The sequence below is a fragment of the Pseudomonas parasichuanensis genome (assembly GCF_021601385.1).
GTDB lineage: Bacteria > Pseudomonadota > Gammaproteobacteria > Pseudomonadales > Pseudomonadaceae > Aquipseudomonas > Aquipseudomonas parasichuanensis.
The window spans coordinates 1-56822 of record NZ_BQHO01000016.1; the positions used below are offsets into that span (position 1 = coordinate 1).

Sequence of the window (56822 nt, forward strand, 5' to 3'; positions counted from 1 at the left end):
GTGATGGGCCACTGTTGCGGGCGCTGCTGGCGACCCTGGCCGATGGCAGCCAGCGCCTGCTGCTGGTGATCCACCACCTGGCGGTGGACGGCGTGTCGTGGCGGATCCTGTTCGAGGACCTGCAACAGGCCTATGAACAACTGAGCCGCGGCCTGCCGCTGGCACTGCCGGGCAAGACCAGCTCGCAGCGCGACTGGGCAGAGCAGCTGCAACGCCATGCTGGCGAAGGCGCCATGGCGCAACTGGCCTACTGGCAGGCGCAGGCCGCTGATGTCAGCGCCGAACTGCCGTGGGATCGCGCCGAAGGCGGCCAGGCCAACCGCGATGGCAGCACGGTCTATTCGCGCCTGGACAAGGCCACCACCCGCCGTCTGTTGCAGGAGGCGCCGGCGGCCTACCGCACCCAGGTCAACGACCTGCTGCTGACCGCGCTGGCCCAGGTGATCTGCCGCTGGACCGGCCAGCCACACACCTTGGTGCAGTTGGAAGGCCACGGCCGCGAAGACCTGTTCGACAGCATCGACCTGACCCGCAGTGTCGGCTGGTTCACCAGCGTGTTCCCGCTGCGGCTGACCCCGGCCGCAGGCCTGGGCGATTCGCTCAAGGCGATCAAGGAACAGCTGCGGGCAATCCCGGACAAGGGCCTGGGCTTCGGCGTGCTGTCGCGCCTGGCGCCAGCGCCGGTGCGCGCGCAGTTGGCCGGCTTGCCGGTGCCGTCGATCACCTTCAACTACCTGGGCCAGTTCGACGCCAGTTTCGAGGCCGGCGAGGCGGCGTTCTGGCTGCCGTGCGACGAGGCCCGTGGCGCTGAACAGGATGCCGGCGCGCCGCTGGGCAACGCCCTGAGCCTCAATGGCCAGGTGTTCGACGGCGAACTGAGCCTGGGCTGGAGCTTCAGCGATGCACGGTTCGACCACGCGACCATTCAGGCGCTGGCGGATGCCTACAGCCAGGCCTTGGCGGCCTTGGTCGAGCACTGCTGCCAGCCTGAGGCCGGTGCGCTGACACCGTCGGATGTGCCGTTGGCGCAACTGACCCAGGCGCAACTGGATGCGCTGCCGCTGGCCGCCGCCAGCGTGCAGGACCTGTACCCGCTGTCGCCGATGCAGCAGGGCATGCTGTTCCACAGCCTCTACGAGCAGGCCAGCGGCGACTATGTCAACCAGCTGCGGGTGGACATCGATGGCCTCGACCCGGCGCGCTTCCATGTCGCCTGGCAGGCCACGCTGCAGGCCCATGACATCCTGCGCACCGGCTTCCTCTGGCAGGGCGGGCTGAGCCAGCCGCTGCAGGTGGTACTGCGCGAGGCCGAGGTGCCGTTTGCCGTGCATGACTGGCAGGCGCGTACCGACCTTGACGCCGACCTGGATGCCTTGGCCGTGGCCGAACGCCTGCAAGGCTTCGACCTGCAGCAGGCGCCATTGCTGCGTGTGCAACTGATTGCCCGTGGCGCCGGCCGTTATCACCTGCTGCTGACCCATCACCACATCCTGCTCGACGGCTGGAGCCACTCGCAGCTGATCGGTGAAGTGTTGGCGCGCTATGCCGGCGAGCAGACGCCGCCGGCGGCCGGGCGTTACCGCGACTACATCGCCTGGCTGCAACGCCAGGACAGTGCTGCGCTCGAAGCGTTCTGGCGCGCGCAACTGGCCGAGCTGGAGCAGCCCACCCACCTGGCACCCGCCCAGCGTGCTGGCAACGCGGTGGCCGTCGAAGGGCATGGCGAACACCATGCGCTGCTCGACGCGGTGGCCACTGCGCGCCTGGCCAGCTTCGCCCGTGAGCAGAAGGTCACCCTCAACACCCTGGTGCAGGCGGCCTGGCTGTTGCTGCTGCAGCGCTATACCGGCCAGCAGAGTGTCTGCTTCGGTGCCACGGTGGCCGGGCGCCCGGCAGAGCTGCCGGGCATGGAGCAGCAGATGGGGTTGTTCATCAATACCCTGCCGGTGATCGCCACACCGCGTGCGCAGCAGACCGTGGGCGACTGGTTGCAGGCCGTGCAGGCGCGCAACCTGGCCTTGCGCGAGTTCGAACACGCACCGCTGTTCGAGATCCAGCGCCTGGCGGGCCAGGGGGGTGGCGCGCTGTTCGACAACCTGCTGGTGTTCGAGAACTTCCCGGTGTCCCAGGTGCTCGAGCAGGCGGCGCCGCAGGCCCTGGGCTTTGGCGCGGTGAGCAATCACGAACAGACCAGCTACCCCTTGAGCCTGGCGGTCAACCAGGGCGAGCAGATCGCCCTGCATTACCGCTACGCCCTTCAGGCGTTCGACGCCCAGGCCATCGAGCGCCTGGCCGGGCACCTGGGCAACCTGCTGCAGGCCATGGCGGCCTCGGCGCAACAGGCCCTGGGCGAAGTATCCATGCTCGATGCCGCGGAACAGGCGAGCCTGCGCGAAGCTGGCAACGACACCGCCGTGGAGCACCGCCTGGACCTGAGCATCCCGGCCCAGGTCCAGGCCCAGGCCGCGGCAACCCCGGATGCGATCGCGCTGGTGTTTGGCGAACAGGTGCTGAGCTACCAACAGCTCGATTGCCTGGCCAACCAGTGGGCCCATCGCCTGCAGGCGGCGGGCGTTGGCCCGGACGTGCTGGTGGGGGTGGCGGCCGAGCGCAGCCTGGAGACGGTCGTGGCCTTGCTGGCGGTACTCAAGGCCGGCGGCGCCTATGTGCCGCTGGACCCGGACTACCCGCGCGAGCGCCTGGCCTACATGATCGAGGACAGCGGTATCAAGCTGCTGCTGACCCAGGCACAGGTACGCGAGCAATTGCTGGTGCCGGCAACGCTCGAATGCCTGCTGCTGGACCAGCCGTTGACGGGCTACCCGGTGCATGCCCCGGCGCTGGCCTTCGCTGGCGAGCAACTGGCCTATGTGATCTACACCTCCGGCTCGACCGGCAAGCCCAAAGGGGTGGCGGTGCGGCATGCCGGCTTGTGCAACCACATGGCCTGGATGCGTGAACTGCTGCCCTTGAGCGCGGACGACCGGGTGCTGCAGAAGACCGCACTGAGCTTCGACGCGTCGGTATGGGAGTTCTGGCTGCCGTTGATCAGCGGTGCCCAGCTGGTGCTGGCCGAGCCTGGCCAGGCCCAGTCGCTGACGCGGCTGTGGCAGCAGGTCGAGGCACAAGGCATCACTGTGCTGCAGTCGGCGCCGTCGTTGTTGCAGGCCCTGCTGGGGCAGGCCGACCCGCGTCAGCTGGCGAGCCTGCACACCATACTGTGCGGCGGCGAGGCGCTGACCGCGCAGTTGTGCGAACAGTTGCGCGCGCGTTGGCAGGGCCGCCTGATCAACCTGTACGGGCCGACCGAGGCGACCATCGACAGCACCGCGTACGAGGTGGAGCAGCAGGTGTCGATGCCGGTGCTGCCTTTGGGCCGGCCGATCGACAACGCCACCGCCCATGTGCTGGATGCGGCGCTGCAGTTGTGCCCGGCCGGTGTGCCTGGTGAGCTGTACATCGGTGGCGAGGGCCTGGCCCGGGGCTATCACCAGCGTGCTTCGCTGACCGCCGAGCGCTTCGTGCCGGACCCGTTTGCCCGCCAGCCTGGCGCACGCCTGTACCGCAGCGGTGACCTGGTGCGCCGCGGTGAGCAGGGCCTGCTCGAGTACCTGGGCCGCATCGACCATCAGGTGAAGCTGCGCGGCTTGCGCATCGAACTGGGTGAAATCGAGGCCCTGCTGCAGGCGCTGGACGAGGTGCGTGACGCCGTGGTGCTGGCGGTCGAAGGCAGCTCGGGCGTACAGCTGGTCGGCTATGTGGTGCCGGCCGGCACCCGGCCTGGCGATGCCGATGGCCTGCGCGAATCGCTCAAGGCCCAGCTGCGTACGGTGCTGCCGGAATACATGGTGCCGAACCAGCTGGTGCTGCTCGAACAGCTGCCGCTCAACCCCAGCGGCAAGCTGGACCGCCGCGCGTTGCCGGCGCCGGACCTGGCGCCGACGCGCCATGTGGCGCCGCAGAGTGAACTGGAGCAGCACCTGGCGCAGATCTGGGAGCAGGTGCTGGGCGTTGCGCGGGTGGGGCTGCAGGACGACTTCTTCGCCCTCGGCGGGCACTCGCTGCTGGCCACCCAGGTGGTGGTGCGCATCCGTGAGCAGCTGGGCCTGGAGGTGCAGCTCAAGACCCTGTTCGGCGCCAAGGACCTGGGCGCCTTCTGCGAGGCGGTGCAGGCGCTGGATGTCGGCCATGAACCTTTGATGGATGAACTGGCTAAATCTTTGGAGGCCCTTGAACGTTTAACAGGAGATGAGCTTGAGAAGCTAATTTCTGAGTGAAGGGGAGCAGGTGTGAAAGCGTTGATTGAAAGGGTAGGCGAGCTTTCGCCAAAGGAACGCAAGGCCTTGGCGGTGATGCTCAAGCACAAGAACATCAATCTGTTCAGTGTTGCGCCTGTGTTCAAGCGAAAGCCCGAGGAAGCCCTGGAGCTGTCCTATGCCCAGGAGCGGCAATGGTTCCTCTGGCAGATGAACCCCGACAGCAGCGCTTATCACATCAGCGCCGCCCTCAAGCTTAAGGGTGAGCTGGACCTGGCGGCGCTGGATGCCAGTTTCGCCGCCCTGGTGGCGCGCCACGAAAGCCTGCGCACGCGCTTTGTCCAGGACCAGGCGCAGGTGCTGCAAGTGATCGATGCGCCGGCCTGGCCAGGCATGGCGCGTGAGCGCCTGGCGCCCGGCGCGGATGCGGGCGAGCGTCAGGCGCGCCTGCAGGCCTGCATCGAGGCGCAGATCCAGCAACGCTTCGACCTGCAGGCAGGGCCGCTGTTGCGGGTCACGCTGATCGAGGTCGAGGACGACGAGCATGTGCTGGTGCTGACCCAGCACCACATCGTGACCGATGGCTGGTCGATGCAACTGATGATCGACGAGCTGGTCCAGCTCTACGCCGCCAACTGCAGCGGGCAAGCGCCGCAGCTGGCGGCGTTGCCGGTGCAGTACCCCGACTACGCGCTGTGGCAGCGCCAGTGGATGGAGGCGGGTGAGCAGGAGCGTCAACTGGCCTACTGGACGGCACGCCTGGGCGCTGAGCATCCGGTGCTGGAGTTGCCCTTCGACCGGCCACGGCCGGCCGAGCAGAGCTTTCGCGGTGCCAGCGTCGAGCTGCAGCTTGAGCCTGCGCTGTGCCGCGCCTTGCGGCAACTGGCGCAGGCCGAGGGCGTTACCCCGTTCATGCTGCTGCTGGCGTCGTACCAGATCCTCTTGTACCGCTACAGCGGCCAGGCGGACATCCGCGTCGGCGTGCCGGTGGCCAACCGCAACCGCCTGGAAACCGAGCGCCTGATCGGCTTCTTCGTCAACACCCTGGTGCAGCGTGCCGAGGTGCAGGGGCAGCAGTCGTTGCGGGCGTTCCTGCAGCAGGTCAAGGTGGACGCGCTCGGTGCCCAGGCCCACCAGGACCTGCCGTTCGAGCAGTTGGTCGAGGCCTTGCGGCCCCAGCGCAGCCTGAGCCACAGCCCGCTGTTCCAGGTGATGTTCAACCATCAGGGTGGCGCGGCGCCGCGCGCGGCCGCTGCTGCCGTGCAGGTGGGCGGGCTGCGCATCGACAACCTCAAGAGCGAAGGGCACACGGCCCAGTTCGACCTGACCCTGAACATCCTCGAACAGGACGACACGCTGAGCGCCCAGTTCACCTACGCCCTCGACCTGTTCGACGCCAGCACCGCGCAGCGTCTGGCCGGCCACTGGCTGAACCTGTTGCAGGCAATGGTCGACAACCCCGATTGCGCGCTGGACGACCTTGCCCTGGTCAGCCCGGCCGAGGTTGGCGATACCGTGCAGCGCTGGAACGCCACCGCTGTCGACTACCCACTGGAGCAGAGCGTACAGGCGCTGATCCAGGCCCAGGTGGCGGCGACGCCCGAGGCCCCGGCGCTGGTGTTTGCCGGGCGCACCCTGAGCTACGCCCAGCTCGACGCCCTGGCCAACCAGTGGGCGCACCGCCTGCAGGCGGCCGGGGTGGGGCCGGACGTGCTGGTCGGGGTGGCTGCCGAACGCAGCGTGGAGATGGTCGTGGCCCTGCTGGCGGTGCTCAAGGCCGGCGGTGCCTATGTGCCGCTGGACCCGGAATACCCCGAGGAGCGCCTGGCCTACATGATCGAGGACAGCGGCATCCAGTTGCTGCTGACCCAGTCGCAGCTGCGCGAGCAGTTGCCGTTGCCCGAGGCGCTGACCTGCCTGCTGCTCGATCAGCCGTTGTCGGGCTACCCGCACCAGGCACCCCAGGTGCAGGTAACTGGCGAGCACCTGGCCTACGTGATCTACACCTCCGGCTCTACGGGCAAGCCCAAGGGGGCGGGCAACCGCCACCGGGCGTTGACCAACCGCCTGTGCTGGATGCAGCAGGCCTACGGGCTGACCGCCCAGGACCGGGTGCTGCAGAAAACCCCGTTCAGCTTCGACGTGTCGGTGTGGGAGTTCTTCTGGCCGCTGATGACCGGTGCTTGCCTGGTGGTCGCGGCCCCGGGCGTGCATCGCGACCCGGCGCAACTGATCGAGCTGATCCGCCGCGAAGCGGTCACCACCCTGCATTTCGTGCCGTCGATGCTCCAGGCGTTCGTTGCCGACCCGGGCGCGGCCAGTTGCGTCGGCTTGTCGCGGATCATCTGCAGTGGCGAGGCGCTGCCGGTGGATGCCCAGCGTCAGGTCTTCGACAAGCTGCCGGGCGCTGGCCTGTACAACCTGTACGGCCCGACCGAAGCGGCCATCGATGTGACGCACTGGACCTGCCGCGAGGAGGGCCGCGACAGCGTGCCGATCGGTGAGCCGATCGCCAACCTGCAGACCTATGTGCTCGACGCAGGCTTTGGCCCGGCGCCGGTGGGTGTGGTCGGCGAGCTGTACCTGGCCGGTACTGGCCTGGCGCGGGGCTACCACCGGCGCCCGGGGCTTACCGCCGAGCGTTTCGTGGCCAGCCCGTTCGGCGTGGGCGAGCGCCTGTACCGCACCGGTGACCTGGCGCGGTACCGCGCCGATGGGGTGATCGAATACATGGGGCGGATCGACCACCAGGTGAAGATCCGTGGCTTGCGTATCGAGCTGGGTGAGATCGAGGCGCGCCTGATGGAGCTGGAGCAGGTGCGCGAGGCCGTGGTGCTGGCGGTGCCGGGTATCGGCGGCGCGCAACTGGCCGGCTATGTGGTGCCCGCCCGGGCGGCCGCGGACGAAAACGCTGCCGCTGCGCTGCGTGACGCCATCAAGGAGCGCCTGCGCGCGGTGCTGCCGGACTACATGGTGCCGGTGCACCTGATGCTGCTCGAGCAGTTGCCCCTGAGCCCCAACGGCAAGCTGGAACGCCGCGCCTTGCCGCGGCCTGTGGTGGGGCAGGCGCAACAAGCCTATGTGGCGGCGCACAGCGAACTGGAAAAGGCCCTGGTGGCGATCTGGCAAGACGTGCTCAAGCTCGAACGGGTCGGGGTGCACGACAACTTCTTCGAGCTCGGTGGCGATTCGATCATTTCCATCCAGGTGGTCAGCCGTGCGCGGCAGGCCGGTATCCGCTTCACGCCCAAGGACCTGTTCCGTCACCAGACGGTTCAGGGCCTGGCCAGCGTGGCGCGGGTCGACAGCGGCGACGCCGAGGCCGAGCAGGGGCCGCAGCAGGGCAGCACGGCATTGCTGCCGATCCAGCAGGCGTTCTTCGAGATGCCGCTGGCGCAGCCGGCACACTGGAACCAGTCGGTGCTGTTGCGCCCGACCCAGGTGCTCGACGCCGACGCCCTGGGCAAAGCCCTGCAAGCGTTGCTGGTGCAGCACGATGCCTTGCGCCTGGGGTTCGTCCACGGTGCCCAGGGCTGGCAGGCGCAGTTCCGCCCGAGTGCGTCGCTGGGGGCGGTGCTGGAGCGGGCCGAGGGGCTCGATGTCGACGGCCTGGAGGCACTGGCCAACCAGGTGCAGCGCAGCCTCGACCTGGCCAACGGGCCGCTGGTGCGCGCCGTGCTGGTCAATCTTCAGGAGGGTGGCCAGCGCTTGCTGCTGGTGATCCACCACCTGGTGGTGGATGGGGTGTCCTGGCGGGTGCTGTTCGACGACCTGCAGGTGGCCTACCGCCAAAGCCTGGCTGGCCAGCCGGTGGACCTGGGGCCACGCACCCACTCGGTCAAGGCCTGGGCCGACCACCTGCAGGCCTACGCCCGCAGCGAGGCGGGGCATGCGGAGCTGGCCTACTGGGCGCAGCTGCGCGATGTGCAGGTCAGCTGGCCGGCCGCAACCCCGGCTGAACCGCTGCTCAACCGGCACGCCGCCAGCACCCAGGTACGCCTGGATGCCGCGCTGACCCGGCAGTTGCTGCAGCAGGCCCCGGCGGCCTACCGCACGCAGATCAACGACCTGCTGCTGACCGCCCTGGCTCGTACCCTGGTGGAATGGACCGGCGATGCCGATGCCCTGGTACAGCTAGAAGGCCACGGCCGCGAGGCCTTGTCCGACGACATCGACCTGACGCGCACCGTCGGCTGGTTCAGCTCGCTGTTCACGGTCAGGCTGACGCCGGCCGCCGACCTTGGGGCGTCGATCAAACAGGTCAAGGAGCAGCTCAGGGCCATCCCGCAGCGGGGTGTCGGGCTCGGTGCGCTGCGCTGCTATGGCGAACCCTCTGTGCGCGAGGCCTTGGCGTTGCTGCCGCAGCCGCGCGTGACCTTCAACTACCTGGGCCAGTTCGACGGCAGTTTCGATGAACAGGACGGTGCGCTGTTCGTGCCGGCCGGCGAGTCCAGCGGCCAGGAGCAGGGCGACGATGCCCCGCTGGGCAACTGGCTGACCATCAACGGCCAGCTGTACGGTGGCGAGCTCAGCCTGAACTGGACCTTCAGCCGGCGCATGTTCGAACCGGCGGTGATCGAGCAACTGGCGGCACGCTACATTGCAACGCTCAGCGAGCTGATCCGCTTCTGTGTGGCGTTGCCCACGCGTGGCGCGACGCCCTCGGACTTCCCGCTGTGCGGCTTGAGCCAGGCACAGCTGGAGCAGTTCCCCGGCGCGCTGGAGGCGGTGGAGGATATCTACCCGCTGTCGCCGACACAGCTGGGCATGCTGTTCCATACCCAGGAATCGGCGGCCAACCTGTACATCAACCAGACCAGTGTCGAGGTCAAGGGCCTGGACATCGACGCCTTCATTGCGGCCTGGGACCAGGTGGTGGCGCGTCACGAGATCCTGCGCACCGGTTTCTGGACCGGCAATGGCCTGGCCGAACCGCTGCAGGTGGTGTACCGCCAGGCACGCATGCCGGCGCGGCGCCTGGACTGGCGTGGCCAGGGTGCCCAGGCAGGGGCGCTGCAGGCGCTTGCGGTGCAAGAGTGCGAGCGCGGCTTCGAGCTGCTCGAGGCGCCCTTGGCGCGGCTTACCGTGGTCCGCCTGGACGACCAGACCTGCCAGCTGATCTGGACCAGCCACCATATCCTGATGGATGGCTGGAGCAATTCGCGCCTGATGGGCGAAGTATTCGAAAGCTATGCCGGCCACCCACTGCCGGCCAAGCGCGGGCATTTTCGCGACTACATCGGCTGGTTGCGTGAGCAGCCGCAGGCCCGCCTTGAGCAGTTCTGGAAGCCTCGCCTGCAAAACCTGGAGGGCGCCACCAGCCTCAGCGCCAGCCTGGCCCTGCCGGCCGATACCCAGCGTGAGGGCCATGCGGCCCTGTACCTGGACTGGGACGAGCAGCGCACTCGGCAGCTCAAGGCCGTGGCCCAGCAGTTGCGCGTGACACCGAACACCCTGGTGCAGGCGGCATGGCTGCTGCTGTTGCAGCGCCATACCGGGCAGGACACGGTGTGCTTCGGGGCCACCGTGGCCGGGCGCCCGGCCGAGCTGCCGGGTTCGGGCGAGATGCTGGGGCTGTTCATCAACACCTTGCCGATTGTCCAGACGTTGTCCGAGCACAGTGTCGTCAGTGAATGGTTGCAGGCGTTGCAGGCCTGGAACCTGGAAGTGCGCGACCACGAGCATGCCTCCCTGGCCGAGATCCAGCGTTGGGCGGGGCAGGGTGGGGCTGGGTTGTTCGACAGCATCATCGTGTTCGAGAACTATCCGGTGGATGAGCGCCTGGCCGAGGCCCAGGACCAGCACCTGCAGTTCGGCAAGGCCAGTTCGCGCGATGTCACCAACTACGCCATGGACCTGGCGGTGCACCTGGGCGACACCCTGAAGATCGAGTTCCTCTACCTGCTGGGGCGCTTCAGCGAAGCCTCTGTGGAGCAGGTTCGCGCCAGCTTCGAAACCCTGTTGCAGGCGCTGCTCGATCAGCCGCAGGCGCGCCTTGGCAACCTCGGGATGCTGGGGCAGGCGGGGCAGCAGGCACTGCGCCAGGCCAACCGGCTGGAGGGCCAGGACAGCACGCAACTGCTGGCGGCACGCATCGCCCGGCACAGCCGCGAGCGGCCCGACCAGGTGGCCCTGGTGTGTGCCGGGCAGCAACTGACCTACGCACAGCTGGAGCAGCGCGCCGAGCTGTTGGCCGACCTGCTGGTGCAGCGCGGCGTGGGGCCGGAAGTGCGTGTGGCGGTGGCGCTGGAACGCTCGGTGGAGATGATCGTGGCGTTCTATGCGGTGATGAAGGCCGGCGGCGCCTATGTGCCGCTGGACATCAGCTACCCCCGCGAGCGGCAGGCCTGGATCCTGCAGGACAGTGCCGCCAGCGTGCTGCTTACCCAGCGCTGCGTGCGTGAGCAGTTGCCGGCCAGTGCCGGCGCCAGGGTGCTGGAACTCGATGACCTGGCCACCCAGGTAGCGGCTGAGCGAGCGCCGCGGGCGCCGCTGCTGGCGGGCAACCTGGCCTACCTCATCTACACCTCGGGGTCGACGGGCCAGCCCAAGGGTGTGGCGGTGGCCCATGGGCCGCTGGCGATGCATTGCCAGGCGATCGCCGAGCGCTATGGGATGGACGCGCAAACACGCGAGCTGCTGTTCATGTCGTTTGCCTTCGACGGTGCCCAGGAGCGTTGGCTGACCACGCTAATGGGCGGTGGCCGCCTGGTGATCCGCCCGAATGAGTTGTGGACACCGGAACAGACCTGGCAGGCCTTGCATGAGCAGGCGATCGATATCGCCTGTTTCCCGCCGGCCTATCTGCAGCAGTTGGCCGAGTACGCCGAAGGTCGTGAGCCGCCGGCAGTGCGCATCTACTGCTTCGGTGGCGACGCCGTGGCCCAGGCCAACTATGACCTGGTACGGCGCAACCTGCGCCCGCAGGCGCTGACCAACGGCTACGGGCCGACCGAGACCGTGGTCACCCCGCTGCTGTGGCGGGTCGATGCCAGCCAGCCGTGCGATGCGGTGTATGCGCCGATCGGCAGCCGGGTCGGGCGGCGTACGTTGTACGTGCTCGACAGCGCGCTCAACCCGGTGGCCGATGGCGTCGCCGGTGAACTGTATATCGGTGGCGAGGGCCTGGCGCGGGGTTACCACCAGCGGCCGGGGATCAGCGCCGAGCGCTTCGTCTGCGACCCATTCTGCGCGCAGGGCGGGCGCCTGTACCGCACCGGCGACCTGGTGCGCCGCCGGGCCGATGGGGTATTCGATTACCTGGGCCGCCTCGACCATCAGGTCAAGGTGCGTGGGTTCCGCATCGAGCTGGGTGAAATCGAGGCCCGCCTGCGTGCCCAGGCAGGGGTGCGTGATGCCGTGGTGGTGGCGCGTGAGTCGGGCGCCGGCAAGCAATTGATCGGCTATGTGGTGGCGGACGAGCGTGATGGCCTGGCCGAGCAGCTGCGCCAGCAACTGGGCAGTGAGCTGCCGGACTACATGGTGCCCAGCCAGATCGTGCTGCTGGCGGCGCTGCCCCTGAGCCCCAATGGCAAGGTGGACCGCAAGGCCCTGCCGGATCCGCAGCTCAAGGGCCGCGAGCACGTGGCGCCACGCACCCCGCAGGAGCAGGCTCTGGTGGCCATCTGGCAGGAGGTGCTGGAGCTCGAGCAGGTGGGGGTCACCGACAACTTCTTCGAGCTGGGCGGTGATTCGCTGCGGGTGCTCAAGGTGTTGGGCAAGGTCCGCGGGTTGCCGGCCCTGGGCCTGTCGCTGAAACTGCGCGACATCATGAGCAAGCCGACCATTGCCCAGCTGTGCGACACCCAGGCGGCCAGTGGTGCGCCTGACCCGTTGCTGGCGCTCAACCGGCGGGTCGACGGCGCACCACCGCTGTTCTGCGTGCACGCAGGCTTTGGCACGGTGTTCGACTATGAACCCTTGGCCCGGCACCTGGAGGGGCGCTGCACGGTGTACGGCGTGCAGTGCCGGATGTTGCTGGACCGCAACTGGCAGGATGGCTCGCTGGCCGCCATGGCCGTCGATTACGCCCAGGCCATTCGCCACAAGCAGCCGGAAGGCCCCTACCAGTTGCTCGGCTGGTCGCTGGGGGCGCCGCTGGCGGTGCTGATTGCCCAGCAGTTGCTCGCCCAGGGCCAGGCCGTGAGCCTGCTGGGGCTGGTGGACAGCTACATCCCCACGGCGAACCCGTTGCTATCGGATTGGCGTGATGAGCTGCCGGGGTTCCTCGAGGTGACCCTGGGCCATGCGGCTGCGGCGGCGTTCGAGCCGTCGGCATTGCCGGCACTGGACGCCGTGGTGCTGGAGCAGCACATCGCGCGGCTGCAGCAGCACGCGGGTGCGCAGGGCGCCTATGCCCGGGTCGAGGCCCAGGAACTGGCACATACCTTCGTCGTGGCGATGCGCCTGAAGGCCTTGGCCGAGCAGCTGCATGCCTTGCCCGCGGTGGCGGTGGACACCCAGTGCTGGTGGGGCGATGGCTTCGGCAGCCCTGTGCATCAGGCGTTCGAGGCCGCGCTGGGGCAATGCCTGGCGGCGCGCCATGTGCCTGCCGGGCACTACGACATGCTCAACCATCGGGCCTTGCTGCAAGACGTCAGCGACAGCCTGCGCCTGACCCTGCCTTTGACTCACTGAGTGCCCGGGTGCCCGCGAAAGCGGGCACCCGGCTGTTTTTTCCGAGGATTATCCAATGTCTTTGCATCCCGATCTGGCCGGCTTTCTCGAGCTGGTGGACATGGGCCGGCTCACCGGTGCCAGCAAGCCCATGCACGAAATGAGTGTCGAGCAGGCCCGCGTCGAATTCGAACGCAGCTCGCAGATACTCGACCCCAGCCCACCGGGCAACCTGCAGGTCCAGGCCGTGCCGATGAGCACGGCCGACGGCCAGCCGCTGGCGGCGCGCCTGTACCGCCGCGAAGCACCGCGCAGTGGGCTGCAGCCGGTATTGCTGTATTTCCATGGTGGTGGCTATGTGGTCGGCAGCCTCGACTCCCATGATGCGGTGTGCCGCCGCCTGGCAATGTGCAGCGACTTCGCGGTGCTGGCGCCTGCCTACCGGCTGGCGCCTGAAGCGCCGTTCCCGGCCGCGGCGCAGGATGCGCTGGCCAGCGCCCGTTGGCTGGTCGAGCAGGGCGGGCAGTGGCAACTGGATGCGCAGCGTGTGGTGGTCAGCGGCGACAGTGCCGGGGCGAGCCTGGCGATCGTGGTGGCGGCGGCTGCCGTGCAGCAGGCGCAGGATGCGCCCCTGCGGCCGTTGGCACAGCTGCTGTTCTACCCGGTGACCGATATCAGCCGCCAGCGGCCTTCGCATGCCAGCTACGCCGAAGGTTACCTGCTGGAAAGCCAGACCTTGGAGTGGTTCTACCGCCATTACGTGACCGACGACGCCCAGCGCCTGGACTGGCGCGTTTCACCCTTGCACCTGGGGGACTTGCGCGGGCTGGCACCGACCTGGATGGCCCTGGCCGGTCACGATCCGCTGCTCGATGAGGGCATTGCCTGGGCGCGGGCGCTGGAGCAGGCCCAGGTGCCGTTGTCCTGGCGGGTGGAGCAGGGGCTGACCCATGACTTCCTGCGCATGCACGGCATGGTCGAGTCGGTCGAGGCGATCTACAGCGAGGTGGGGCGTTGGTTGGCAGGTGTGCTTGCCACGCAAGGGCAGGGCTGAACAGGCGGGCGTTGCAGGTGGGAATACTCGGGCCTGCGTGGCAGGCCCGAGGTTGCGGTTACAGCGTCCAGCGCAGGGTCATGGTGAAGTTGCGTGGGTCGCCGAAGATGTTGGCCCCTGCAGGGTTGCTGATGTTCTGGTAGTAGCGCTTGTCGAACACGTTGTTGAGGTTGCCTTGCAGGGTGAAGTTTTTGTTCACCTTGTAGGCGGCCATCAGGTCGGTGACGCTGTAGCCACCCTGCTCGACGGAGAAGCTGGTGTAGGCACGGCTCTGGGTACGGAACCCGCCGCCAATGCTCCACTGGTTCAGGTCGCCTGGCAGTTGGTACACGGTGGAGAGCTTGAACAGGTTATAGGGTGTGTCGCTGTCGAAGCGGTCGCCTTTCTGCGAGCTGTCGGTGCCTGTCTTGTACTTGGCCCCCGCGTAGGTGTAGCCGACCGATGCCTGCCAGCCCTGGGCGAGCATGCCTTGTACCTCAAGCTCCACACCCTTGGTTTCCACTTCGCCCGAGGCTTCGTAGCAACCGTCGGAGAGGTCCGGGCAGGACGACTGTGGCAGGTACTTGGCGAGGTTTTCCTGGTTCAGCTGGAAGTAGGCCAGGCTGACGTTCAGGGCGCCGCCGAAGTACTCACCCTTGATGCCGGTTTCGTAGTTGGTGCCGGTGACCGGGTCGAGGATCGAGCCGGTGCTGGAGCGTGCTTCCTGTGGCTTGAAGATGCGCGTGCCGCTGACATAGACCGAGTAGGTGTCGTTCAGGTCGTAGACCAGGCCGGCGTACGGGGTGTACTCGCGGGTGGCCTTGGAGCTGCCGCCGAACTTGAAGTCGCCGGACTGGGTCTGCTGTTCGTACTCGTACCAGTCCAGGCGCGAACCGAGGGTCAGCTTGAGGTCGTCAGTCAGGTTGAAACGCACGGTGGCATAGGTACTGGATTGTTCGGTCTTGCCTTTGCGCGACCAGTTGAAGTCGATCTGTGGCTTGGGCACCGAGCCGAAGTCGAAGGTCATCGGGTCGACCGGGACGTCGAAGGTACCCAGCGGGCCACCGCCAGGGCCGTCATCGGTGCGGTCGTTGCGCCAGCTGCCGCCCAGGACCAGCTCGTGGGTGCGGCCGAACAGGCTGAACGGGCCGGACAGGTAGCCGTCGACGCTTTTTTGCGTGTGTTCGTAGGTGTAGCGGCCGACGTTGAGCTGCAGGGTGTCGACGGTCGGGTCGAGGCGGTAGAAGCTGGTGCCGAGCATATCCATCTCGCCGCGCAGCCAGGTGGTGTTCAGGCGCATCTTCCAGTCATTGTCGAAGCGGTGCTCGATCTCGGCGAATACGCTTTTGTTCTTCTTGTCCCAGTAGGTCCAGGACGGGCTCATGCGGTGCGAGCGGGAAATATCGAGAAAGCTGCCATTGGCATGGGTTGGCAGGCCCGACCAGTCGGCGCCCGGGTTGTCCTCGCGGTTGTAGTAGCCGCCGAGGGTCAGGGTGGTGTCTTCGGTGAGGTCGAATTCGGTGATGCCATACATCAGCTGGCGCTTGTTGCTGTAGTCGTCGACGAAGCTGTCCTTGTCCTGCAAGGCCACCACGGCCCGGCCGCGGATGCTGCCACTGTCGTTGAGCTTGCTGCTGGCGTCGAGCTCGGTGCGGAAGTTGTTCCAGGAACCGGCGCTGGTGGTGATCGACATCTGCGGCTCGACGGTCGGCCGCTTGCGGATCAGGTTCAGGGTGCCGGACGGGTTGCCGGCGCCGACCATCAGGCCCGAGGCGCCGCGTACCACTTCCACCCGGTCGAACATCGACAGCATCGAGGTGCCGAGGGTGTCGGTGTCGTAGGCCACCGGCAGGCCGTCGATCATGATGCTGTCCACGGACGTGCCGCGCGAATAGAACGTCGGGCGTTCGCCGCCGGTCTTGCGCAGGCTCAGGCCCGGGGTGTAGAGCGACACGTCCTCCAGGGTCTGCATGTTCTGGTCGTTCATGCGCTGGCGGGTGATGACGGTCACCGACTGCGGCGTGTGGCGCAGCGAGGTTGGCAACTTGGTCGCGGTGCTCATGGAGCCGGTGGTGTAGGAGCCTGTGCCTTCGGTGGTTTCACCCAGTGCGCGGGCATCGATGGTAGTCGCGCCCAACTCAACCGAACCGCCCTCCCGGCGGCCGCTGATGGTCACGGTGGACCCACTGACGCTGTAGCCTACGCCGCTGCCGGAGAGCAGCTGGCGCAGCGCCGCGGCGGGCTCCAGCGAGCCTTGGACGCTGGTGCTGCGCAGGCCGCTGAGCTGGTCTGGGGAGTACAGCACCTGCCATTGGCTTTGCTGGCCGAAGGCAAGCAGCGCGGAGTTGAGCGACTGCGCCGGAATGTTGAAGGAAACCTGCTGTGCCTGGGCAACCATCGGGGCTGCCAGCAGCAGGCCGGCGGCTGTGCAGGAGAGCCCGGTCGACCTCAGTCGGTGAACGAGCAACGCCTTGGACAGCGGGCGAAGGGTGGGAAGGACGGACATTGGCAGACTCTTTGAGTTGTGTTGTTAATGATAATGATTGGTATTACCGATAGTGAGACGCACCAAGCCCACAGAACCGGAAAAGAATTTCCGGTTCCGTGGCTTTTTTTCAGGCGGGAGTGAGTTCCTGCAGGACCTTGCCGGCTTCCAGGCGGACCAGGTGGTCGGCCATGTCGAAGTAGCGATCGTCGTGGGAGATGACGATGATGGTCTTGCCCAGCCGTTTCAGGTCGGGCAGCAGTTCGGTGTAGAAGATGCGGCGGAAGGTCGGGTCCTGGTCGGCGGCCCATTCGTCGAACACCAGCACAGGGCGCTGCTCGATCCAGGCGTTGACCAGGGCCAGGCGCTTGCGTTGGCCGGTGGACAGGTCGGTGGTGCTGAACTGGCCGTCCTCGACCCTGACCTTGTGGGCGATCTCCAGGCGCTGCAGGTACTGGTTGGCATCCTCGGGAATGGCCTGGTCACCCTGCACCAGGTCGTCGAACAGGTAGTAGTCGGCGAACACTGTGGTGAACAGCTGGCGGTAGTCATCACGCGAGGTGGCGTCCACGGCGGTGCCGTTGACCTTGATCTGCCCCTGCTGCGGCGCATACAGCCCCAGCAACAGCTTGATCAGGGTGGTCTTGCCGCAACCGTTCTCGCCGACGATGAACACGATATCGCCCTGGGCGATCTTCAGGTTCACCGGCCCCAGGGTGAAAGGCTTGGCATCGCCGACCGCCGGGAAGCTGTAGCGCACATCGTCCAGTTCCAGGCTGTGCACGGGGCTGGCCTGGTTGCCGGTGTCCGCCAGCAGCAGGTGCGGTTCGGGGTTGGCGAACTGCTCGGACAACTGGGCGATGCGCTGGAAGGCGATGCGTGCCCGGCCGATGATCGGCAGGGTGCCGATCAGGTGCTCCAGTGGCCCTTTCATGTACAGCAGCACCAGCACGAAGCCGCTCATCACGCTGGCATCGCCGCTCGGCCAGAGCGACTGCGAGGCCAGTGCCAGGCCGATGACCACGAAGAACAGCATCGAGCCCAGGCTCTTGGCGATCACGAAGGTGTTGATCGAGCGGGTCTGCAGCGCGCGGATACGCTCGGCGGTGTCGATGATGCCGGCCTGGAACATGCGCTGGCGCCGCGGGCGGTGCATGCGCAGTTCCTTGGCGCCGGCGGCGATGGCGCTGTAGTGCTTCTGCAACTGGTCTTCGCTGTCGCGCGCCGCCATGAAGCCTCGGATGCCGCGGGACTGCGCCACCGACTGGATGGCAATGCCGATCGACAGTGCCGCCAGCATCAGCAGGAACATCGGCCATGACAGCATCGCCAGGTAGCCCATGCAGCCCAGGGTCACCGTCAGCGAGATCGCCAGGGGGGCGAAGGCGAAGGCGAAGTCACTGATGGTGTCGACATCGTGGGTCAGTACCGGGATCAGGCGGTGGGTGCGAAATCGTTCGATCTGTTCGATCGGCGCCGCCAGCACTTTCTCGCCCAGCTCGCGGCGCAGCTTGGCGATGATGTGCTGGCCGACATGGTTGCTGCCCATGTCCGAGAGGATGCTGCTGACCAGCGCCAGGCTGCACAGCCCGGCGAAGCCCAGCACCAGGCCCTGGCTCAGCCCACCTTCGGTGTGCAGCCCGTTGTTGATGGTGGCGAGCAGGGCGGTGACGCTCAGGCCGCCGACCATGCCCAGCACGATCGACAGCGCGACCACCGGCCAGAAAGGGCGGAGCAGGGCCAGCAGCTCGCGCATGGCCCCGCGCGGTTGATTGCTCATCGAGTGTTCCCTGTGGTCAGGCACGGGTCGCGCGCAGCGCGGCCGGGGCGTTGCTGGCCTGCGAGCCGAGGTGCTGGTACAGCGACTGGCCGATTTCCTGGGCGCGTGCCGGAAGCACCGACAACAGCGTGTCGCTCAGGCCGTGGGAGGCTTCGCAGAAACCCTGCAGGTAGACGCTGGCACCGAATTCGGGGCTGGCCAGGGCGCGGTAGTTGCGGTCGACTTCGAAGTCCTTCAGGTGCTGCTGCAGCGGGGCCAGCAGGTCACGGTGCGAGCGGCGCTCGTAGCCGGTGGCGAGGATCACGGCGTCGTAGCGGTGGGTCTGGCGCACGTCGGTGGCCAGGTCGCGCAGGGTCAGCTCGATGCCTTCGGCGGTGCTGACCACGTCCTCGATATTGCGGCGGCACAGCACGCCGTGGCGGTACTGGTGGGCGACCTTCTGGCGGTAGAGGATGCCGTAGATGCGCTCGATCAGGTCGACGTCGACCACCGAGTAGTTGGTGTTATGGTACTCGTTGACCAGCTTGGCGCGCTCGGCGTGGGGCTGGTTGAACACCAGGTCGGTGTACTCGGGGGCGAAGATTTCGTTGACGAACGGGCTGTCGTCGGCCGGCTTGAGGGCCGAGGCGCGCAGGATCATGTCGACCTTGACCGACGGGTAGCTGTCGTTGAGGTCGATGAAGGCTTCGGCGGCGCTCTGGCCGGAACCGACCACGGCGATGCGCATCGGCTTGCCCTGGTTGCACGGCAGCTGCTGCAGGGCGCTCAGGTACTGGGAGTGGTGGAACACCCGTGCATCGTCCTTGAAGGCGCGGAAGGCCTCGGGGATCTTCGGCGTGCCGCCGCTGCCGACCACCACCGAGCGGGCGCGGCGCTGGTGCTCGCGGCCTTGCGGGTCACGGGACACCAGGCGCAGGTGGTCGACCTTGCCGCCACGCAGTTCCGGCTCGATGCGCAGCACCTCTTCACCGTACACGGCCTGGGTGGCGAAGTGGTCGGCAGCCCAGCGCAGGTAGTCGTTGTACTCCAGGCGGCAGGGGTAGAAGGTGCCCAGGTTGATGAAGTCGGCCAGGCGCTGCTTCTGGTGCAGGTAGTTGACGAAGCTGTAGGGGCTGGTGGGGTTGCGCAGCGACACCAGGTCCTTGAGGAAGGAGATCTGCAGTTCGCTCTGGGTGGCCAGGGTGTTGCCGTGCCAGCGGTAGTCGCTCTGCTTGTCGATGAACAGGGCGTCGAGGGCGTGACCGTTGGTCTCTGCGAGCTCTTCCAGGGCGATGGCCAGGGCCAGGTTGGAAGGGCCGAAGCCGACGCCGATAAGGTCGTGGATGTGTTCGGAGGAGTTGGTCTGGCTCATGGTTGCGGTTCCTTGGATGGTCGAGAGGGGGCGCCTTCAGAGGGCGCCCCGTGTCCTGCGCAAGTACACCGATAGGAACGAGCCGGGGAGGGGAGAATTTAAAGCCGTTGGGCCGTTCAGAGCTCCCTGGCTACGCGAAAGCCGATCCAGTCGCCACGGTCGTCGCGCAGCGTGGTGTTGCGGTTGCCCGAACGCGAGAAGATCGGTGCTTCGCCCCAGTCGTTGCCGCGAATCGTGATCTGCTGGCAGTTGGCTTTGGTCCAGGCGCTGCCGTCGGCGGGGGCGCCGACATAGGTGTCGTGGTAGCAGTCCGCGACCCACTCGTAGACGTTGCCGTGCATGTCGTACACGCCGAAGGCATTGGCCGGGAAGCTGCCGACCGGCGAGCTGTAGCTGAAACCGTCCTTGGGCCCGTAGACGTTGGCGTTCTTGCTGATTTCGTAGTTGGCGTCGGGCTCGAACGGGAACGGCCCGGTGCTGCCGGCGCGGGCGGCATATTCGCGCTGCGCTTCGCTGACCATGCTGTAGCGTTTACCGGTTTGCTTCGACAGCCAGGCCACATAGTGCTCGACGTCGTCGTAGCTCATGCACACCGCCGGCTGGCGTGGGCCCTGTGGGTAGCTGGGCTTGCTGTTGGTGCAGCGTCGGCCCGGGCGCTCGTCGCCGTCGGCGATGACCGTGCCGCTGGCCTTCTGGTAGGCCGCCCACTCGCCGGCGGTGACCTGGAAACGGCTGATGGCGAACGGCTTGGCGAAGGTCACCGGGTGCTGTGGGCTTTCGTCGTCCTGGCGGCCCATCTCGTCAGCCGGGGTGCCCATGATGAAGGTGCCGGCGGGCAGCACGACCATTTCCGGGCAGGTCTGCTTGCAGTCACGGAACACCGTGCCGGGGGTGTCGGCGGGTTGGGCGGCCAGGGCCGGCAGGCTGCAGGTGGCCAGCACGGCGGCCAGGGTCAGGCGATGCAGGGAAGCGCTCATGGGGATGCCTTGTTCAGAGTTGCTGGGTTATCAGGGCCATGGCCCGGTCGATCTGCTGCTCGTCGTTGAGCAGGCTGGGTGCCAGGCGAATGACCGGGCCGACATCGCGGTCCACGGCGTCGCACATCAGCTTGTTGCTGGTGAGGTGGGCGGCCACGGCGTCGGCGTCGCGGTCCTTGATGCGGAAGAAGGTGAAACCGGCGGAGAACTGTTCGCTGCGCGGGGTCACCAGCTGGATCTGGCGGTGCTCGGCCAGGCGCTGCTTGAGCAGGCCGTTGAGCTGGTGGATGCGCTGCTGCACATCGGCCTTGCCCAGTTGCAGGTGCAGCTTGAAGGCCTCGCTGGCGGCCCAGCGGTGTTCGAAGGCGTGGTAGCCGCCCGGGGTCATGATGGTGGCGAAGTCCTCGTCGCGGGAGAAGGTGGCGACGCTTGGGGTGAGGTGCTGCATGCCGGTGGAGGCGGCGCAGATGATCCCGGTGCCACGCGGGCCGAACATCCACTTGTGGGTGCCGGCGATGAAGTAGTCGCAGTTGAAGTCGGCGAAGCGTGCGTTCTCCACGCCGAAGCCGTGCACGCCGTCGACCACGTAGATGATCCGTTCGGCCTCGCTGCGGTTGCGGTTGTGCCGACGCACCAGCTCGCCGATCTCACCCACCGGCAGCTTGACGCCGCTGCCCGAGTGCACCCAGGTCATGCCCAGCACCCGGGTGTTGGGCTTGATGGCCTTGTCGAGGGTGCTCAGCACCTGGTCGGTGGACACCGTCCAGGGGTCGTCGAACAGACGGATCCTGCGCACCGCGGTGCCCTGGCGCTCGCTACGGAAATCCAGGGCCTTCTGTGCCGAGTAGTGTTCGTGCTCGGTGATCAGGATCTCCTGGTTGGCGCCGACCTTGAGGCCGCCGTAGATCATCGCCAGGCCTTCGGTGGTGCTGCCGGTGAGGGCGATCTGCCGGGGGCCGACTTCCAGGTAGCGCCCGGCCCACTCGCGCACTTCGTCCTCGCGCTGCCATTCGTACTGGCTTTCCCAGTCCATCAGCGCGGCGGGGTTGCGGTCGAGGTCGGCGCGGTGGCGGTCGATCGCCTGCTGCACCGGGCGCGGGTGGGCGGTGACCAGGAAGTTGGCGAAGTGCGCCACATCCGGGGCCAGCGGGAACAGCGTGCGCAGGTTGCGCCACTTGTCAGCGCCGCTCAGTGGCGTGTCGCCGGCCGCCAGGGCCTCGGGCAGCAAGGGCAGGCTTGCGGCCAGCAGGCCGGCGTGTTTGAGGAAGGTGCGACGGTTGCTCATGAAATGGAGGGCTCGACTCAGCGGTTGGCGACGGGTTGGGCGGATTTTTGTACCTGTTCCCAGGCGCGCAGGAAGTTGCCCGCCCAGAGTTTCGCGATGTCTGTCTCGCTGTAGCCGCGGGTGAGCAGCTCGGCGGTGACGTTGCGGATTTCGCTCACGTCCTTCCAGCCGTCCAGGCCGCCGCCGTCGTTGAAGTCGGAGCTGATGCCGACGTGGTCGATGCCCACCTTCTTCACCGTGTAGTCGATGGCGTCGACGTACTGCTTGAGGGTGGCCTTGGGTTCTTCTTCGAGGATGCCGTACAGCGAGCTTGCGTATTCGCCGAAGCGCGACTCGGGCCAGATGGCGATCACCGCGTCGCCCGGCATCAGGGCGTTGGCCAGGCCTTGCAACGGCTGCAGGTCGAAGCGCGCACGCAGGGCGTCGAGCTTGTCCAGCACCGGTTTGCCCAGGGGCTTGAGGTACTGGCCGAAGCCGACCACCTGGATCACTCCGCCGCTGGCCTTGATCAGCTGCATCTCGTGGTCGGAGAGGTTGCGCGGGATGTCCACCAGTGCCCGGGGCGCCGAGTGCGAGGCGACCATCGGGGCGCGGGTCAGGCGGGCGACGTCTTCCAGGGCCTTGGTCGACATCTGCGACACGTCGATGATCACGCCCAGGTCGTTCAGGCGCTTGACCGCCTGCTCGCCCAACGGCGACAGGCCGCCGAGGGCATCGGCGGTGTCGTTGAAGAACGGCAGCGGGCGCGAGGAGTCGGCCCAGTCGTTGTTGCCGGTGTAGCTGAAGCCGAACATGCGCATGCCGCGCGCGGCCCACAGGTCCAGCTGGGAGACGTCATGGCCCAGGGGGTAGGCGTTGAGCATGCTGATGAAGATGGCGAACTTGCCTTCGCCGTTGAGGCGGCGGAAGTCGGCGGGGGTGTAGGCGATGCCGACCTGGTTGGGGAAGTCGCGGACCATGCCGCTGATGATCTTGTAGCGCACCTCTTGCTCGTGGCGCGCGGCGTCGACGAAGCCTGGGGTAGGACGGTGCGGGGCGTTGGGGCCGTTCCAGATTTCCGGCCAGCCGAAGATGGTCAGCGCGGCGCCCGACAGGCGCCCGCGGTTGGCCTTGACCAGGTCGAATTGGCCTGCGCCGTCCTTGTCCAGTTCGTTGCCGGCGCTGCCCAGGTCCAGTGGCACGGTGACGTGGCTGTCGAACGACAGCATGTGCTCGTGCAGGGCATTGGCCTGCTCGACGATCTTGTGCGGGTAGCCGGTTTCCCGGCCTTGCCAGTAGAAGTAGCCGGCGGCGCTGCCCAGGGCGACCGCCAGGGCCAGGGGCAGGCCGATGTACAGGGCTTTGCGGGAACGGGTCTTGGTCATTGCCATCTCGTTGCAGGGCTGATCGGGTGCCTGCCGGTGGCGCACGGGCGCCCGGGCAGGGTTCGGGTATCAGGTGGACGAATGGCGGGGGGGTAAATTTATCGATGGGTTGGCGTTCAGGTTTCGCCAGGGCCTGCCGATAAGCAGTCATCGGAAGGACCCTTGCAGAGGAATAGGGACATGGTCAATTTCACGCTCATCAACATCGCCGGCACCGCACCAGCGCTCAATAACGCCGCTCAGAGCGGCGCAGCCCAGGCCGGCAGCGGCACCCAGGAAGCAGCGCCGCTGAAGATCGACCCCAAGCTGTTCAAGGCGGATGCCGACGCCGGGCCCAGCATCGAGACCGACAACAGCTCGGAGCCTGCCGAGGTCAAGGAGCTGCGCGACATGATCAAGCGGCTGCAGAAGCAGCTGGCTGAAGAGCAGAAACAATTGGCCGCGATGATGGCGAAGAACCATGACGACGCGGCGAGCCAGGCGGCGATTGCGGCCAAGCAGGCCAGCATCACCACCCTCATCGGGCAGATCTCGGCCGCTACCGCGCAGTTGCTGGAGACCCTGTCCAAGGCGGGTAGCAGCAGTGCCGGCGGGTCGGTCGACACCGTGGCCTGACCATCGCCTGGGTGATTGGGTATGCTGGCGGCCCGTGATGAACGAGCCGCCGCAACGCCGATGCCGACCTGGACACTGAGCACCGCCACCCACCGTAATGCCCGCGAGGTTGTCGATTTCATCGATAGCGCCCGCCGTGGGCTGTTCCCGATGCTCGCCGATTCACCGATGCCCAGGGACCTTGCCCGGTTCGAGGAAATGTACCTTGAGGGGGAGGGGGTGTTTCTGGTGGCCCATGATCAGGGGCGGCTGATTGCCGGTATCGGCTACCTGCCGTATGACCATCGTTTTGCCCAGCTCGATTACCGCGCCCGCCGAACTGTGGAAGTGGTGCGGTTGTTTGTTGTGCCCGAATACCGCCGTTGTGGGCTGGCCGGGGCGCTGTTCGCGGCGCTGCGCGAGCGGGCGCGGGCGGCGGGGGTTGAGTGCTTGTACCTGCATACCCATCCGTTTTTGCCGGGGGCGATTGGGTTTTGGCGGGGGCAGGGGTTTGCCATTGTGGATGTGGAAGAGGATCCGGTTTGGCGGACGACGCATATGCACAGGGCGGTGTGAGGGCTGGGTGCCTGTCTTGGGATTGCATGAGGGCCACCCGGTGCTTGCCGGTGTTTTTGCAGCGCCTGTGAGATCGAGCGCCGCCCGCGCGGCGCATCGCTGGCAAGCCAGCTCCCATATCTGTTTCGGACCAGTCACTCCTGCAAGCTCATCACTGTACGCCTTGTTGGTCTGACTCGATTTCGAGGTGCGCGCTGATGATGCTGCGCCTGACTTGAGACATGCACCAAGGCGGGCAGCGGTACCTTCACAGGCATAATTGGCCCGAAACAGATGTGGGAGCTGGCTTGCCAGCGATGCGCCGCGCGGGCGGCGCTCGATCTTGAGAGCGCTGCACATCTGTCGCCATGCACCTTGCGGCCCACATGCAATCTCAAATATGTCGCCCCATTCAAAAGGGGCGCAAAGCGCCCCGGGCACGCTCGGAGTCATCCATCAACTCCACCAGCATCCGGCGACAGACCTGCCAGCCAGCCCCTCACACCGCACCTACCCGTAATCCTCCCTGCGCACCGGCCGGGTCAACCGTTCTGGCCGCTCCGGCGCAGGCGGATTGGTCGGCAACAGCACCAGCCCATCCAGCACCTTGTTCAGCAACGCCTCGATCATCTCCAGCGACAACTGCGTACCGCCCAGCAACCGCCGCGCATCGCCGTGCGCGTCTTCGCGGGCGAGGGTGGTGGCCTGGTAGGTCTGTTGCACGAGTTGCAGGGCATGCACCAGTGCGTCCTCGGCGAATACGCCGGGGCGGACGGTGAACAGTGGGGCGTGGTGGTGGTTGCAGGTGCCGAAGGTGTAGCGGTCGCAGCGGGGTTGCTGGGGTGGATCAGGTATTCCTTTGCACATGGTGGAACTCCCTTCGTAGATGAAGAAATCCGCCACGGCCTGCCGCCAAGCAGGTAATGGTGACGGACTACGCAAGGTTGGCGGACCGGTACGAAGGGAACCGGCACTTCCGAAGAAGTCCATGCGCAGCCCGCCATAGAGCATCTTCGCGGGCACAAAAAAAGCGCCTGCGAAGGTGGGTATGGGCGCTTTGCGCCTTCGTTCCAGGCCGCCAAGCCTGGGTCGCTGATTTTCAGCAACGTCGAGAGCTTAATGGAGCTTCTACTGATGGTCAATGATGCGCTACTGGAAATGATAATGGCCATTTGGTAGCTTGAATGTTGATCATTAAATTAGCGTCAAGGTGGATAGTTATAAATATGTCTGGTAAAAAATTCTTGTATAGGATTATGCGATTCGAGCATGCGGTCCAAGTCTTGCGTGGGAATCTGTATTTTTCACATCCCTCTCAGTGGGAAGACCCCTATGAAACGAATGTGAAGCATGAGTACGATCATGCAATTTTTGCACAGTGTTGGTCGACTGCTAGTATGTCTGACGCCATGTGGAGAATTTATTCGCCTAATTTGTTGGGTGTCAGATTGAGAACGACTAGGGACGCTTTGGCATCAGCAATGCAAGCATATACATCGGCCAATGCTGGTTATCAAAGGCGGCTGCAGAACGTGGAATATCTCAAACCTAATGAATTTAGGGACGAGATGTCCGTCTATGAAAGTTTGATTGGGTCGGATGAGTTATTTGGTCCTGCTACAGCGGCTGATATGCTTTGCGTAAAGCGCGCTGCCTTCTCCCATGAGGCAGAAGTCCGAGCGATTCTCTACGATTCCAATGCTCTCAGGAGTGAGAGTGATTCTCGGAAGGGCATTAATGTAAAGGTTGATGGTGCTGAGCTCATTGATTCAATTCGTTTAGATCCGCGTGCGTCGGATGAACTTTGTGAGGCGTTGTCGCATTATTTTAGAAATATCTTGGGTTTCAAGGGTAGTGTAAAAAAATCGCTGCTTTATACAGTCTCCAGTTGAGGTTGCTGTTTCTGTCACAGCCGTACACCTTATCGGCATGCCGCGTTATCGCGTTGAGCGCTACCGGGCCCTCATCCCCCTTGAGGCATGCACGAAGGCTCGCGCTGTCTCTATCACAGGATTGCCCGAGTCGAAACAATGTGGGAGCTGGCTTGCCAGCGATGCGCCGCGCGGGCGGCGCTCGATCTCACAGGCGCTGCAAAACCGCCGACATGCACCTGGCGGCCCACATGCGCTCGTCAGCAGGCCATCAAAATCCCCCGCCGATCGGCCACTCCAGCGCCACCCTGACCTGATCCCCATCCAACTCCGCCTGCGCCGTATCCCCCCGGTGCACGTTATGCCTCAGCGAAACCGCCAACCCCTTGGCCGCGCCGCTCTGCACCACATACCGCGCCTCCAGATCCCGCTCCCAGTGCTTGCCATCCTTGCCATACCCCAGATACGCATACCCCCCACGCGGATCCACATGGGTGCCATCGATATCAAACCCGCGCACATACAGCGCCGTCAGGCTCAACCCCGGCACGCCATAGGCCCCCATGTTCAAGTCATACCTGGCCTGCCACGACTTCTCGTTCGGCGCATTGAAGTCGGACATCTGCACCGCGTTCCCCAGGTAGATCGCCCCGCGGCTGACGTAGTCGAACGGCGTGTTGCCGTCCACCTGCTGCCACCCCAGGCTGAACGCATGCGGGCCCTGGGCGTAGCGCGAGACCAGGCTCCAGGTGGTGTTGTCGATGCGCCCGGACAGGGCCTTGCCGGTGTCGGTGGTGCGGTACAGGTTGAGGTCCAGGCTCACGCTGCGCTGGTCGTCGAGCGCATGGCTGAGGGTGCTGCCAAGGTAATGCTGGTTCCAGGTGTCCTCGTAGCGTGAGGTGTACAGGCTGGCGCTGGCATTGGCCGTTGGGCTCCACACTGCGCCGGCCAGGTCGAAGCTGTTGCCCTGGCGGCCGTTGGAGTAGTTCACCACGAAGCCTTGGTCGTGGCTGGAGGCATTGCGGTCGGTGCCTTCGTTGAAGTGCCCGGCCACCAGCTTGAGCCGGTCGATTTCGTTGCTGGTGAGGAACCAGCCGGTGAAGGTCTCGGGCAACAGGCGGCTGTCTGACGAGCTGAACACCGGGGTCTTGACCCGTTGCTCGCCGTAGGACAACACGGTGTTGGCGGCGCGCAGTTTTACCGCTGCACCGCCCCGGCTGTATTCGCTTTTGGGGTGGCCGTCGTTGTCGATGGCCAACAGGCGGGCCTTGCCGGCGCGGCCGCCGCCGCTGTCGAGCTGCACGCCAAGGTAGGCGTGGGCATCGACGCCCACGCCAATGACGCCTTGGGTGAAGCCGGAGCTGAAGGTGCCCATCAGGCCATAGGCCCATTCCTCGGCCTTGCCACTGCGATCGGCGCGGGGTTTGTAGGCGTTGCGCGCGGCGCTGTTACGCCCGCCGTTGCGGTAGTCGCGCTGGTCGTAGACGGTGCGGTTGAGCAGGCTCCAGCTGCTGTCTTCGACAAGGCCGTTGGCCTTGGACTGGGCGGATTCGGCCAGTGCCAACGGGCTCAGGCCCAGCAGCGGCAGGGCGATGAGCAGCGGTTTCATTGCCCGGCCTCCAGCTTTTGCAGCTGCACGGCGAGGCGGCTGGCGGCGCGGGCAGGCAGGGCGCCTGGCAACTGCGTCGGCGTGGGCGCGCCCACCTGCACCAGCATCACCATGCCCATCGCCAGGTGCGGGATGCACTGGATGCCATACAGCCCGGGCTGGCTGAAGGTGTATTCGAACGGCTGGTTGAGCTTGCTCTTGAACGCTTCGGCGCCTGCCGGCAGCAGGCCGGGAATGCTCGCGGCGTTGTGCCCGGCCTGGGTCGGCAGAAAACGCACGGTGTCACCCGGGGCGATGCGCAGGTGGTCCGGCTCGTACACCATCGCCCCCTCGGCGCCGCGGTTGAGCATCTTCACTTCGAACACCTCGGCCTGGGCGGCGGCGGTAGTCAGCAGGGTGGCGAGCAGCAGGGCGGCGAAGCGGGGCGGCATGGGCGGAACTTCCTGGTTCAGGGGGCGCGAAAACGCAGGATGCGCGCGCCGTCGAAGGGGTCGGTGAGGTAGTGGGCGTGGACGCCGAAGGTGCTCAGCAGGCGCTCGGGGGTGAGCACGGCCTCGGGTTTGCCGAGGGCGACCAGGCGGCCCTGGTCGAGCACGGCCAGGCGGTCGCAGGTGAGGGCCTGGTTAAGGTCGTGCAGGGCCACCAGGGTGGTCACCGGCAAGGCCTGGACCTGTTGCAGCAGGCTCAGCTGGTGCTGGATATCCAGGTGGTTGGTCGGCTCGTCGAGCAGCAGCACTTGTGGGCGCTGGGCCAGGGCACGGGCGATGTGCACGCGCTGGCGTTCGCCGCCGGACAGCTCACGCCAGACGCGTTGGCCGAGGTGGCTGGCGTCGACGTCGGCCAGGGCCTGGTCGACGATGGCGCGGTCGGCCTTGCCGAACGGCGCCAGCGCCGACAGCCAGGGTGTGCGGCCCAGGGCCACGGCTTCGAAGACGCTGATGGCGTCTTGGGTGTCGGCCTGTTGCTCGACCAGCGCAAGCTGTTGGGCGATGCGTCGACGAGGCAGTTTCGCCAGCGCCTCACCGAGCAGTTGCACGCTGCCAGCGGTGGGCGTGCGCAGGCCGGCGAGCAGCTTGAGCAGGGTGGATTTGCCCGAGCCGTTGGGGCCGACGATGCCGAGGGTTTCGCCGGGGCGCACAGCCAGGTCGATCCCTTGCAGCACCTCGCGCTCACCCAGGCGCAGGCTCAAGCCCTGGCAGGCGAGCGGGGCGACTTGCAGTGAATTCATCAAGGTCATGGGCGCCCCCGGCGGCTGACCAGGATCAGCGCGAACACCGGTGCGCCGATCAGCGCGGTGACCACGCCCACGGGGATCACCTGGCCGGCGATCAGGGTGCGCGAAAGGATATCGGCGACGATCAGGAACAGCGCACCGCCAAGCGCGCTGGCCGGCAGCAGGCGACTGTGGCCGGGGCCGAGCAGCAGGCGCAGGGCGTGGGGGATGACCAGGCCGACGAAACCGATGGCGCCGACGATCGATACCATCACCGCGGTCACCAGCGCCGTGCAGCTGATCAGCAGCAGCTGGGTGCGGCGCACCGGCACGCCCAGCGAGGCGGCGGAGTCGGCGCCGAAGGTGAAGGCGTCCAGGGCGCGGCGGTGCCACAGGCACACCGCGAGGCCAAGCACGGCCACCGGCAGTGCCAGCCACACCGACGGCCAGCGCACGCCGCTGAGGTTGCCCAGCAGCCAGAACAGGATGCCGCGCGCCTGCTCGGCGGTGGCCGACTTGGTGATCAGGAAGGCGGTCAGGGCGTTGAACAGCTGCGACCCGGCAATGCCTGCAAGGATCACCTGGGCGTTGTTGTGGCTGCTGCCGCTGGCGCGCGACAGCAACAGCACCAGGGCGAACGCCGCCAGCGCGCCGATGAAGGCGCCGCCGGACAGCGACAGCGCTGCGCCACCGAGGCCAAGCAGGCCGACCGCCACGGCGCCGGTCGAGGCACCGGCGGACAGGCCCAGCAAGTAGGGCTCGGCCAGCGGGTTGCGCAGCAGTGCCTGCAGCACCACGCCGCAGGTGGCCAGGCCCGCGCCGCAGGCGGCGGCCACCAGGGTACGCGGCAGGCGGTAGTTCCAGACGATGCCGGCGTCGATCGGGTCGAGGGCGTGGCCGGCCTGCCACAGCTGGTTGGCCAGCACCTGCCAGACCAGGTCGATGCCCAGGCGGGTTTCGCCGATGGCGATGCCGGCGAGCATGGCCAGCAGCAAGGCGGCCAGCGCGGCGATGGCGAGGGGTAGCAGGCGGCTCATGGTTGCGGTGCTTGGCCGCTGGCAAAGGCGGCGGACAACCGCTCAAGGCCGCGGAACAGGCGAATGCCGGCCTGCATGGCGTCGGCATCGAGGACGATGATGCGACCGTTCTTCACCGCGTCCATGTTGCGGGTTACCGGGTCGCTGCGCAGGAAGTCGAGCTTCATCTGGTAGTCGTCGGCGGGGAAGCGGCGGCGGTCCATGCGGGCGACGATCAGCCAGGTGGGGTTGGCCTTGGCCAGGGTTTCCCAGCCCACGGTGGGCCATTCTTCGCTGGACTCGACCACGTTGCGCACGCCCAGGGTCTGCAGCATGAAGTCGGCCACGCCCTGGCGGCCAGCAACGTAGGGGTCGATCTCAAGGTCGGCGCTGGAGAACCAGAACAGCGCGCTGGTGCCGGCCAGGTCCTTGCCGGCCAGTTGCTGTTTGGCGTGTTCCAACTGGCCCTTGAGCTGCGTGTTCAAGGCTGCACCACGGTCCTGCACGTCGAAGATCTCGGCCAGCTGGCTGACGCTTTTGTAGATAGTCTCGACCTTGAACGGCTGCAGGCGGGTGCCGTCGGCGCCGACCAGGTTGTCCTTGCCTTCGCAGTCGGAGGGCAGCAGGTAGGTGGGGATCTGCAACTCGGCGAACTGCTCGCGGGTGGCGACCACGCCCTGGGCACCGACCATCCACTCGAACTGCACGGCCACCAGTTGCGGGCGCTTGCCCACCACGGCTTCGAAGCTGGGGTCGTTGTCGGCCAGGCGCTCGACCTTGTCGTTCTGCGTCTTGAACTCGGGCAGCACGTTGTTGAACCACAGCGAGGTGCCGGCCAGTTTGTCGCCCAGGCCCAGTGCGTAGAGCATTTCGGTACCGGCCTGGCCGATGGTTACGGCGCGCTCGGGGGCCTGGGCGAAGGTTTGCGGCACGCCGCAGTTTTCGACGGTGAGCGGGTAATGCGTGGCGGCGGCCTGGGCCAGGCCGGTCAGCGACATGGCGGCGAGCAGGGTGGCGATACGGGGCAGCATGGTCGGGCGATCTCCTGTCGAACGGTGCACGGAATGAGCACGGACAGGCATCGCCGGGCTTCGGGCGGTGCGCCCGAGGCAAACAGCGGATGGCCATCCCGGACACCCCGCCGGTTGGTGAACATGTGCCGGCAGGTCTCCTGACTGGTGCGTCCTGGCCCTGCGCCTGCCTTCCCGGATCGCTTGATCCAGTGGCATCGATGGCGCGGGCTCGGCACCTACAGTTGCGGGGGCAGTTCCCTTTGGCGCGCCTGTGGCGGCCTGGGGATTCCCTATTAATTCCGAGTGGAAACCGGCGGGCGGCATGGTAGACCATCACCCGCAGGGTGAAAACGCCTTTACAGGTATTTGAGCCAGGCGATGTCGCGCCGGCGTGCCTTGAGGCGGGCGAAGCTGCGCACCGGCAGGTACAGCGCCGCCGCCAGCAGCACGGCACTCAGCCATACCGCAGCGATGCCATCGAAGCCGAAGTAGTCGCCATGGTTGAGGCCGAACAGCGCCACGCTGGCCAGGTACAGCAGCTTGAGCACATACAGGTGCAGCAGGTAGAAGAACATCGGCGCGGCGCCGAATACGGCCAGCATGCTGATCCAGCGGGCGCTGCCTGCGCGCTCGAAGCCGCGCAGCAGCAACAGGCCGGCGCCCAGGGTCAGGGCGAGGAACAGCAGTGATGGCGGGTATTTGGTGATATTGAAGAAGCTCATCACTGTTTGAACGACGCTTGGATAGCTGCTCCACGGCGCTTCGCCGTAGCCGTTGAGCAGGCGCAGCACGACGAAACCAAGCAGGGCGGCGCTACCGGCCAACAGCAGACGCTGCTGGCGCTCGGCGGCATTGCTGCTGCGGGCGAACCACGGGCCCAGGGCATAACCCAGGGCGATCACGCCGATCCACGGCAGCACCGGGTACGAGGTGCGCAGGCGCAGGCTGTCGGTGGCTTGCAGCCAGCCACGGTCATGCAGGATCGCCCAGGGCACATGCAGCGCCGACTCCGGGCCGAAGTGCAGGCCATCGAGCAGGTTGTGCCCGGCGACGATCAGCGCCCCCAGCGCCAGCAGCGCCGGGCGTGGCAGCCACACCAGCAGCGACAGGGCGATCATGCTGATGCCGATGGCCCAGATCACCTGCAGGTAGATCACGCTCGGCGGCAGCTGGAAGGTCCAGGCGAAGTTGACCAGGGTGAACTCCAGCGCCACCAGGAACAGCCCGCGCTTGAACAGGAACGCCGAGACATCGCTGCGGCCCTGGTACTTCTCGCCGTACAGCCAGGCCGACAGCCCGGTCAGCAGCACGAACACTGGCGCGCACAGGTGGGCCAGGGTACGGCTGGCGAACAGGCTGGGGTCGGTGGCGTCGATGCTCATCGGGTCGCTGACCTGGCGGTGCAGGAAGAAGGTTTCGCGCACGTGGTCGAGCAGCATGAACAGGATCACCAGGCCGCGCAGGGCATCGATGCTCTGCAGGCGCTGGGTGAGCAGGGTGGGGGAGGCGGTGGCGCTGGTCATCGGCAAGGGGTCGCAGGCAGGAATGAATGTCAAATGAAACGTTATCTTATAACTATTTATCCTGATATGAACAGAGGCCGGGGTGGGTAAATGTGTGTGCGCTGAGGCGTTGGCAGCGGCTGCTGGCAGGGTTGCAGTGCGTTCGCCTGGGCATCTTCAGCGCCTATGAGATCGAGCGCCGCCCGCGCGGCGCTCGATCTCAAGAGCGCTGCAAAGCTACCGCCCTACACCTGGAAGCCCACACGCGATCCCAAAAGGGACCTCACAGCCCCCACCATTCTCCTCACGCCGCCCGCTCCAGCACATCCAGCAACTCGACGAACTCCTGCGCCAGCCGGTGGCGCGGCGCCAGGTGCACCAGGGGCACCGCCGCTTCATGGGACTCGCGCATCTTGATCGAGTTGCTCAGGTACACCGGCAACACCGGCAGCCCTTCACCGCGCAACTGGTCCACCAGCGTCTGGTGCAGGGCGGTGCGCCCGGCGAACTGGTTGACCACCACGCCTTCCACCTGCAACGCGGCGTTATGGTCCTGGCGCAGTTCGTCGACCTCGGCCATCACGTTCAGCAGTGCCTGGCGCGAGAAGCTGTCGCAGTCGTAGGGGATCAGCAGGCGCTCGGCGGCCACCAGGGCGCTGAAGGTGTAGAAGTTCAGCGCCGGCGGGGTATCGATGTAGATCCGTTCGTAGTCCGCCGACAGCTCCACCAGCAACTTGCGCAGCTTGTTGATCTTGAACTTGCTTTCCAGCTTGCCTTGCAGGTCGGCAAGGTCGGGGCTGGCGGTGATCAGGTGCAGGTTGGCGTAGCGGGTTTCGGTGATGGCCACGCGGTGCTTCTTGCCGGTGGCCGGCGCGGGGGCGAGGGTCTGGCGGAAGAAATCGGCGATGCCCGTCGGGATGTCGTGGTTGACGAGGCCGGTCAGGTAGTAGGTGGCGTTGGCCTGGGGGTCGAGGTCCACCAGCAGGGTGCGATAACCTTCGGCGGCACTGGCGGCGGCCAGGTTGCAGGCAATGCTGGACTTGCCCACACCGCCTTTCTGGTTGAACACGACACGACGCATGGCTGAATCATCCTTGAGGGAAAATGGCAGATCAGGGTCAATCCTATGACCGAAAGGTGACAGTTTTAAGACAAGGCTTGTTACATGTCCTGCCTGCGTCGTGTGCGAGTGTGCACAGTGGTATTACGGCGCAGCTTGCTGCAACGCCTGCAGTTCATCCTCGACCTCTTGCATGCGCGCTTCGACCAAGGCCTGCACTTTCGGGTCCCTGGCGCTCTCGCGCATCAGCGCGGTCAGCTTTTCACTCAGCCGCTTGCCTTCATCGGTTTCGCCCAGCGCCTTGGCCTTGGCCGGGTCGCGGGTGGCGGCGACGATGGTGTCGAATTCGGCATCGTCGAAGTTCTTTTCGCTGTAGAGCCGGTACAGGTCCTGGCGCTGGTCCTCGACGGTGAGGTGCTTGCGCAGCACGGTCTTGATCTGTTCTTCGGGCAGCTTCGGGTGGGTCACGGCCAACAGCTGCGCCATGCGCCCGATATTGTGCTCGTAGGCTTCCTGCAGGGGCAGGCTGGAGAGGATCTTTTCTTCGCGGCTGGGTGCCTGGTCGCAGGCGGCGAGGGCGGTGAGCAGCAGCAGGGGCAACAGCAGTGTTGGCAAGCGGGGCATGGGGCAGGGGCCTTGGGCACGGTGAGGCTGGCGAGTGTACTGCAAGCAGGCCCGCCGCCAGCAGAGGCCTGCATGAAATAGCCGTCAGACCAGCAGCGCCGACCAGGCCGACACCAGCAGCAACCCCGCCAGGCTCTGGTTGAACCAGCGCAATGCCCGCGGCGAATTCAGCCAGCGCGCGCTGCCTGCCCCCAGCAGCGCCCAGGCGGTCATGCTCGGCAGGGCGATCAGCAGAAACACCAGGGTCAACCACCACAGCGGCAGGGCCGGGGTGGCGAACAGGCTGATCGTCGCCAGCGCCATTAGCCAGACCTTGGGATTGACCAATTGCAGGGTAGCCGCCTGCAGCGGGCCGAAGCCTGCGTTGTCACCGGCCTGCAGGGGCGCATCGGCGCTGCGCAGCATGCGCCAGGCCAGCCAGCTCAGCCACAGCGCGCCGGCCCAGCCAAGCAGCTGTTGCGCCAACGGGTGATCCAGCAGCAGTTCGCCCAGGCCCAGGCCGACCAGCAGCACCACCGCCGCTGCCGCGCCGCAGGCCGCCACGGTGGGTGCCAGGCTGGCACGCACGCCGCGCCGGGCACCCTGGGCGAGGATCAGCAGGTTGGTCGGCCCCGGGCTGATGCTGGCGGCCAGGGCGAACAGGGCGAAGGGCAAAAGGTTGTGGGACATGGGCGAGGCTCCGGTTGATCGTGGCCTCATGTTGGCAGCCGCCCTTGCCTCAGTCTGGAAGGTTTGAGCAGCGCTTGCGGTAGTCCGCCGGGGTCAGCCGGTAGGCGCGGCGGAACCAGCGGCCGAGGTGGCTCTGGTCGGCAAAACCGAGGGCCGTGGCGACCTCGGCCGGGCCCTGGCCGAGGGCCAGCAGCTGCCGTGCGCGGGCCAGGCGCAGCTGGATCAGGTAGGCATGCGGCGCCAGGCCGTAGGCGGCCTTGAAGGCGCGGGTCAGTCGGAAGCGGTCGACGCCGCAGACCTGCGCCAGGTCGTCCAGGCCGATGTCCTGGTCGAGGTGCGCATGCAGGTAGTCGCGGGCCACCTGTGCGGTCAGCGGCAGGCGCGGGTCGGGGTCGAGGCGCCGGCGCCACTGCAGGTGGCCGGTGAGGCAGGCCAGCAGGTCGTCGATGGCGGTCTGGCGAACGATGCGCAGTTCCTTGTGGTGCAAGGCGCTGAAGGCGCGGCTGGTGGCGCCGGCCAGGCGGGTATCGCAGTGCAGGGTGGCGGCGAAGCTGGGCAGGGCGTCGCTGGGTGCCTGCTCGAACAGCGCGTGCAATTGGTTTGCCAGCCATTGGCTGTCGAGGTACAGGGTGGAGTAGGTGAAGCCTTCGGCGGTGGGCGCCAGGCCATCATGCAGGTCGCCGGGCTCGAGCAGGAACACCTGGCCCGGTGTGCTCTGGTGGCGCACCCGGCGGCAGTTGAACTGCTGCACGCCCTGTTCGGTGACGCCGACCAGGAAGCTGTCGTGCCAGTGCGGGTCGTAGGCGTGGCCGGTGAAATGGGCGCGAACCGACTCGATGCCGGTGTCGGCGTCCTGTTTGAGGTCGATCCAGTGGCTCATGGCGGGGGCCGGTTGCGGTGGGTACTCGACCATAACGCAGAACCGGCCCTGGGGTTTAGAACGATTGTGCAGCGCTTAACGCTGGGCAAATGCCAGGTTGATGCCCAGGCCGGCGAACGAGGCGGCAAAGCCTCGGCGCAGCCAGGCCTGCACCTTGGGCGAGTCGATCACTGCACGGCGGAACAGGTGGGCAAGCAGCCCATAGAGTACGAACACGACGAAGGTCATCAGCATGAACACCGCGCTCAGGCCGAGCATCTGCACCACGGCGGAACCGGCGTGGGGGTCGATGAACTGCGGCAGGAAGGCGAGGAAGAACAGGGTCAGCTTGGGGTTGAGGATGTTCAGCAGGCAGGCCTTGAGCACCAATTGGGCGGCAGCGGCCGGCGGTGCTTTTTCATCCACGGCGAAGGCCGCGCGATCACGCCAGGTGGCGTAGGCCAGGTACAGCAGGTAGGCGACCCCGGCGAATTTCAGCCCCTGGAAGGCGAGGGCGCTGGCGTGCAGCAGCGCCGACAGGCCGAGCACCGAGGCCAGCAGGTGGGGGACGATCCCCAGGGTGCAGCCCAGGGCGGTCCACAAACAGGCGCGGCGCCCGGCCACCAGGGCGCTGGAGACGGTGAGGATGACCCCGCTGCCGGGGATCAGCACGATGATCAGGGCGGTGAGCAGAAATTCCAGGCTCGGCATGAATGACAGCTCCTTGCAGTCGGGGGAAGCGCCACTATACGCCGGGGCCGACCGGCTGCAATACACCCTCCGGACGCAGCGCGGCGAAGCGCTCGCGCAGCCAGCCGTGCAACTGCGAAACCGCGGGTGTGAGCTGTTTGCGGTGCGGGCACACCAGGGTGACCGGGGTCGGCTCGCCGGGGTGTTCGGGCAGCAGGATCTCCAGGGCGCCGACGGCAATGTCGGCGCTGACGTCCAGCCACGACTTGTAGACGATGCCTTCGCCTTCCAGGGCCCAGCGCCGCACCACGTCGGCGTCGTCGCTGAACAGCGGCCCGCGTACCTGCACGGTGCGGTTGCCCAGGCGCCATTTGTCGTATACCCGGCTTTGCTGCGAATACAACAGGCAATCGTGCTGTTGCAGGGCTTCGGGCGTTTGCGGCCTGCCGTGGCGCGCCAGGTAGTCGGGGGCGGCCACCACCACCCGGCGATTCCACGGCGCCAGGGGCAGGGCAATGTAGTTGGCGTCTTCGTTGAGGCCGTAGCGGATGGCGACGTCCACCGGGTCGCGGTAGAAGTCGGCCATCTGGTCGGAGAGCAAAAAGCGCAGGCTCAAGCCTGGGTGTTCGCGGCGAAACGCACTCAGCCAGGGGCGCAGCAGGTTGCGTCCCAGGTCTGAAGGCGCGGCCACCTGCAGCACGCCGCGTAGCTGGCTGTGGCTGCCATGCAGGTCTTCACGGCCCTGGCGCAGGGTGTCGAGCACCCGTTGGGCAGTGGGCAGGTACAGCTCGCCCTCGGCGGTGAGGCGCAGGCTGCGGGTAGTGCGGGCGAACAGGCGCACATCGAGCTCGCGCTCCAGGCGCTTGATCGCCGCGGCTACCTGGCCGGGCAGCAGGTCGGCCTCGTGGGCGGCGGCGGTGAAGCTGCCCAGGGCGCTGGCACGGGCGAACAGTTCCAGGTCGGTGATGCGCAGCATTTTCACTCCAGGGATGAAAGTGTTGCTGCATTGTGCTGGTTTTTCTTTGCAGCCGGGAAGATAAGATGCGCCTCAATCACGAACCCCGAGGAGTTGCCGTTCATGGATACCGTTGCCCTGGCCAAGCGCCGCTACACCACCAAAGCCTACGATGCCAGCCGCCGCATCCCCCAGGCCACCATCGATGCGCTGCTGGAGCAACTGCGCCACAGCCCGTCCTCGGTCAACTCGCAGCCCTGGCACTTCATCGTCGCCGACACCGATGAAGGCAAGGCGCGCCTGGCCAAGAGCACCGAGGTGGGCTTTGCCTACAACACGTCGAAGATCCTCAATGCCTCCCATGTGATCGTGTTCGCCACGCGCACCGACATGACCGAGGCGCACCTGCAGGCGGTGCTGGAGCAGGAAGGCAAGGACGGGCGTTTCCGCAGCGACGAGGCGAAGGCCGGGCAGGACCAGAGCCGCCGCTTCTATGTCAACCTGCACCGCCACGACAACAAGGACCTGCAGCACTGGATGGAGAAACAGACCTACCTGGCGTTGGGGACCGCGTTGCTGGGGGCGGCGGCCTACGGGCTGGATGCCACGCCGATCGAAGGGTTCGACTTCAAGGTGATGGATGCTGAATTGGGGCTGCGCGAACGTGGCTACACCAGCGTGGTGGTGTTGAGCCTGGGGTATCACAGCGAAGAGGATTTCAACGCTGGGCTGGGCAAGTCGCGGTTGCCGGCGGGTGAGGTGTTTACCTTCCTTTGATTTTTTTAGAGGGCCGGTGAGGGCTGCGAGGTGCATGGCGAAGGATCTTCAGCGCCCTCAAGATCGAGCGCCGCGCGGGCGGCGCTCGATCTCATAGGCGCTGCAAAATCATCGGCAAGCACCAAAAGGCCCTCACCCCTCTCTGAAAATCACCAAAGCGCCACAGCCGCCGCACTCACCACTCGCCCAAATACCGCAATCGCCTGCTCCACCTCAGCCTCACTGGTATACCGCCCAATGCTCAAGCGCACACTGTTGCGCGCCTGGCGCTCATCCAACCCCAGCGCCAGCAGCACATGGGAAGCGGCATTGCTCGCCGAGTTGCACGCCGAAGTAGTGGACAGCGCCAGCTCGCCAGCAAGGTCGCGACTGTTGAACCCCTTGGCGTCGACGCACAGGTTGAAGGTGTGGGGAATGCGCTGCGCGCCGCAGCCATTGAGCGTCACCCCCGGCAAGGCCAACAGGCCCTCGCGCAGGCGGCGGGCCAGCTGCTCCAGGCGCTGGTGCTCGCTGTCCCCTGGCTGCCCGGCCAGGGCGAAGGCGCTGCCCATGCCGACAATCTGGTGGGTGGCCAGGGTGCCCGAGCGCAGCCCGCGCTCATGGCCACCGCCGTGCATCTGCGCCCGCAGGCCATTGCGGGCGCGGGCGCCGACATAGAGCGCGCCGATGCCCTTGGGGCCGTACACCTTGTGCGCCGAGAACGACATCAGGTCGACCGCTTGGGCGGCCAGGTCGATCAATACCTTGCCGACCGCCTGGGCCGCGTCCACATGCAGCAGCGCGCCGTGTTCGCGTACCCGCGCGCCGATGGCGGCGAAGTCGGTGAGGGTGCCCAGTTCGTTGTTCACCGCCATCAGCGACACCAGCCGGGTGTCGGCCCGCAGCGCCGCCTGCACGGCGTCGGGCTGGATCAGGCCGTGGGCGTCAGGCGCCAGGCGCGTTACCGCCCAACCCTGACGCTCCAGCTCGGCCACGGTGTCGAGCACAGCCTTGTGTTCCAGCTGGCTGGTGATCAGGTGGCCGGGTTGTGGGTAGCTTTGCGCGACCCCCTTGAGAGCGAGGTTGTTGGACTCGGTGGCGCCGGAGGTCCACACCAGGTCGTCGGGCTGAGCGCCGACCCGCTCGGCCACCTGGCGGCGGGCCTGTTCTACCGCTTCGCGGGCGGCCTGGCCGAAGCTGTGGCCGCTGGAGGCCGGGTTGCCGAAGTTGGCGGCACGGCCCAGGCAGCCGAGCATGGCCTCGATGACCCGGTCATCGACAGGGGTGGTGGCGGCGTAGTCGAAATAGAGGGGGGCGTTGTGCATAGCGAGGGCTTGTCCGTGCGGGACGCCGCCAGTCGGCATCCATGTACGGCATGTTACGAGGGCTGATGGGCAAAGGTTTTTCCTATTGCTCGCCCGGGCGATTGTTTCAGAATAATTCGTTCTGCGCATTGCATGTTTTAGAGAAATATTTTCTCCTCGTGCTGCGCTTCAAATCACAGCCATTGCCAAGGTGCCTGCTTTTTCACCATCACCAGCACCATCAGGAACATCCCGGAAAAACCGATCACACCCATCCACAGCCAATAGCGGTACAGCCGGTGGTAGTGCGGGCCCAGCGGGGCATGCGCCTCGACGGCCCGGGCGGCGAGGGCTTGCAGGCGGGTCTGCAACAACAGCACCGGCAACCACAGCGCGCCCACACCGAAGAAGATCGCCAGCGCAGCGCGCAGCCAGTCCATCGACCAGTCCATGCCTGCCGTGCGCACCATGGCGTAGCCGGTCAACAGTTGCAGGAAGCCGGCCGGGGTGGTGATCCAGGCGTCGAAGCGCACCACCATCCTGGCCACGGCGGCGATCACCCGCGCATCGCCTGTGCGGTGGGCGGCGATCAGGTAGAGGTAGGAGCCCATGCCGAAGCCGAACAGAAATACAGCGGCGATCACATGCAGGTACTTGAGCAGCAGGTAATCCATCTCAGCCACGCCCCTGCTGGAAACTGACGCTGTAGCGGATCTTGTCCGGCGCGCCGATGGCTGCCAGGTATTGCTCAACGCTTATCTCGCCCACGCAGGGCCGCGCGCCCACCTCGGGCTGGTAGCCCTCGGTTAGCCTGGCCATCAGCGCCACCGCCGCGCAGCTTGGGATCTCCGGGCCTTTGTCATCGGTTGCGCTGACCTGGGCACGCAGGCGCAGCGGCTGGCCGTTTTCGTCGAGGCCGCGCACATCCAGGTACATCGCGCTCTTGCCATTGCCGCAACGCTCGAAGCGCAGGCCCAGGCGGTGCAGGCGCCGGGCCCAGGGCAGTGGGTTGCGTACCAGCCCGTACTTCACCAGCAGCGCCAGTGCCGCGTTGGCCAGGCCGCCAGCCATCAGCCCGGCACCGGCCTTGAACGCCAGGGTGCGCGCCCCGTAACGGCTGGCGAAGATGTCCATGTCTGGTACATCGACATTGCTCAGCAAGCGCCAGCCCAGGCCTGGGAGGTGGCGCAGCTGCAGGCCCAGCCAGCCGTCGACTTCACAGGGTTGGCCATCGCGCCACTGGCGGATCGGCCGCCCGGCGTAGGCAAGCACGCCTTCGATGGTGGACACGCCAGGCATCTTGGCCGAGGAGGAGATGCCGTGCTCGATCGACTCGATGTGGCTGAAGCGCAGGCGCTGTTCGTCGAGGATCGCCGAGGACAGGCTGGGCACCGAGCTGCAACCACTGAGCAGCGCCACGCCCGCCTGGCGGGCGCGGGCGTCGAGCTGGGCGATGCCATTGACGAACTGCCGGCAGTCTGCCAGGTCGCAATAGCTGGCGCCGGCCTCGATGCAGGCTTCGGCGACGCGGTAGGGCTGGCCCTGGAACGGCCCGCCGGTGTGGATCACCCAGTCGATGCCCAGTTGGCGCAGGGCCTCGGCGAAACCGGGGGCCATGGCGTCACCGCACCAGCTGCCGTGCAGCGATGCGCCTGTGCCGCTGAGCTGCTCACCGAGCTGGGCAAGCGACTGGGCGTTGCGCCCGGCGATGACCAGCTGCACGCCCGGCATCTGGTTCAAGTGGCGGCTGATGATGCGCCCGAAGTTGCCGTAGGCGCCGATCACCAGGGTCCTGATAGCCATGCTGCGTTCCTTGTGCCGTGAATCTGCAATGCCCGGGGCAGGGCGGCGCAAGGGTTACCCAAAGGTCAGTGCAATGCAAGCGCGCAGCGCTCAGGCGCTTTCCAGCGCCTTCTGCTCCTGGCTGGCGACCCGCTCGCACAGCTCGATGATCTGCTCGCGCATCCAGCGGTTGGCCGGGTCCTGGTCGGTGCTTTCGTGCCAGTACAGGTGGGTTTCCAGGGCCGGCACTTCCACCGGCAGCGGCTGGTGGCGCAACTGGTGGCGGCGGGCGAAGCGCTCGGGCACGGTCATCACCATGTCGGTCTGCTGCAGCACCTGCGAGGCCATCAAGTAGTGTTGCGAACGCAACGCCACGCGGCGTTGCACGCCCATCTTGCCCAGGGCCAGGTCAACGTAGCCCAGGCCGTTGCGGCGGCTGGAAATATGGATGTGGGTCATGCCCAGGTAGCTGTCGAGGGTCAGCGGGCTGTCGGCCAGCGGGTGGCCGGGGCGCATGGCGCAGACGTAGCGGTCCTGCATCAGCTTGACGTGGCGCACCTGCGGGTCGGTGTTCAGCGGCGCGTCGACGGCGAAGTCCAGGCGCCCGGCGGCAAGCTCCTTGGTGGTTTCGCGGCGCTTGCACGGGAAGCTCTCGATCACCAGTGCCGGGGCCAGGCGGCGCAGGCGCTGGAACAGCGGCGGCAGGATCACCGCCTCGGTGAGGTCGGTCATGCTGATGCGGAAGGTCTTGCTGGCCTGCAGCGGGTTGAAGATGCGGCTCTCTTGTACCGAGGTGCGCAGCAATGACAGGGCGTTGCGCACCGGGCCGATGATGTTCTGCGCCATGGGCGTGGGCACCATGCCCTGGGCAGTGCGCACGAACAGCGGGTCGTTGAAGGTTTCGCGCAGGCGCGACAGGGCGTTGGACACCGCTGGCTGGGTGATGCCGACGATCTGCCCGGCGCGGGTCAGGTTGGCTTCGGTGTAGATCGCGTCGAAGACGATGAACAGGTTGAGGTCGACCTTGCTGAGGTTCATGGCGCCGCTCTTCATTGGAATTATCAGCCGATCATATATCGGTTATGAATGTTTATACACGTAGAAAATAGACTAGGTGGATGAAGGGTGGCTGTTCTAGGCTGCGTCCATGTTCTTCATTGACTGAAGGTAGCCCCGATGGATTTCGCCTATTCGCCCAAGGTCCAGGCACTGCGCGAGCGTGTCAGCGCATTCATGGACACCTATGTGTACCCGGCCGAGCCGGTGTTCGAGCGCCAGGTTGCCGAAGGCGACCGCTGGCAGCCCACCGCGATCATGGAAGAGCTCAAGGCCAAGGCCCGTGCCGAGGGCCTGTGGAACCTGTTCCTGCCCGAGTCGGAATACGGCGCGGGGCTGACCAACCTCGAATACGCACCGCTGGCCGAGATCATGGGCCGCTCGTTGCTGGGGCCGGAGCCGTTCAACTGCTCGGCACCGGACACCGGCAACATGGAAGTGCTGGTGCGCTACGCCAGCGAGGCGCAGAAGCGCCAGTGGCTGGAGCCGCTGCTGCGCGGCGAGATCCGCTCGGCGTTTGCCATGACCGAGCCGGACGTGGCCTCGTCGGATGCCACCAACATGGCCGCCACTGCCGTACGCGACGGCGATGAGTGGGTGATCAACGGCCGCAAGTGGTGGACCTCCGGCGCCTGCGACCCACGCTGCAAGGTGATGATCTTCATGGGCCTGTCCAACCCCGACGGCCCGCGTCATCAGCAGCACTCGATGATCCTGGTGCCCACCGACGCGCCGGGGGTGAAGATCGTCCGCCCGCTGCCGGTGTTCGGTTATGACGACGCGCCCCACGGCCACGCCGAGGTGCTGTTCGAGAACGTGCGCGTGCCTTACGAAAACGTGCTGCTTGGCGAGGGCCGTGGCTTCGAGATCGCCCAGGGCCGCCTTGGCCCAGGCCGTATCCACCACTGCATGCGCTCGATCGGCATGGCCGAGCGTGCCCTGGAACTGATGTGCAAACGCTCTGTCGAGCGCACCGCCTTTGGCAAGCCACTGGCGCGGCTGGGCGGCAACATCGACAAGATCGCCGACTCGCGGATGGAGATCGACATGGCCCGGCTGCTGACGCTCAAGGCCGCGTACATGATGGACACCGTGGGCAACAAGGTGGCGCGCAGCGAGATCGCGCAGATCAAGGTGGTGGCGCCGAACGTGGCGTTGAAGGTGATCGACCGGGCGATTCAGATCCATGGTGGCGCAGGGGTGAGTGGCGACTTCCCGCTGGCCTACATGTATGCGATGCAACGCACGCTGCGTTTGGCCGACGGGCCGGATGAGGTGCACCGGGCGGCGATTGGCAAGTATGAGGTTGGCAAGTATGTGCCCAAGGAGATGTTGCGTAGCGGGCGCTGAGCCGGGGTAAGTCCGGTTAGTTTCTGAATTGTGCGTAGGGCGTTTCCCAAAGGCCGTTCTGGTCCCGAGCTTAACCCCTGAGTGCTGCTAGCTTCCTTCGCTTTGTAAAGGGGAACTACAGCATGTGGCGTGTCGGTCTTGACGGCAGGGGCCAGGCAGTTGATGGCGATCGCACCAGCACTGGAGCGGTGTGCCTGGCCAGCGGTGAAGGTTATCTGAGCGAGGGGCTCAGGGTCCTGCGCGTTGGTGACTCGACCACCGAGTGCCCCGCATGCGGCCAGCCCGGGGTGGTGGTCGATGGGCATGAAGGCTGGATCAGCGACGGTCAGCCCTTGGCCATGGACGGGTCGCTGGTCGCGTGCGGCTGCCCCAGTGGCAGCAACCGCGTGGTGGCGCCGCTGGACCAGGCGCCAGGCTTGCACTCGACGCCGCTGATGGCGTCTGCCAGTCCCTCCGCCGCCCCTGGCCATTTGCAGCCGCAGATGGCCACGGCAGCCCCGGCACCGCGTACCTTGCTGGAGCCGGGCTTTCATATCGTGCGCCGAAGCCTGTCCGGCCCTCAGTTGGTGACCGAGTTGCTGGAGCACGACCACCGGCTGCCGATTGCCCGGCTGCAGCGTCTTAACCCGACCTTCGAGCAAGGCTTCAAGGCCGGTGAGATCTTCGTCCTCGGCGACCCCGACAACCACTATGCCTGTACCCGTGAAGAAGCCGACCTAATGGCGGCGGCACAGCGGGCGCGGGAGGCATTGGCGGTGCTGGACGAGCAGGAAGCCAACTTCATGATGGAGCACATCGGCGAGATTGCCGGGGTGCTCAACGGTGCCAGCCAGTCCATGGGGGTGGGCAAGGACATGCTGGCCCGTGGGCTGGGGCAGGTGGAGGACACGCTCAGGGGGATTGAGCGGCTGCATCAGCGCGAGTTTGGGTTGCATGGGCACCTGAAAAGCCCGCAGTTCTTTGCCTCACGCCAGGCCTTGTATCAGCAGCTGGATGCGCAACTACGCAGTGCATTCCTGGGCAAGTACCTGAACCTGGGAGGGCATGAAAGCTTGCGCAAAGGGTTGGGGATATCCACCAAGAGCCTTGTGCATCATTGGTCCAAGGCTGGGGCGCCGGGCGCTATACCGGGGTATGCGACGCATCTGGATGAGGTGGCAAAGATGGCGAAATACCTCAAGTATGGCGGGCATGTGGCGGTGGGGTTGGGGGCTACTTCGTCGTATCTGAAGGTTCAGGAGGCTTGCCGGGCGGGTGAGACCGAGGAGTGCCGGAAGGTCAGGCTGACAGAGACAGGGAGCTTTACAGGTGGGCTAGTTGGTGGCGCAGCGGGCGCTTGGGGCGGTAATGCTGCGATCAGGTTCGTGTGCTATTTCGGCCCTTGGGCTAGAGCGGCCTGTGGAATTGCGATGGTCGGTACTGGTTCCTATGCTGGCGCAGAACTGGTTGGAAAGGTTGGTGAGGTTTCTGGTGAGGCGATTTATGAGCGTGTTTATGATCGACCTTAGTAGCTGGCCGGCAGACTTTAAGATTGCTGCACTGCTGATCCCGTTTCTAATCACGCTGACAGGCGTGGGCATTCATATTCATATCGCCTCTTCAAAGCACTTCGACGTGATGTGTGCGGCGCTTCAGCGAAGTCAGTGCCTGCATGAGGAATTGAGGCGAGGTGGAGCTTTCAATTTCAAGCTTCGCACTATGACGGTCAGTGCTATTACAGGTGTTTTGTTCTGGCCGGAGCTGTCAGTTCGCAGGGAGTATCTGGATTCGGAGGATTATCGAGCATTTCCGAGATATCTCAGAAAGCGCATGAAAGCAGCCATGATTTGTATGGTCTTCGGTATGAGTTGCATGGCTTTCATAGTCCTTTTTGTCAACTTTGAACGTGCATGAAGTGGTGCTTCTACTGTGAAACAAATTGCACCTATGGATGGCGCACCTCCATGAACGGCTTCTGGACTTCCGGGTGGGCGATCTTGTTCGTTGTATTCCCCTTCTTGTTGGGCGCCGTAGGGTTGGCCATGAGTTTGCTGCTGGCGCGCAAGGCAAGCTATCGCAGGATTGTCGGCGCCCTTTCTGGCAGTGCGTGGGTGTTGCAACAGCGACATTTTTGGGGCGAGGAGAGCTTCAAGTCCAGATGGCATCAGGTAAATATGGTAAACGGAGCGTTTCTCTACCCTGCATTCGTCATTCGTAAAGGTCTTTTCGATGAACAGGAGATGTTTGATTTTCCGACGGATCTATTGCCATTTGGGCCTGAGCTGATTTGCGAATCACCGCGATACAAGAGGGTAACTACTGGAAGCTTGAGCCTGTCGCGGGCATAGCCCGCGACAGGCTCTGGTTGCTGAGGAGGCTCAGTAGTAGCTGCTTAGCCCGGCTCGGGACTTCAGGGCGTCTTGAGGTCCAGCGCCAGGTCCTTGGCCGCCTTGGTAGCCAGCACGCTCATCAACTTGCTCATCTCATCCTGACGCCCAATGCCGCCGTCTGTGGCGCCCATCATCACGCCGGGTACCGGCGCCTTGGACGCAGCATCTGCCCAAGCCTTGTTGATCTGCACCAGTGCATCGAGCTTGGTCTGCAAGGCACCGTCGGCCTTGAGAGAAGCCTCACGGGCATGGGCCTCGGCGTCGGCGGTGATCTTGGTGGCTTCGGCGTTGACCTTGGCCTTGTCGCGCAGCAGTTCGGCGGTTTGCTTGTCGATCTCGGCGCGGCGGTGTTCGCGCTCGGCATTGATCAGCGTGAGCTGTTTTTCCGTCTCGGCTTCGGTGGTGCGTTCGATTTGCTGGCGCAGGCTTTCCTGGCGCTTGGCCTCGACCTCCTTGGCGCCACGGGCGGAGACCAGCTCCTTCTCCTCTTCTTCCTTGAGCCGGTTTTGCCGGGCCACCGCCAGCTCCGCCAGTGCCTGCTGCACCCGCACCATGCGCTCCTGATACTGCGGGTTGGGGTCGATGTGGGTGACCCGGGCGTCGACCACGTCCACGCCGAACAGGCGGAACTGCTGCTGTTTGCGCATTTCCTGGCCGTCCTTGTCGAGTTTCTTTTCGATGACGAAACGGGTCGCGGAGTTGTCGCCGAAGCTGCCCTGTTCAGTACCGGCCTGCAGGATCGCGGTCTGTGCCGGTAGACTGTCGCGCATGACGCGGATTTCCTTGCGGCTGGTGAGGTACAGGCCATTGCGCAGCTGGTTTTCGAATTCGGCGCCGAAGTGGCTGCGATTGCCGGCGTAGTAATCGTCGGCGCTCATCAGTGAGGCCGTAGCCTGCAGGGTTTCCTTGACCGCCGGCAGCAAGGCCCGCTGCAGGAAGTTGTCCGGCGTGCGGTACTCCTGGGCGATTTTCAGGAAGCTGTCGCCCGAGGGCAGGCGGAACTGGGTGCTGAACTCAGCCTTGGCGTCGACGTTGCCGAGGAAAACGATGGGTAGGTTTTCGAGGACCACCGAGGGATGCCCGGCACGAGAATCTTCCTGGTTGTCGACCTGCAGGGCCGACTGGACCCCGATGGTGCGGCGCCAGACCGTGCTGCGACCGAACCATTTGGTCGCATAGCCCACGTCCTCGACCACTTTCTCCTCTCCGAAGATCGTACGCACATGGGTCATCTGGCCTGCTTCGTTGTAGAAGAACACTGCGTTGAACAGTGCGGCGAGGATGGCGAGCGCCACTAGCGGGATTGCGATGACGGCTATCAGTTTGCGGTTAAGGCCAGCGAGGGGGAGATCAGTCAATGGAAGCTTTTGCATCTATCACTCCGGATGCGGGGAGTGAGCATGCTGGGCACCGATAGCTTGAGCCTCAATCAGTCCGGTCCGGGGCTAGCGTAGGAAGCCTCTTGTAGGTCTGAAAGTAGAAGACCCGCCATGGCGGGTCTCCTTGAGCATCTGTTTAAACACCAAGCGCCATCTTCGCACTCATCTGGCGACGACGGTAAGCCGTGTCGCGGCTGGCCAGCCACCAGTACAGTGGCGTGGTCACCGCCAGGCCCACCAGCCAGGACAGGTCGGCGCCGTTGATGTATTCGGACACCTGCCCGACATACAGCGGGGTGTTCATGAACGGGATCTGCACCACGATGCCAATGGCGTAGGCCAGCAACGCCTGCGGGTTGTAGCGCCCGTAGATGCCGCCATCGACCTTGAAGATCGACTGGATGTCGTAGTCGCCTTTATGGATGACATAGAAGTCGATCAGGTTGATCGCGGTCCATGGCACCAGCACCACCAGCAGCACCAGCACCATGTCGACGAAGTGGCCGATGAAGTCCGCCGAGGCGAACACCGCCACCACGCAGCAGGCGGCCAGCACCAGCAGCGACAGCACGGCGCGGCTCTTGGCGGTGGGGATCCAGCGGTGGGCGAAGGTCTGCACCAGGGTGATGATCGACAGCACCGCGCCATACAGGTTGAGGGCGTTGTGGCTTATCACGCTGAGCAGGAACAGCACCAGCATCACCGGGCCGAGGGTACCGGTGGCCAGCTTGACTGCGTCCATGGTGTCCATGCCGGCCGGGATCGCCAGCACGGCGACGGCGCCGAAGATGAACGACAGGCTCGAACCCAGCGCCGAACCCAGGTAGGTGGTCCAGAAGGTCGACGATACTTTCACGTCGGCCGGCAGGTAGCGCGAGTAGTCCGACACATAGGGGGCGAAGGCGATCTGCCACAGTGCCGCCAGCGACACGGTGGCCAGCCAGCCGGCCAGGTTGAAACCGCCGCGGGTGAGGAAGTCGTCGCTCTGCACATGGCTGAAGATGTAGCCAAAGCCGACCACGATGCCGATGCCCAGCACCCAGGTGCCGATGCGGTTGAGCACGTGGATGAAGCGGTAGCCGATGATGCCGATGATGCCCGAGCCCAGTGCACCGACGACGATGCCCACCGGTACCGGTACGCTGTCGACCACGCCGTGCAGCGACTTGCCGGCCAGGACGATGTTGGAGGCGAAGAAGCCGATGTACATCACCCCGGCGATCACCACCACCAGCAGCGCGCCGAGCGAGCCGAACTGGGCGCGGCTCTGGATCATCTGCGGGATACCCATCTGCGGGCCCTGGGCCGAGTGCAGCGCCATCAGCACGCCGCCCAGCAGGTGGCCGACCAGGATGGCGACGATGCCCCACACCAGGTTGAGGTGGAACAGCTGCACGCCCAGCGCGCCGGTGACGATCGGCAGCGGCGCGATGTTGCCGCCGAACCACAGTGTGAACAGATCCCTTACCTTTCCATGGCGGTCTTGCGGCGGCACGTAGCCGATCGTGTGTTTCTCGATGAGGGGTGCCGAATTGGCTGCACTGGTCATGAATGACTCCAAGGCAAGGAGGGCGCAACCGAAGTTGCCGGGCGCGTGCCGACAAGGGACGACGCGTTCTTGTTGGAGCCGATGATGGCGGCGGGGCGGGGAACGGGAAATTAGTAAATTTGTGCTCATGAACCTTAAAAAAGCTAAGGCCGGCAGAGGGTTAAGCGAGGGACGGTAGCAAGGTGGGTGCCAGGTGGCGGGAAGGGCCGCGATATGAGGCTTTGCAGTTGGTTGCGGAGCCAGGCATGGCCGTTGATGGTGCGCCAGGCACAGGAACAGAGCATTGATCTTTGGTGGCAATGCCGGCCTCTTCGCGGGCAAGCCCGCTCCCACAGGTATCTCGCCGGGCTCAGGATCCGCTGAGACTTGCCCGCGAAGAGGCCGGCGCATGAGGAAAAAGCTACATCGGCAACAACCGATCCTGAATCACTTCCTTCATCACCAAGGTCGAACTCAGCCGTTTCACATTGGGAATGCTGGTCAGCTGCTCGTCATACAGCTTCTGGAACGCCGGCAGGTCCTTGGCCACCACATGCAGCAGGTAGTCCGGGTCGCCAAACAGCCGCTGCGCCTCGACGATCTGCGGTATCTGCGAAACCGCTGCTTCGAAGTCCGCCACCGGCTGGCGGGTGACCTCGCGCAGGGTGACGAACACCAGTGCGGCGAAGTTCAGGCCCAGGGCGCTCGGCGCCAGGCGGGCGTGGTAGCCAAGGATGGCGCCGGACTCTTCCAGCGCCTTGAGCCGGCGGTGGCAGGGTGAGAGGCTCAGGCCCACGCGTTCGGCCAGTTCGGTCACCGACAGGCGCCCGTCATTTTGCAGTTCGGCAAGGATCTTTCGATCGATTCGGTCCATGTGGGAAGAATCTTCCAGTGTGGTGGCCAGGATGGGGAATATACGAAAGAAAATCCCCGGGCGATATCCGTAATCTTGCTCTCACCGAAACCTGTGTGGAAGGAAGATTGAAAGTGGCCATGAGTGTATTGGCGGCGTTCTGGGCCGTGTCCTTGCTGTTCGTGATCACCCCCGGTGCCGACTGGGCCTACGCCATTTCCGCCGGGATGCGCGGGCGCTGGGTGATGCCGGCAGTGGCGGGGATGCTCTCGGGGCATTTCCTGGTGACGTTGATCGTTGCGGCAGGCGTCGGCAGCCTGATCGCCGGGCACCCGCTGGCGTTGACCCTGTTGACCTTGGCGGGCTGCGTTTATCTGCTGTGGCTGGGCGGCAACCTGCTGCTGCGCCCGGCGGTGCCCGCGGCCGGGGAGGGCGGCGTGACGGATTCGGGTTCGCGCTGGGCTTTCAAGGGCTTTTGCGTGAGCGGGCTCAATCCCAAGGTGTTCCTGTTGTTCCTGGCGCTGTTGCCGCAATTCACCGATCCGCAGGCGAGCTGGCCGGTGTGGTTGCAGATCCTGCTGCTGGGGCTGGTGCACCTGGCCAGTTCGCTGGTGGTGTACCTGATGGTGGGGTATGGCGCCAAGGCGGTGCTGCGCACTCGGCCGGTGGCGGCGCAGGTGGTCGGGCGGGTGTCGGGGGTGGTGATGATCGTGATTGCGCTGGGGTTGATTGCCGGGCAGATGCGCTGAATTCCGCACGTCCCTGTGTAGGAGCGGCCTTGTGCCGCGAAAGGGCTGCGCAGCAGCCCCAGGATCTCAACGTCGATGCATAAATCGGCGGGGCTGCTCTGCAGCCCTTTCGCGGCACAAGGCCGCTCCTACAAAGGCCAGTACCTCAGGTCGTCGGTCTTCGTGCCGCGATTTGCTGCATTTCAACACCATCCAGCAGCGCCTCGACCACCGCCTTGGCCGCATTGGCATGCGCCGTGGTGGCGCGGGCAGGGGGATCAGGTAAGCCTTTCATCATTGTGTCGCTCCTTGATTCAATGGAGCCGCCACTCGACGTGACCAAACGAAGGGGGGGCGACTGTACGCGGGTTGGTCAACCGGGAATCAAGGAAACCGGCGCGCACGGAGGCGCCCCACGCACAGCCGCTGGACTTACAGCAGCGCGCAAAGGTTGCCGGGCATGGGTTGGCGTTTCAAGGCGGGATCATCTGCGGATACACTTCGCCACTCACCACCACAAGGACGTGCACGATGCCTGAACTCACCAGCCTGCTGGCCTTCGCCCTGATCTGCCTGGGCATGGTCCTCACCCCCGGCCCGAACATGATCTACCTCATCTCCCGCTCGATCTGCCAGGGCCGTGCGGCCGGGTTGATTTCGCTGGGCGGTGTGGCCCTGGGCTTCGTCATCTACATGCTGTGCGCGGCGCTGGGCATTACCGCGCTGGTGATGGCGGTGCCGTTGGCCTACGACGCCCTGCGCATCGGTGGCGCATTGTACCTGCTGTACCTGGCCTGGCAGGCGCTGCGCCCGGGTGGCCGTTCGCCGTTCCAGGTGCGCGACCTGCCGGCGGACAGCCCGCGCCGGCTGTTCGGCATGGGCCTGTTGACCAGCCTGCTCAACCCCAAGATCGCGGTGATGTACCTGTCGCTGATGCCGCAGTTCATCGAGCCGGGCCACGGCAGTGTACTGGCGCAGTCGCTGGTGCTGGGCTGCACGCAGATCATGATCAGTGTGTCGGTGAATGCGTTGATCGCGGTGATGGCGGGTTCCATTGCCGTGTTTCTCGCCGGCCGGCCGCTGTGGCAACAGGTTCAGCGCTGGCTGATGGGCACCGTGTTGGCGGGGCTGGCCGTGCGCATGCTGGCCGAAGGCCGACGCTGAAGGCGCCGCCCCGCATCCAGCGGGGCGGTTGGGGCTTAGTCCTGAACCACGCGCGGGCGGGCCTGGCGCTCGTTCTTGTATTGCATGGCCACCGCTGGCGCTGCCTTGGTACTGCCGGTCTCCAGCCACTGGCGCATGCGGCTGGCGTCGGCGAAGTGGGTGTACTTGCCGTAGGCGTCGAGAATCACCATGGCCACCGGGCGGTTGTCCATGCGGGTCAGCAGCACCAGGCAGTGGCCCGCCTCGTTGGTGAAGCCGGTCTTGGTCAGCTTGATGTCCCAGTTGCTCTTGTTGACCAGGTGGTCGGTGTTACGAAAGCCCAGGGTGTAGTTGGGTTTGCGGAACGCCACGGTCTTTTCCGGGGTGGTCGACAGTTCGCCGAGCATCGGGTACTTGCGCGAGGCCATCAGCAGCTTGGCCAGGTCCTGGGCGGTGGACACGTTCAGGGTCGACAGGCCGGTCGGCTCGACGTAGCGGGTGTGGCTCATGCCCAGTGCGCGGGCTTTGGCGTTCATGGCCTTGATGAACGCGCCGTAGCCACCAGGGTAGTGGTTGGCCAGGGTGGTGGCGGCGCGGTTTTCCGACGACATCAGGGTAATCAGCAGTGTCTCGCGACGGTTCAGCTCGCTACCCAGGCGCACCCGCGAATACACGCCTTTCATCTCCGGGTTGTTGGCGATGGTCATGCTGAGCATTTCGTCCATGGGCAGCTTGGCGTCGAGCACGACCATCGCGGTCATCAGCTTGGTGACCGAGGCGATGGGGCGCACGCGATCGGCGTGGCTGGCGTACAGCTCCTGGTTGGTATTGAGGTCGATCAGCAGGGCGCTGCCGGAAGCCAGGTGCAACTTGCTGGGGTCGCGTTGGGCCTGGGCCGGGGGTTGTGCAGCAGCGGTCGACGGGAGGGTCGCAGTACCTGTGAGCAACAGCAGCAGGCTGAGGATAGACAGGGAAGTTTTCACGTTGAGGCTCACTAAATGTTGGTATGTCGTTGGCTGTGCAAGGGTTTTCCCCCAAAAAACCGATGCATTGTGGAGTATGGCCGAAGTGCTGTCGATTGCTCGTTGAGAGGGCTTGGCGAAATGAAAAAAGCTTCATGCTGGAACGGTTCCGCGGTAACCGTCCGTCGCTTCGTATAGGCAAAAAAAGCCCGCCGAGGAGGCGGGCGAGGGGACGCTTGGGGGAGCAACACACAACAACAGATTCGGTTCAGGCAATAAGGCAGTTGTCGAGCAACTGGCCGGCCAGCACTTCGGCCGAGGAGCGGGTAGTCAACGGGCCGCTGATGGCTTCGCCGTTGCGCATCAGGTACCAGCACGCCAGCTGGCCTTGGGCACGCAGGCTGGCCGGGACGGCGCTACCGACGACGGACATGATCTGGATGGGGGCCATGGGTGATCTCCTGTGAAACATGGCCCCACATTACGCAGACGCCGCGAAGGTTTGAAATCAATGCCTTCGATAGTGGTCATTGATTCCATCAACTGTGCTGCCTACCAGCGGGGCGGGCCGTAATAGACGGGTGGCGGGCCGTAGTAACGGCGGTACACCGGTGGTGGCGGTGCCGGCACATACTGTTCGACCACGTAGGGCTGGTAGTACACAGGAGGTGGCGGTGCCTGCACATACACCGGGGGTGGTGGGTAATAGGCAGGCTGGCGCTCGACGTAGACGGTGCGGTCATGCCCGCCACTGACGGCCGCCCCGACCACCGCGCCCACCACGGCAGCGCCGATCACCGGCCCCGGGCCATACCAGCCGCCACCGTGGGCGGACGCCTGCCCGCTGACGGCCAGCGCGCCGACCAGCAGGGCGATACCGGAGATGAAACGCTTCATGGCCAATCCTCGCAAGGCAACCCCACACTTGGGGCCTGATTACTATGACCGCAGTCAGGGTCAAGTGAGCGCAGGGGAAGCGTAAAGGTTGTGTAAGGGGCGACCGGCGGCTGCCTCTGTTACGCTGAGTCAATCGTTTCAGCCATATCGACAGGAGTGGCAATGAACCTTTCACCCAGCAGGGACACTGTGTTGTGCATTTCCTTGGCCGGCCGCCCAGGCACCTTCGGCGTGCGCTTCCATAACCACCTCTACCAGCAGCTCGGGCTGGACTACTACTACAAGGCCATGACCACCCAGGACCTGCCTGCCGCCGTGGCTGGCATCCGGGCCCTGGGCATTCGTGGCTGCGGCGTGTCGATGCCGTACAAGGAGGCGTGCATGGCGCTGGTGGACGAGGTCGATCCGTCCGCGCTGGCGATCGAGTCGGTCAATACCTTGGTCAACACCGCGGGTCACCTCAAGGCCTACAACACCGACTATCTGGCGATTCGCCAGCTGCTGCAACGCCACCAGGTCGACCCTGGCACCGGCTTTGCCTTGCGTGGCAGCGGTGGCATGGCCAAGGCGGTGGCCAGTGCGCTGCGTGACGCGGGCTTTGCCGACGGCACCATCGTCGCCCGCAACGAGCAGGCCGGGCGGCACCTGGCGGATACCTGTGGTTACCGTTGGTTGCCCGAACTGGGTGACCTGTGCCCGCCGATGCTGGTCAATGTCACGCCGATCGGCATGGCTGGCGGGCCTGAGGCCAATCAACTGGCATTTTCTGAACATGCGATCGCCGCGGCCGAGCGGGTGTTCGACGTGGTGGCGATGCCGGCACGCACACCGTTGATCCAACGGGCCGAAACGCTGGGCAAACCGGTGATCACCGGGCTTGAGGTGATTGCCCTGCAGGCGCTGGAGCAGTTCGTGTTGTACACCGGGGTGCGGCCGACAGGTGAGCAGGTGGCGGCGGCGGTGGCGTTCGCGCGGGGTGCCTGAAAGGAGCGGGGCCGCGCTGCGGCCCGTCGCTGGCCATGTTATGGGAGGCGATTCTACCTGCTCAGGCACCCACCGCTGTCTCGTGCAAACACCGCCACACCACACCGCGCTCGCTGCATTCGAGTATCGCCAGCGCCCAGCGTGCCTGCGTCACGCCCTGCAGCCGTTGCACTTCCTTGTAGCGCATTGCCACATTCACCCCGGCGCGCCACGCCACCTGTACCTCTTCGATCTCGATCTCAAGCCCGGGCCGCGCCCCGGCGAGGCGCTTGAACAACTGCTCGACCTGCTGGCGATCGAACAGCGTCCCCGTCGGGCTGACCATGCTGAAGTCCTCGGCGAACACCGCCATCAACCCGCCGAACACGGCCTGGGTTTCAGTGACGGGGCGGCTGAAGACCATCTGGATCAGCTCATGTACGTGTTGAATGCTGTGCTCGGCACGGGCAACTGCGGTGTCAGGCATGCTGGGGTTTCTCCTGGGGTAATGTGTGTAGCCGCGCAAGCGGCGCCAGCCCGAGCAGCGCCGCGAGGGCGAAGCTCAGGTGGTAGGCGAGGGTGCTGCCCAGTCGATCGAGCAGCAGGTTGAAGACCATCAACAGCAGCGCCGCGCCAACGCTGAACGCCATCTGCCGATTGAGGTTCCACAGTACGCTGGCCTGTTGAGTCTGCTGGCCAGTGAAATCGAGCAGCGCAGTGGTTTGCGCGGTGTTGGCGCCGATGCCGCCACCGATGCCCATCAGGGCGTAGGCGAGGATCAGCAACTGGCCGTCCCGCGCACTGTCGACCAGCACCAGCAGCGCGATGCCCAGGCTGTGCAGGAGCATGCCCAGCAGGAACAGGCGCCTTGCCCCGGCGCGGTTGTAGGCCCGGCCCACCATCAGCATGGCGGCGAAGGCGCCGGCGGCGTACACCAGCATGAACAGCCCGGTGGCCTGGGCGCTCAGCGCGAGGGTGTCTTGCAGATAGAAGATGTTCAACAGGTTGACCCCGGTGAAGACCCCGGGGATGGCCTGGTAGATCCACATGGACACCTTCAGCCGGGCACTGCCGAGCAGGCCAAGTTCGAGAATGGCGCTGTTTGTGCGACGGTAATGCCGGCGATAGAGCAAGGCACAGGCAGCCCCCAGCGCCAGGCACGGCAAGGCCCAGGCCAGGCCATGGCCGGCGCCGTACAGCGACATCCCCAGCAGCAGGGCGGCGAGCGCGGCGCTGACCAGCAGCAGGCCGAAGAAGTCTGGCCGGGCCTGCGCCGTGCCGGGTACGTCGCGGATCCACAGCCAGGCCAGCCCGGCCGCCAACAGCGCCAGCGGGATGTTGGCATGGAAGACCCACGGCCAGCTGCCACGGTCGACCATCAGCCCGCCCAGGCTTGGCGACAGCGCAGGCGCAATCAGTGCCACGGCCATCACCAGGGTGGACACCCGGGCGCGCTCCGGTCCCTGGAACAGATTGAACGTCAGCGCCTGGCCCACCGGGATCAGCAGCCCGCCGGCCATGCCCTGGAGCAGGCGCCAGGCGATCAGCCCGGCAAAGCCATCGGCCTGCCCGCAACCCCATGCCGCCACGGCGAACCCGAGCATGCTCGCGCTCAGCAGTTTCCTGGCGCCCCATTGCGCCGCCAGCCAGGTGCTTACCGGCACCACCAGGGTCAGCCCGAGGATGTAGGCATTACCCACCCAGGCACTGTTGGCGTTGTCGATGGCGAAGGTGGCCGCGATCCGTGGCAGTGCCACGGCCGGCATGAAAATGTTGATGCAGTCGATGAAGAAGCCCAACAGGAAAACGGTCGCCACGCGGTATCGATAGGTCATTGCCACTCCTTTGCAGCGCGCAGCCTAAGCGGCTTGGACTGGCCCGGTCGATGCCGTTACCCTTGAAACTCTGTTTGATGGAAATGAACAATGCTGCGTACGGCCCTCCACACCCAGCTCAACCGGGTGCAGACGTTTTTGGCGGTGGTGGATTTCGGCTCGTTCACCAAGGCGGCGGACTTCCTCGGGATCAGCAAGGCAATGGCCAGCCAGCACGTCAAGGCACTGGAACAGGCCCTGGCGGTGACCCTGCTGGTGCGCAGCACCCGCGCCATTGCCCTGACCGAAACCGGCCAGGCGTTCTACGACGACTTCAAGGTGATCGTCGGTGATGTGGAGAGCGCCTTTGCGAGCGTCATGCAACGGCACAATGGGGCGGCTGGCACGCTGCGTATCAGCACCACCGCCGAGTATGGCGAGCGCTTTATCCTGCCGCTGATCCCGCTGTTCGCCGAGCGCTACCCGGGGTTGTCGATCAGCTACGACATCGACTCGTCGTTGAGTGACCTGATTGCGCAACGGCTCGACCTGGTGGTGCGC

At 65.7% G+C, this 56822-nt stretch carries 47 protein-coding genes and 1 riboswitch (1 of these 48 running past the window's edge); of the genes, 15 read left to right on the forward strand and 32 right to left on the reverse strand.

What is annotated here, in order from left to right; translation table 11 throughout:
- The 3 genes from L6D77_RS14245 to L6D77_RS14255 form a co-directional block, all read left to right on the forward strand.
- The coding region (locus tag L6D77_RS14245) for an amino acid adenylation domain-containing protein (protein WP_236170070.1) at positions 1 to 4277 on the forward strand (4277 nt) is incomplete at its 5' end.
- Positions 4278 to 4289: 12 nt separating this feature from the next.
- On the forward strand, positions 4290 to 12893 hold the full coding sequence (locus tag L6D77_RS14250) for a non-ribosomal peptide synthetase (RefSeq protein WP_309295656.1): 8604 nt from the start codon (positions 4290 to 4292) through the stop codon (positions 12891 to 12893).
- A 55-nt stretch (positions 12894 to 12948) separates the two neighbouring features.
- A complete protein-coding gene (locus L6D77_RS14255; RefSeq protein ID WP_232884206.1) occupies positions 12949 to 13926 on the forward strand; it encodes an alpha/beta hydrolase in 978 nt (325 codons plus the stop codon).
- A 58-nt stretch (positions 13927 to 13984) separates the two neighbouring features.
- On the opposite strand, the gene L6D77_RS14260 is transcribed toward L6D77_RS14255, so the two are convergent.
- The 6 genes from L6D77_RS14260 to pvdM form a co-directional block, all read right to left on the reverse strand.
- Positions 13985 to 16411, reverse strand: a complete 2427-nt coding sequence (locus L6D77_RS14260; RefSeq protein WP_232884207.1) for a TonB-dependent siderophore receptor — start codon at positions 16409 to 16411, stop codon at positions 13985 to 13987.
- Between the two features lie 109 nt (positions 16412 to 16520).
- Positions 16521 to 18170, reverse strand: a complete 1650-nt coding sequence (locus L6D77_RS14265) for a cyclic peptide export ABC transporter (RefSeq protein WP_232884208.1) — start codon at positions 18168 to 18170, stop codon at positions 16521 to 16523.
- Positions 18171 to 18186: 16 nt separating this feature from the next.
- A complete protein-coding gene (locus L6D77_RS14270) occupies positions 18187 to 19521 on the reverse strand; it encodes a lysine N(6)-hydroxylase/L-ornithine N(5)-oxygenase family protein (protein WP_232884209.1) in 1335 nt (444 codons plus the stop codon).
- A gap of 116 nt (positions 19522 to 19637) precedes the next feature.
- Complete coding sequence (gene pvdO, locus L6D77_RS14275) at positions 19638 to 20498, reverse strand: dihydropyoverdine dehydrogenase (protein WP_232884210.1); 861 nt, start codon at positions 20496 to 20498, stop codon at positions 19638 to 19640.
- A gap of 13 nt (positions 20499 to 20511) precedes the next feature.
- Complete coding sequence (pvdN, locus tag L6D77_RS14280) at positions 20512 to 21783, reverse strand: pyoverdine-tailoring periplasmic protein PvdN (RefSeq protein WP_232884211.1); 1272 nt, start codon at positions 21781 to 21783, stop codon at positions 20512 to 20514.
- 17 nt (positions 21784 to 21800) lie between these two features.
- Positions 21801 to 23147, reverse strand: a complete 1347-nt coding sequence (gene pvdM, locus L6D77_RS14285; RefSeq protein ID WP_232884212.1) for a pyoverdine-tailoring dipeptidase-like protein PvdM — start codon at positions 23145 to 23147, stop codon at positions 21801 to 21803.
- A gap of 180 nt (positions 23148 to 23327) precedes the next feature.
- On the opposite strand from pvdM, the gene L6D77_RS14290 reads away from it, so the two are divergent.
- Both L6D77_RS14290 and L6D77_RS14295 read left to right on the forward strand, forming a co-directional pair.
- Entirely contained in the window at positions 23328 to 23762 is a 435-nt protein-coding gene (locus tag L6D77_RS14290; RefSeq protein WP_232884213.1) for a hypothetical protein, read from the forward strand.
- Between the two features lie 60 nt (positions 23763 to 23822).
- Positions 23823 to 24317: a GNAT family N-acetyltransferase gene (locus tag L6D77_RS14295; RefSeq protein ID WP_232884322.1), complete on the forward strand. Its 495-nt coding sequence runs from the start codon at positions 23823 to 23825 to the stop codon at positions 24315 to 24317.
- Between the two features lie 489 nt (positions 24318 to 24806).
- Here L6D77_RS14295 and L6D77_RS14300 read toward each other — a convergent pair whose 3' ends face one another.
- Positions 24807 to 25163: a DUF3077 domain-containing protein gene (locus L6D77_RS14300; RefSeq protein ID WP_232884214.1), complete on the reverse strand. Its 357-nt coding sequence runs from the start codon at positions 25161 to 25163 to the stop codon at positions 24807 to 24809.
- 530 nt (positions 25164 to 25693) lie between these two features.
- Here L6D77_RS14300 and L6D77_RS14305 point away from each other — a divergent pair.
- Entirely contained in the window at positions 25694 to 26188 is a 495-nt protein-coding gene (locus L6D77_RS14305) for a DUF2971 domain-containing protein (protein WP_232884215.1), read from the forward strand.
- A gap of 250 nt (positions 26189 to 26438) precedes the next feature.
- Here L6D77_RS14305 and L6D77_RS14310 read toward each other — a convergent pair whose 3' ends face one another.
- The 12 genes from L6D77_RS14310 to L6D77_RS14365 all read right to left on the reverse strand — a co-directional run bounded on the left by L6D77_RS14310 (position 26439) and on the right by L6D77_RS14365 (position 37398).
- Positions 26439 to 27776: an OprD family porin gene (locus L6D77_RS14310; RefSeq protein ID WP_232884216.1), complete on the reverse strand. Its 1338-nt coding sequence runs from the start codon at positions 27774 to 27776 to the stop codon at positions 26439 to 26441.
- Positions 27773 to 28207: a pseudoazurin gene (locus tag L6D77_RS14315; RefSeq protein WP_232884217.1), complete on the reverse strand. Its 435-nt coding sequence runs from the start codon at positions 28205 to 28207 to the stop codon at positions 27773 to 27775. The genes L6D77_RS14310 and L6D77_RS14315 overlap by 4 nt, the downstream gene beginning before the upstream one ends.
- Before the next feature lie 17 nt (positions 28208 to 28224).
- Positions 28225 to 29013 (reverse strand): ABC transporter ATP-binding protein, encoded by a 789-nt coding sequence (locus tag L6D77_RS14320; protein ID WP_232884218.1) that lies wholly within the window; start codon positions 29011 to 29013, stop codon positions 28225 to 28227.
- The gene (locus tag L6D77_RS14325; RefSeq protein WP_232884219.1) at positions 29010 to 30026 is read right to left on the reverse strand and encodes a FecCD family ABC transporter permease; all 1017 of its coding nucleotides are present in this window, start codon (positions 30024 to 30026) and stop codon (positions 29010 to 29012) included. Before L6D77_RS14325 ends, L6D77_RS14320 begins: the two co-directional genes overlap by 4 nt.
- Positions 30023 to 31036 (reverse strand): ABC transporter substrate-binding protein, encoded by a 1014-nt coding sequence (locus tag L6D77_RS14330; RefSeq protein ID WP_232884220.1) that lies wholly within the window; start codon positions 31034 to 31036, stop codon positions 30023 to 30025. The genes L6D77_RS14325 and L6D77_RS14330 overlap by 4 nt, the downstream gene beginning before the upstream one ends.
- Before the next feature lie 113 nt (positions 31037 to 31149).
- A riboswitch (cobalamin riboswitch) is annotated at positions 31150 to 31348 on the reverse strand.
- Between the two features lie 26 nt (positions 31349 to 31374).
- Positions 31375 to 32541, reverse strand: coding sequence for an acetyltransferase domain-containing protein (locus L6D77_RS14335; protein ID WP_232884323.1), 1167 nt, complete (start codon positions 32539 to 32541; stop codon positions 31375 to 31377).
- A 283-nt stretch (positions 32542 to 32824) separates the two neighbouring features.
- On the reverse strand, positions 32825 to 33601 hold the full coding sequence (locus L6D77_RS14340) for a ParA family protein (protein ID WP_232884221.1): 777 nt from the start codon (positions 33599 to 33601) through the stop codon (positions 32825 to 32827).
- Positions 33602 to 33724: 123 nt separating this feature from the next.
- Positions 33725 to 34204, reverse strand: a complete 480-nt coding sequence (locus L6D77_RS14345) for a DUF2059 domain-containing protein (protein WP_232884222.1) — start codon at positions 34202 to 34204, stop codon at positions 33725 to 33727.
- A gap of 84 nt (positions 34205 to 34288) precedes the next feature.
- Positions 34289 to 34873: a LysE family translocator gene (locus L6D77_RS14350; protein ID WP_232884223.1), complete on the reverse strand. Its 585-nt coding sequence runs from the start codon at positions 34871 to 34873 to the stop codon at positions 34289 to 34291.
- A 49-nt stretch (positions 34874 to 34922) separates the two neighbouring features.
- Positions 34923 to 35753: an AraC family transcriptional regulator gene (locus tag L6D77_RS14355; RefSeq protein ID WP_232884224.1), complete on the reverse strand. Its 831-nt coding sequence runs from the start codon at positions 35751 to 35753 to the stop codon at positions 34923 to 34925.
- 75 nt (positions 35754 to 35828) lie between these two features.
- The gene (locus tag L6D77_RS14360; RefSeq protein ID WP_110992839.1) at positions 35829 to 36443 is read right to left on the reverse strand and encodes a LysE family translocator; all 615 of its coding nucleotides are present in this window, start codon (positions 36441 to 36443) and stop codon (positions 35829 to 35831) included.
- 34 nt (positions 36444 to 36477) lie between these two features.
- Complete coding sequence (locus tag L6D77_RS14365) at positions 36478 to 37398, reverse strand: LysR family transcriptional regulator (protein WP_232884225.1); 921 nt, start codon at positions 37396 to 37398, stop codon at positions 36478 to 36480.
- A gap of 102 nt (positions 37399 to 37500) precedes the next feature.
- Here L6D77_RS14365 and nfsB point away from each other — a divergent pair, with 102 nt between their 5' ends.
- On the forward strand, positions 37501 to 38154 hold the full coding sequence (gene nfsB / locus L6D77_RS14370) for an oxygen-insensitive NAD(P)H nitroreductase (protein ID WP_232884226.1): 654 nt from the start codon (positions 37501 to 37503) through the stop codon (positions 38152 to 38154).
- Between the two features lie 149 nt (positions 38155 to 38303).
- On the opposite strand, the gene L6D77_RS14375 is transcribed toward nfsB, so the two are convergent.
- The 4 genes from L6D77_RS14375 to L6D77_RS14390 all read right to left on the reverse strand — a co-directional run bounded on the left by L6D77_RS14375 (position 38304) and on the right by L6D77_RS14390 (position 42257).
- Entirely contained in the window at positions 38304 to 39458 is a 1155-nt protein-coding gene (locus L6D77_RS14375) for a cysteine desulfurase family protein (RefSeq protein WP_232884227.1), read from the reverse strand.
- 173 nt (positions 39459 to 39631) lie between these two features.
- A complete protein-coding gene (locus L6D77_RS14380) occupies positions 39632 to 40111 on the reverse strand; it encodes a DUF2269 family protein (RefSeq protein ID WP_232884228.1) in 480 nt (159 codons plus the stop codon).
- A 1-nt stretch (position 40112) separates the two neighbouring features.
- A complete protein-coding gene (locus L6D77_RS14385) occupies positions 40113 to 41240 on the reverse strand; it encodes a saccharopine dehydrogenase family protein (protein ID WP_232884229.1) in 1128 nt (375 codons plus the stop codon).
- A gap of 90 nt (positions 41241 to 41330) precedes the next feature.
- A complete protein-coding gene (locus L6D77_RS14390; RefSeq protein WP_232884230.1) occupies positions 41331 to 42257 on the reverse strand; it encodes a LysR family transcriptional regulator in 927 nt (308 codons plus the stop codon).
- 138 nt (positions 42258 to 42395) lie between these two features.
- Here L6D77_RS14390 and L6D77_RS14395 point away from each other — a divergent pair, with 138 nt between their 5' ends.
- The 4 genes from L6D77_RS14395 to L6D77_RS14410 all read left to right on the forward strand — a co-directional run bounded on the left by L6D77_RS14395 (position 42396) and on the right by L6D77_RS14410 (position 45952).
- On the forward strand, positions 42396 to 43625 hold the full coding sequence (locus tag L6D77_RS14395; RefSeq protein ID WP_232884231.1) for an acyl-CoA dehydrogenase: 1230 nt from the start codon (positions 42396 to 42398) through the stop codon (positions 43623 to 43625).
- Between the two features lie 122 nt (positions 43626 to 43747).
- Positions 43748 to 45133 carry a PAAR domain-containing protein gene (locus L6D77_RS14400; protein ID WP_232884232.1) on the forward strand — a complete coding sequence of 462 codons (1386 nt, stop codon included), beginning with the start codon at positions 43748 to 43750 and terminating at the stop codon, positions 45131 to 45133.
- Positions 45120 to 45518 (forward strand): hypothetical protein, encoded by a 399-nt coding sequence (locus tag L6D77_RS14405; protein WP_232884233.1) that lies wholly within the window; start codon positions 45120 to 45122, stop codon positions 45516 to 45518. Before L6D77_RS14400 ends, L6D77_RS14405 begins: the two co-directional genes overlap by 14 nt.
- A 50-nt stretch (positions 45519 to 45568) precedes the next feature.
- Positions 45569 to 45952: a hypothetical protein gene (locus L6D77_RS14410; RefSeq protein ID WP_232884234.1), complete on the forward strand. Its 384-nt coding sequence runs from the start codon at positions 45569 to 45571 to the stop codon at positions 45950 to 45952.
- 62 nt (positions 45953 to 46014) lie between these two features.
- On the opposite strand, the gene L6D77_RS14415 is transcribed toward L6D77_RS14410, so the two are convergent.
- The 3 genes from L6D77_RS14415 to L6D77_RS14425 form a co-directional block, all read right to left on the reverse strand.
- Positions 46015 to 47367, reverse strand: a complete 1353-nt coding sequence (locus L6D77_RS14415) for an SPFH domain-containing protein (protein ID WP_232884235.1) — start codon at positions 47365 to 47367, stop codon at positions 46015 to 46017.
- Positions 47368 to 47509: 142 nt separating this feature from the next.
- Complete coding sequence (locus L6D77_RS14420; protein WP_232884236.1) at positions 47510 to 48922, reverse strand: purine-cytosine permease family protein; 1413 nt, start codon at positions 48920 to 48922, stop codon at positions 47510 to 47512.
- Positions 48923 to 49322: 400 nt separating this feature from the next.
- Entirely contained in the window at positions 49323 to 49775 is a 453-nt protein-coding gene (locus tag L6D77_RS14425) for an Lrp/AsnC family transcriptional regulator (RefSeq protein WP_232884237.1), read from the reverse strand.
- 113 nt (positions 49776 to 49888) lie between these two features.
- Between L6D77_RS14425 and L6D77_RS14430 the strand changes: the two genes are divergently transcribed.
- Positions 49889 to 50503, forward strand: a complete 615-nt coding sequence (locus L6D77_RS14430) for a LysE family translocator (RefSeq protein ID WP_232884238.1) — start codon at positions 49889 to 49891, stop codon at positions 50501 to 50503.
- A gap of 145 nt (positions 50504 to 50648) precedes the next feature.
- On the opposite strand, the gene L6D77_RS27305 is transcribed toward L6D77_RS14430, so the two are convergent.
- Complete coding sequence (locus tag L6D77_RS27305; RefSeq protein ID WP_269807602.1) at positions 50649 to 50780, reverse strand: hypothetical protein; 132 nt, start codon at positions 50778 to 50780, stop codon at positions 50649 to 50651.
- Between the two features lie 233 nt (positions 50781 to 51013).
- On the opposite strand from L6D77_RS27305, the gene L6D77_RS14435 reads away from it, so the two are divergent.
- Positions 51014 to 51646 carry a LysE family translocator gene (locus tag L6D77_RS14435; protein WP_232884239.1) on the forward strand — a complete coding sequence of 211 codons (633 nt, stop codon included), beginning with the start codon at positions 51014 to 51016 and terminating at the stop codon, positions 51644 to 51646.
- Positions 51647 to 51681: 35 nt separating this feature from the next.
- Here the strand turns inward: L6D77_RS14435 and pbpG are convergent, their stop codons facing one another.
- From pbpG to L6D77_RS14450, 3 genes are all read right to left on the reverse strand, one after another.
- Positions 51682 to 52608 carry a D-alanyl-D-alanine endopeptidase gene (pbpG, locus tag L6D77_RS14440; protein ID WP_232884240.1) on the reverse strand — a complete coding sequence of 309 codons (927 nt, stop codon included), beginning with the start codon at positions 52606 to 52608 and terminating at the stop codon, positions 51682 to 51684.
- A 247-nt stretch (positions 52609 to 52855) separates the two neighbouring features.
- A complete protein-coding gene (locus tag L6D77_RS14445) occupies positions 52856 to 53038 on the reverse strand; it encodes a hypothetical protein (RefSeq protein ID WP_232884241.1) in 183 nt (60 codons plus the stop codon).
- A 101-nt stretch (positions 53039 to 53139) separates the two neighbouring features.
- Positions 53140 to 53484, reverse strand: coding sequence for a hypothetical protein (locus tag L6D77_RS14450; protein WP_232884242.1), 345 nt, complete (start codon positions 53482 to 53484; stop codon positions 53140 to 53142).
- A gap of 162 nt (positions 53485 to 53646) precedes the next feature.
- Between L6D77_RS14450 and L6D77_RS14455 the strand changes: the two genes are divergently transcribed.
- Positions 53647 to 54468, forward strand: a complete 822-nt coding sequence (locus L6D77_RS14455) for a shikimate 5-dehydrogenase (RefSeq protein WP_232884243.1) — start codon at positions 53647 to 53649, stop codon at positions 54466 to 54468.
- Between the two features lie 61 nt (positions 54469 to 54529).
- Here the strand turns inward: L6D77_RS14455 and L6D77_RS14460 are convergent, their stop codons facing one another.
- The gene (locus tag L6D77_RS14460) at positions 54530 to 54934 is read right to left on the reverse strand and encodes a DUF4440 domain-containing protein (protein ID WP_232884244.1); all 405 of its coding nucleotides are present in this window, start codon (positions 54932 to 54934) and stop codon (positions 54530 to 54532) included.
- Positions 54927 to 56282 (reverse strand): MFS transporter, encoded by a 1356-nt coding sequence (locus L6D77_RS14465; RefSeq protein WP_232884245.1) that lies wholly within the window; start codon positions 56280 to 56282, stop codon positions 54927 to 54929. Before L6D77_RS14465 ends, L6D77_RS14460 begins: the two co-directional genes overlap by 8 nt.
- 90 nt (positions 56283 to 56372) lie before the next feature.
- Between L6D77_RS14465 and L6D77_RS14470 the strand changes: the two genes are divergently transcribed.
- Positions 56373 to 56822: the 5' portion of a LysR family transcriptional regulator gene (locus L6D77_RS14470; RefSeq protein WP_232884246.1), read on the forward strand. Its footprint extends 453 nt past the window's final position; the window shows 450 of its 903 coding nt (coding positions 1-450); the start codon lies at positions 56373 to 56375; its stop codon lies beyond the right edge, outside the window.

Excerpts from the sequence above, each read along its gene's own strand:
- L6D77_RS14255 (WP_232884206.1), top strand. The coding sequence starts at position 12,949 with ATGTCTTTGCATCCCGATCTGGCCGGCTTTCTCGAGCTGGTGGACATG.
- L6D77_RS14260 (WP_232884207.1), bottom strand. The coding sequence starts at position 16,411 with ATGTCCGTCCTTCCCACCCTTCGCCCGCTGTCCAAGGCGTTGCTCGTT.
- L6D77_RS14265 (WP_232884208.1), bottom strand. The coding sequence starts at position 18,170 with ATGAGCAATCAACCGCGCGGGGCCATGCGCGAGCTGCTGGCCCTGCTC.
- L6D77_RS14270 (WP_232884209.1), bottom strand. The coding sequence starts at position 19,521 with ATGAGCCAGACCAACTCCTCCGAACACATCCACGACCTTATCGGCGTC.
- pvdO (WP_232884210.1), bottom strand. The coding sequence starts at position 20,498 with ATGAGCGCTTCCCTGCATCGCCTGACCCTGGCCGCCGTGCTGGCCACC.
- pvdN (WP_232884211.1), bottom strand. The coding sequence starts at position 21,783 with ATGAGCAACCGTCGCACCTTCCTCAAACACGCCGGCCTGCTGGCCGCA.
- pvdM (WP_232884212.1), bottom strand. The coding sequence starts at position 23,147 with ATGACCAAGACCCGTTCCCGCAAAGCCCTGTACATCGGCCTGCCCCTG.
- L6D77_RS14290 (WP_232884213.1), top strand. The coding sequence starts at position 23,328 with ATGGTCAATTTCACGCTCATCAACATCGCCGGCACCGCACCAGCGCTC.
- L6D77_RS14295 (WP_232884322.1), top strand. The coding sequence starts at position 23,823 with ATGCCGACCTGGACACTGAGCACCGCCACCCACCGTAATGCCCGCGAG.
- L6D77_RS14300 (WP_232884214.1), bottom strand. The coding sequence starts at position 25,163 with ATGTGCAAAGGAATACCTGATCCACCCCAGCAACCCCGCTGCGACCGC.
- L6D77_RS14305 (WP_232884215.1), top strand. The coding sequence starts at position 25,694 with ATGTCTGACGCCATGTGGAGAATTTATTCGCCTAATTTGTTGGGTGTC.
- L6D77_RS14310 (WP_232884216.1), bottom strand. The coding sequence starts at position 27,776 with ATGAAACCGCTGCTCATCGCCCTGCCGCTGCTGGGCCTGAGCCCGTTG.
- L6D77_RS14315 (WP_232884217.1), bottom strand. The coding sequence starts at position 28,207 with ATGCCGCCCCGCTTCGCCGCCCTGCTGCTCGCCACCCTGCTGACTACC.
- L6D77_RS14320 (WP_232884218.1), bottom strand. The coding sequence starts at position 29,013 with ATGACCTTGATGAATTCACTGCAAGTCGCCCCGCTCGCCTGCCAGGGC.
- L6D77_RS14325 (WP_232884219.1), bottom strand. The coding sequence starts at position 30,026 with ATGAGCCGCCTGCTACCCCTCGCCATCGCCGCGCTGGCCGCCTTGCTG.
- L6D77_RS14330 (WP_232884220.1), bottom strand. The coding sequence starts at position 31,036 with ATGCTGCCCCGTATCGCCACCCTGCTCGCCGCCATGTCGCTGACCGGC.
- L6D77_RS14335 (WP_232884323.1), bottom strand. The coding sequence starts at position 32,541 with ATGACCAGCGCCACCGCCTCCCCCACCCTGCTCACCCAGCGCCTGCAG.
- L6D77_RS14340 (WP_232884221.1), bottom strand. The coding sequence starts at position 33,601 with ATGCGTCGTGTCGTGTTCAACCAGAAAGGCGGTGTGGGCAAGTCCAGC.
- L6D77_RS14345 (WP_232884222.1), bottom strand. The coding sequence starts at position 34,204 with ATGCCCCGCTTGCCAACACTGCTGTTGCCCCTGCTGCTGCTCACCGCC.
- L6D77_RS14350 (WP_232884223.1), bottom strand. The coding sequence starts at position 34,873 with ATGTCCCACAACCTTTTGCCCTTCGCCCTGTTCGCCCTGGCCGCCAGC.
- L6D77_RS14355 (WP_232884224.1), bottom strand. The coding sequence starts at position 35,753 with ATGAGCCACTGGATCGACCTCAAACAGGACGCCGACACCGGCATCGAG.
- L6D77_RS14360 (WP_110992839.1), bottom strand. The coding sequence starts at position 36,443 with ATGCCGAGCCTGGAATTTCTGCTCACCGCCCTGATCATCGTGCTGATC.
- L6D77_RS14365 (WP_232884225.1), bottom strand. The coding sequence starts at position 37,398 with ATGCTGCGCATCACCGACCTGGAACTGTTCGCCCGTGCCAGCGCCCTG.
- nfsB (WP_232884226.1), top strand. The coding sequence starts at position 37,501 with ATGGATACCGTTGCCCTGGCCAAGCGCCGCTACACCACCAAAGCCTAC.
- L6D77_RS14375 (WP_232884227.1), bottom strand. The coding sequence starts at position 39,458 with ATGCACAACGCCCCCCTCTATTTCGACTACGCCGCCACCACCCCTGTC.
- L6D77_RS14380 (WP_232884228.1), bottom strand. The coding sequence starts at position 40,111 with ATGGATTACCTGCTGCTCAAGTACCTGCATGTGATCGCCGCTGTATTT.
- L6D77_RS14385 (WP_232884229.1), bottom strand. The coding sequence starts at position 41,240 with ATGGCTATCAGGACCCTGGTGATCGGCGCCTACGGCAACTTCGGGCGC.
- L6D77_RS14390 (WP_232884230.1), bottom strand. The coding sequence starts at position 42,257 with ATGAACCTCAGCAAGGTCGACCTCAACCTGTTCATCGTCTTCGACGCG.
- L6D77_RS14395 (WP_232884231.1), top strand. The coding sequence starts at position 42,396 with ATGGATTTCGCCTATTCGCCCAAGGTCCAGGCACTGCGCGAGCGTGTC.
- L6D77_RS14400 (WP_232884232.1), top strand. The coding sequence starts at position 43,748 with ATGTGGCGTGTCGGTCTTGACGGCAGGGGCCAGGCAGTTGATGGCGAT.
- L6D77_RS14405 (WP_232884233.1), top strand. The coding sequence starts at position 45,120 with ATGATCGACCTTAGTAGCTGGCCGGCAGACTTTAAGATTGCTGCACTG.
- L6D77_RS14410 (WP_232884234.1), top strand. The coding sequence starts at position 45,569 with ATGAACGGCTTCTGGACTTCCGGGTGGGCGATCTTGTTCGTTGTATTC.
- L6D77_RS14415 (WP_232884235.1), bottom strand. The coding sequence starts at position 47,367 with ATGCAAAAGCTTCCATTGACTGATCTCCCCCTCGCTGGCCTTAACCGC.
- L6D77_RS14420 (WP_232884236.1), bottom strand. The coding sequence starts at position 48,922 with ATGACCAGTGCAGCCAATTCGGCACCCCTCATCGAGAAACACACGATC.
- L6D77_RS14425 (WP_232884237.1), bottom strand. The coding sequence starts at position 49,775 with ATGGACCGAATCGATCGAAAGATCCTTGCCGAACTGCAAAATGACGGG.
- L6D77_RS27305 (WP_269807602.1), bottom strand. The coding sequence starts at position 50,780 with ATGATGAAAGGCTTACCTGATCCCCCTGCCCGCGCCACCACGGCGCAT.
- L6D77_RS14435 (WP_232884239.1), top strand. The coding sequence starts at position 51,014 with ATGCCTGAACTCACCAGCCTGCTGGCCTTCGCCCTGATCTGCCTGGGC.
- L6D77_RS14445 (WP_232884241.1), bottom strand. The coding sequence starts at position 53,038 with ATGGCCCCCATCCAGATCATGTCCGTCGTCGGTAGCGCCGTCCCGGCC.
- L6D77_RS14450 (WP_232884242.1), bottom strand. The coding sequence starts at position 53,484 with ATGAAGCGTTTCATCTCCGGTATCGCCCTGCTGGTCGGCGCGCTGGCC.
- L6D77_RS14455 (WP_232884243.1), top strand. The coding sequence starts at position 53,647 with ATGAACCTTTCACCCAGCAGGGACACTGTGTTGTGCATTTCCTTGGCC.
- L6D77_RS14460 (WP_232884244.1), bottom strand. The coding sequence starts at position 54,934 with ATGCCTGACACCGCAGTTGCCCGTGCCGAGCACAGCATTCAACACGTA.
- L6D77_RS14465 (WP_232884245.1), bottom strand. The coding sequence starts at position 56,282 with ATGACCTATCGATACCGCGTGGCGACCGTTTTCCTGTTGGGCTTCTTC.